The sequence below is a fragment of the Salinimicrobium xinjiangense DSM 19287 genome (assembly GCF_000423585.1).
Lineage (GTDB): Bacteria > Bacteroidota > Bacteroidia > Flavobacteriales > Flavobacteriaceae > Salinimicrobium > Salinimicrobium xinjiangense.
Map to the genome: position 1 here is coordinate 1 of NZ_AUIG01000002.1, position 57,671 is coordinate 57,671.

General features: G+C 41.5%; 43 protein-coding genes and 1 tRNA gene (1 of these 44 running past the window's edge). 15 read left to right on the top strand and 29 right to left on the bottom strand.

All coding sequences use genetic code 11. The features are described from left to right. Nucleotides 1-300: transposase (locus G564_RS0102205; protein WP_029036218.1), on the top strand; the 300-nt coding region annotated here is incomplete at its 5' end. Between the two features lie 46 nt (nt 301-346). On the opposite strand, the gene serS is transcribed toward G564_RS0102205, so the two are convergent. From serS to G564_RS18360, 8 genes are all read right to left on the bottom strand, one after another. Further along, nucleotides 347-1,618 (bottom strand): serine--tRNA ligase, encoded by a 1,272-nt coding sequence (serS, locus tag G564_RS0102210; RefSeq protein ID WP_029036219.1) that lies wholly within the window; start codon nt 1,616-1,618, stop codon nt 347-349. Nucleotides 1,619-1,693: 75 nt separating this feature from the next. Then, nucleotides 1,694-3,013 (bottom strand): HTTM domain-containing protein, encoded by a 1,320-nt coding sequence (locus G564_RS0102215; protein WP_029036220.1) that lies wholly within the window; start codon nt 3,011-3,013, stop codon nt 1,694-1,696. Beyond that, complete coding sequence (locus G564_RS0102220) at nt 3,003-3,941, bottom strand: bifunctional riboflavin kinase/FAD synthetase (protein ID WP_029036221.1); 939 nt, start codon at nt 3,939-3,941, stop codon at nt 3,003-3,005. The genes G564_RS0102215 and G564_RS0102220 overlap by 11 nt, the downstream gene beginning before the upstream one ends. Nucleotides 3,942-3,949: 8 nt before the next feature. Continuing rightward, on the bottom strand, nt 3,950-4,582 hold the full coding sequence (gene pth, locus G564_RS0102225; RefSeq protein ID WP_029036222.1) for an aminoacyl-tRNA hydrolase: 633 nt from the start codon (nt 4,580-4,582) through the stop codon (nt 3,950-3,952). Nucleotides 4,583-4,732: 150 nt separating this feature from the next. Beyond that, entirely contained in the window at nt 4,733-5,392 is a 660-nt protein-coding gene (locus G564_RS0102230) for a 50S ribosomal protein L25/general stress protein Ctc (protein ID WP_029036223.1), read from the bottom strand. Nucleotides 5,393-5,545: 153 nt separating this feature from the next. After that, nucleotides 5,546-6,487 carry a ribose-phosphate pyrophosphokinase gene (locus G564_RS0102240; protein ID WP_029036224.1) on the bottom strand — a complete coding sequence of 314 codons (942 nt, stop codon included), beginning with the start codon at nt 6,485-6,487 and terminating at the stop codon, nt 5,546-5,548. A gap of 155 nt (nt 6,488-6,642) precedes the next feature. Then, nucleotides 6,643-6,724 (bottom strand) — tRNA-Leu (locus tag G564_RS0102245). A gap of 45 nt (nt 6,725-6,769) precedes the next feature. Beyond that, nucleotides 6,770-7,075, bottom strand: coding sequence for a GIY-YIG nuclease family protein (locus G564_RS18360; protein WP_245583648.1), 306 nt, complete (start codon nt 7,073-7,075; stop codon nt 6,770-6,772). Between the two features lie 135 nt (nt 7,076-7,210). On the opposite strand from G564_RS18360, the gene G564_RS0102255 reads away from it, so the two are divergent. The 3 genes from G564_RS0102255 to G564_RS0102265 all read left to right on the top strand — a co-directional run bounded on the left by G564_RS0102255 (nt 7,211) and on the right by G564_RS0102265 (nt 9,944). Next, entirely contained in the window at nt 7,211-7,798 is a 588-nt protein-coding gene (locus G564_RS0102255; protein ID WP_029036225.1) for a HupE/UreJ family protein, read from the top strand. Between the two features lie 110 nt (nt 7,799-7,908). Next, nucleotides 7,909-8,340 carry a deoxycytidylate deaminase gene (locus G564_RS0102260; RefSeq protein WP_029036226.1) on the top strand — a complete coding sequence of 144 codons (432 nt, stop codon included), beginning with the start codon at nt 7,909-7,911 and terminating at the stop codon, nt 8,338-8,340. Then, entirely contained in the window at nt 8,337-9,944 is a 1,608-nt protein-coding gene (locus G564_RS0102265) for a S41 family peptidase (RefSeq protein ID WP_029036227.1), read from the top strand. Before G564_RS0102260 ends, G564_RS0102265 begins: the two co-directional genes overlap by 4 nt. A gap of 305 nt (nt 9,945-10,249) precedes the next feature. Here G564_RS0102265 and G564_RS0102270 read toward each other — a convergent pair whose 3' ends face one another. Then, nucleotides 10,250-10,447 (bottom strand): hypothetical protein, encoded by a 198-nt coding sequence (locus G564_RS0102270; RefSeq protein ID WP_029036228.1) that lies wholly within the window; start codon nt 10,445-10,447, stop codon nt 10,250-10,252. After that, entirely contained in the window at nt 10,444-11,019 is a 576-nt protein-coding gene (locus tag G564_RS0102275; protein WP_029036229.1) for a MarC family protein, read from the bottom strand. Before G564_RS0102275 ends, G564_RS0102270 begins: the two co-directional genes overlap by 4 nt. A 126-nt stretch (nt 11,020-11,145) precedes the next feature. Here G564_RS0102275 and G564_RS0102280 point away from each other — a divergent pair, with 126 nt between their 5' ends. The 6 genes from G564_RS0102280 to G564_RS18365 all read left to right on the top strand — a co-directional run bounded on the left by G564_RS0102280 (nt 11,146) and on the right by G564_RS18365 (nt 21,388). Beyond that, nucleotides 11,146-11,724 carry a DUF3109 family protein gene (locus tag G564_RS0102280; RefSeq protein WP_029036230.1) on the top strand — a complete coding sequence of 193 codons (579 nt, stop codon included), beginning with the start codon at nt 11,146-11,148 and terminating at the stop codon, nt 11,722-11,724. Nucleotides 11,725-11,860: 136 nt separating this feature from the next. Next, nucleotides 11,861-12,940, top strand: coding sequence for a Gfo/Idh/MocA family protein (locus tag G564_RS0102285; protein ID WP_029036231.1), 1,080 nt, complete (start codon nt 11,861-11,863; stop codon nt 12,938-12,940). Between the two features lie 265 nt (nt 12,941-13,205). After that, the gene (locus tag G564_RS0102290; RefSeq protein WP_029036232.1) at nt 13,206-14,183 is read left to right on the top strand and encodes a ribonucleotide-diphosphate reductase subunit beta; all 978 of its coding nucleotides are present in this window, start codon (nt 13,206-13,208) and stop codon (nt 14,181-14,183) included. Nucleotides 14,184-14,302: 119 nt separating this feature from the next. Then, nucleotides 14,303-16,720 (top strand): ribonucleoside-diphosphate reductase subunit alpha, encoded by a 2,418-nt coding sequence (locus G564_RS0102295; protein WP_029036233.1) that lies wholly within the window; start codon nt 14,303-14,305, stop codon nt 16,718-16,720. 459 nt (nt 16,721-17,179) lie between these two features. Further along, complete coding sequence (locus tag G564_RS0102300; protein WP_037373352.1) at nt 17,180-18,520, top strand: deoxyguanosinetriphosphate triphosphohydrolase; 1,341 nt, start codon at nt 17,180-17,182, stop codon at nt 18,518-18,520. 51 nt (nt 18,521-18,571) lie between these two features. Further along, nucleotides 18,572-21,388, top strand: coding sequence for a T9SS type A sorting domain-containing protein (locus G564_RS18365; RefSeq protein WP_051205259.1), 2,817 nt, complete (start codon nt 18,572-18,574; stop codon nt 21,386-21,388). Between the two features lie 7 nt (nt 21,389-21,395). Here G564_RS18365 and G564_RS0102310 read toward each other — a convergent pair whose 3' ends face one another. Next, entirely contained in the window at nt 21,396-22,454 is a 1,059-nt protein-coding gene (locus G564_RS0102310; protein ID WP_037373354.1) for a DUF3078 domain-containing protein, read from the bottom strand. Then, complete coding sequence (gene dxs, locus G564_RS0102315) at nt 22,454-24,247, bottom strand: 1-deoxy-D-xylulose-5-phosphate synthase (protein WP_029036236.1); 1,794 nt, start codon at nt 24,245-24,247, stop codon at nt 22,454-22,456. Before dxs ends, G564_RS0102310 begins: the two co-directional genes overlap by 1 nt. Before the next feature lie 38 nt (nt 24,248-24,285). Here dxs and G564_RS0102320 point away from each other — a divergent pair, with 38 nt between their 5' ends. After that, on the top strand, nt 24,286-24,735 hold the full coding sequence (locus G564_RS0102320; protein WP_029036237.1) for a nucleoside deaminase: 450 nt from the start codon (nt 24,286-24,288) through the stop codon (nt 24,733-24,735). A 211-nt stretch (nt 24,736-24,946) separates the two neighbouring features. On the opposite strand, the gene G564_RS0102325 is transcribed toward G564_RS0102320, so the two are convergent. The 10 genes from G564_RS0102325 to G564_RS0102370 all read right to left on the bottom strand — a co-directional run bounded on the left by G564_RS0102325 (nt 24,947) and on the right by G564_RS0102370 (nt 43,352). Then, complete coding sequence (locus G564_RS0102325; RefSeq protein WP_029036238.1) at nt 24,947-25,810, bottom strand: glycoside hydrolase family 16 protein; 864 nt, start codon at nt 25,808-25,810, stop codon at nt 24,947-24,949. After that, nucleotides 25,807-26,580 carry a glycoside hydrolase family 16 protein gene (locus G564_RS0102330; RefSeq protein WP_037373356.1) on the bottom strand — a complete coding sequence of 258 codons (774 nt, stop codon included), beginning with the start codon at nt 26,578-26,580 and terminating at the stop codon, nt 25,807-25,809. The genes G564_RS0102325 and G564_RS0102330 overlap by 4 nt, the downstream gene beginning before the upstream one ends. After that, nucleotides 26,577-28,850 (bottom strand): beta-glucosidase BglX, encoded by a 2,274-nt coding sequence (gene bglX / locus G564_RS0102335; RefSeq protein WP_029036240.1) that lies wholly within the window; start codon nt 28,848-28,850, stop codon nt 26,577-26,579. The genes G564_RS0102330 and bglX overlap by 4 nt, the downstream gene beginning before the upstream one ends. 41 nt (nt 28,851-28,891) lie before the next feature. Next, complete coding sequence (locus G564_RS0102340; protein ID WP_029036241.1) at nt 28,892-31,219, bottom strand: glycoside hydrolase family 3 N-terminal domain-containing protein; 2,328 nt, start codon at nt 31,217-31,219, stop codon at nt 28,892-28,894. A 27-nt stretch (nt 31,220-31,246) separates the two neighbouring features. Beyond that, a complete protein-coding gene (locus G564_RS0102345) occupies nt 31,247-33,001 on the bottom strand; it encodes a cellulase family glycosylhydrolase (protein WP_029036242.1) in 1,755 nt (584 codons plus the stop codon). A 147-nt stretch (nt 33,002-33,148) separates the two neighbouring features. Continuing rightward, on the bottom strand, nt 33,149-34,261 hold the full coding sequence (locus tag G564_RS0102350; protein WP_084625567.1) for a glycoside hydrolase family 16 protein: 1,113 nt from the start codon (nt 34,259-34,261) through the stop codon (nt 33,149-33,151). A gap of 148 nt (nt 34,262-34,409) precedes the next feature. Beyond that, on the bottom strand, nt 34,410-35,249 hold the full coding sequence (locus G564_RS0102355; protein ID WP_029036244.1) for a hypothetical protein: 840 nt from the start codon (nt 35,247-35,249) through the stop codon (nt 34,410-34,412). 29 nt (nt 35,250-35,278) lie between these two features. Next, a complete protein-coding gene (locus G564_RS0102360) occupies nt 35,279-36,988 on the bottom strand; it encodes a RagB/SusD family nutrient uptake outer membrane protein (protein ID WP_029036245.1) in 1,710 nt (569 codons plus the stop codon). An 18-nt stretch (nt 36,989-37,006) separates the two neighbouring features. Further along, complete coding sequence (locus tag G564_RS0102365; protein WP_029036246.1) at nt 37,007-40,216, bottom strand: SusC/RagA family TonB-linked outer membrane protein; 3,210 nt, start codon at nt 40,214-40,216, stop codon at nt 37,007-37,009. 373 nt (nt 40,217-40,589) lie between these two features. Beyond that, nucleotides 40,590-43,352 carry a helix-turn-helix and ligand-binding sensor domain-containing protein gene (locus G564_RS0102370; RefSeq protein WP_169578105.1) on the bottom strand — a complete coding sequence of 921 codons (2,763 nt, stop codon included), beginning with the start codon at nt 43,350-43,352 and terminating at the stop codon, nt 40,590-40,592. Between the two features lie 188 nt (nt 43,353-43,540). Here G564_RS0102370 and G564_RS18370 point away from each other — a divergent pair, with 188 nt between their 5' ends. Then, nucleotides 43,541-47,140, top strand: coding sequence for a BamA/TamA family outer membrane protein (locus tag G564_RS18370; protein WP_051205261.1), 3,600 nt, complete (start codon nt 43,541-43,543; stop codon nt 47,138-47,140). A 91-nt stretch (nt 47,141-47,231) separates the two neighbouring features. Here the strand turns inward: G564_RS18370 and G564_RS0102380 are convergent, their stop codons facing one another. The 3 genes from G564_RS0102380 to sqr are packed head-to-tail and all read right to left on the bottom strand — an operon-like array spanning nt 47,232 to nt 49,289. Further along, nucleotides 47,232-47,708 carry a DsrE/DsrF/DrsH-like family protein gene (locus G564_RS0102380; protein WP_029036248.1) on the bottom strand — a complete coding sequence of 159 codons (477 nt, stop codon included), beginning with the start codon at nt 47,706-47,708 and terminating at the stop codon, nt 47,232-47,234. Nucleotides 47,709-47,723: 15 nt separating this feature from the next. Next, a complete protein-coding gene (locus tag G564_RS0102385; protein ID WP_029036249.1) occupies nt 47,724-48,032 on the bottom strand; it encodes a TusE/DsrC/DsvC family sulfur relay protein in 309 nt (102 codons plus the stop codon). 27 nt (nt 48,033-48,059) lie between these two features. Beyond that, a complete protein-coding gene (gene sqr, locus G564_RS0102390; protein ID WP_029036250.1) occupies nt 48,060-49,289 on the bottom strand; it encodes a type III sulfide quinone reductase, selenoprotein subtype in 1,230 nt (409 codons plus the stop codon). A gap of 194 nt (nt 49,290-49,483) precedes the next feature. Here sqr and G564_RS0102395 point away from each other — a divergent pair, with 194 nt between their 5' ends. Continuing rightward, on the top strand, nt 49,484-50,260 hold the full coding sequence (locus G564_RS0102395; RefSeq protein ID WP_029036251.1) for an SDR family NAD(P)-dependent oxidoreductase: 777 nt from the start codon (nt 49,484-49,486) through the stop codon (nt 50,258-50,260). Nucleotides 50,261-50,587: 327 nt separating this feature from the next. On the opposite strand, the gene G564_RS0102400 is transcribed toward G564_RS0102395, so the two are convergent. From G564_RS0102400 to G564_RS0102420, 4 genes are all read right to left on the bottom strand, one after another. Further along, a complete protein-coding gene (locus tag G564_RS0102400; protein WP_029036252.1) occupies nt 50,588-51,175 on the bottom strand; it encodes a lipid-binding SYLF domain-containing protein in 588 nt (195 codons plus the stop codon). A 320-nt stretch (nt 51,176-51,495) separates the two neighbouring features. Beyond that, nucleotides 51,496-52,701 (bottom strand): glycoside hydrolase family 27 protein, encoded by a 1,206-nt coding sequence (locus tag G564_RS0102405; RefSeq protein ID WP_029036253.1) that lies wholly within the window; start codon nt 52,699-52,701, stop codon nt 51,496-51,498. A 371-nt stretch (nt 52,702-53,072) separates the two neighbouring features. Next, nucleotides 53,073-54,068 (bottom strand): glycoside hydrolase family 5 protein, encoded by a 996-nt coding sequence (locus G564_RS18380; RefSeq protein WP_051205262.1) that lies wholly within the window; start codon nt 54,066-54,068, stop codon nt 53,073-53,075. 14 nt (nt 54,069-54,082) lie between these two features. Continuing rightward, entirely contained in the window at nt 54,083-54,955 is an 873-nt protein-coding gene (locus G564_RS0102420) for an AraC family transcriptional regulator (protein ID WP_029036254.1), read from the bottom strand. Between the two features lie 187 nt (nt 54,956-55,142). Between G564_RS0102420 and G564_RS0102425 the strand changes: the two genes are divergently transcribed. After that, nucleotides 55,143-56,288, top strand: coding sequence for a glycoside hydrolase family 26 protein (locus G564_RS0102425; protein ID WP_051205263.1), 1,146 nt, complete (start codon nt 55,143-55,145; stop codon nt 56,286-56,288). Nucleotides 56,289-56,303: 15 nt separating this feature from the next. Beyond that, nucleotides 56,304-57,671, top strand: partial view of a sodium:solute symporter family protein gene (locus G564_RS0102430; protein ID WP_029036256.1) — the 5' portion only. Its footprint extends 468 nt past the window's final position; the window shows 1,368 of its 1,836 coding nt (coding positions 1-1,368); the start codon lies at nt 56,304-56,306; the stop codon falls past the right edge of the window.

A 57,671-nucleotide genomic window follows, 5' to 3' on the forward strand; every position in this document is an offset into this window, starting at 1 on the left:
GCTTGTCATATAGGTGTAGCTCCTTTTTCTTTTCATTCGGGAACAAGTCAAAGATCAAAAAATAAAGTGTCTCACAGAGCAAATAAAAAGCTTAAAACACTTTTCCATATGGCTGCCTTGTCAGCAATAAAAATGAAGGGTGAGCTCAGGGATTATTTTGAAAGAAAAATAGCAGAAGGAAAGAACAAAATGACTGTTGTTAATGCTGTAAGAGCAAAATTAATTAACAGGATCTTCGCCTTAATTAGAGAAAACAGGCAATATGAAAAATCCCTTAATTTAACCTTGGTTTATCCATAAGAATATCGGGACTGTGAGGTTTGCTGTGTTATCTCTAAAATTATTTTTAATCGATCATATCGAACCCGGTGTAAGGCACAAGCACGTCGGGGACCTTTATACCGTTCGGCATCTGATAGTTTTCAAGGATCCCTGCCAAAACGCGCGGTAAAGCAAGTGCACTTCCGTTAAGAGTATGGACCAATTCCTTTTTTCCATCTTTGTCTTTATATCTGAGTTTTAATCTGTTCGCCTGGAAGGTTTCAAAATTGGAGCAGGAGCTAATCTCCAGCCAGCGGTCCTGTGCTGTAGAAAAGACCTCAAAGTCATAGGTTAGTGCCGAAGTAAATCCAAGGTCTCCCCCACAAAGGCGCAGGATACGGTATGGAAGTTTTAAATCTCTTAAGATATCCTTGATCTGCTCTACCATTTTATCAAGTGCAGCATAGGAATCTTCGGGCTTTTCGAGCCTTACGATCTCTACCTTGTCGAATTGATGCAGGCGGTTTAATCCCCGCACATGTGCTCCATAAGAACCTGCTTCCCTTCTAAAGCAGGGTGTATAACCTGTACACGCTATCGGAAGATCGGCTTCGCTCAGCATTTCATCCCTGAACATGTTTGTGATTGGCACCTCGGCCGTTGGAATAAGATAGAGATTATCTTCTGTGACATGATACATCTGCCCTTCCTTATCGGGCAGCTGACCAGTCCCATAACCGGAAGCCTCATTAACCATTAGCGGCATCTGAAATTCGGTATATCCTGCTGCAACATTCTTATCTAAAAAGTAAGAAATAAGAGCTCTTTGCAGGCGAGCACCTTTTCCTTTATAAACCGGAAAACCTGCACCTGTGATCTTGTTACCCAACTCAAAATCTATGATATCATATTTTTTCGCCAGTTCCCAGTGCGGCAGGGAATCTGCTGCCAGGACAGGCACTTCTCCTTCTTTAAACACCTCAACGTTATCTGCTTCTGATGAACCTGCAGGTACTATTTCGTTGGGAATATTGGGAATGTTGTACAACTGCCTGTTTAACGCCATTGTGGTGTTTGCAAGCTTCTCTGCAAGTTCTTTTGTTGTTTCCTTCAGGTCAACAGTTTGCTGCTTAAGTTGATTTGCCTTCAGGTGTTCTCCAGTCTTAAATAGCATTCCTATTTCCTTGGAAAGACGATTAGATTCGGCTAATTTTTCATCCAGTTCTGCCTGTGTGGAACGACGTGTTTCGTCAAGCTCCAGCACTTCAGAAAAAATCTCTTCAGCATCAAAATTTCTCTTTTTCAAAGCGGCGATATATGCCTCTTTATTCGCCCTGATATTGGCTACCTGTAACATAGTATTTGTTTTTGAAGATTTGCCGGAGTGGCATTTCCGGGTAAAGGAACAAAAATAACAAAAGCCCTTTAAACATTAGTCTATAGAAGATGGTAAAATCCAGTCATGATGCCGAAAATGATCCCATTCTTCGTCTGCAAGATTTACCTTTGAATCTATAAAATTCTGAAATGGCCTGCCGTTGACACTTACTTTACTGTCCACATAAATCTCTACTTCTTTACCATCCTGCTCAAATTCTTCTTCCAACCGCTGGGCGAATTGCCAGATCATATCGGGTTTGGAAGGAAGCGCCCGCATTTGTTTAGGCGAAAGATATTTGCTGTTCTGAATGAAAATGGTATCCTGCGGCCTTTCCCTGTCTACCACCTTATACTGGATTAGCCCTGATTTTGATCTTAACATCATACGCCAGCTTAGCCTGTGGCCTTCTTCTGTCCACAATACATCATCCTGAATGAACCAGTGTCTTACGGGAAGAGTGATCTGCACCAGGAGCCATATACCAAGAAAACCAATAATTAAATTGCGGTAAGGCGGGACTTTTATCTCACCTGCTGAATAATATGGTTTCTTCCAAAGAAAATATTGGTTGATCTTTTTCGAAGAAAAGAAGAATAAAGTGAAAGCCAGGGCCAGGTAAGGAAATATCCCAATATGGAAAATGGCACTATTAAAAAGGTGAAAAAATACAGCTGCAAAAAAGGCAAAAAGACGGGTCCTTTTCCACAACAGTAAAGGGATGATCAACAGGTCAAAAAGAAAACCAAACCAGGCGATACTAAGGTGCACCCAGTCCTGCTGAAGAAGATCACCCACCAGCCAGTATTGTTCTCGTGCCTTCATTAGAATAGCAGGCAATGTTCCATCCAGCCAGTCTGGGTAAAGCTTGGCTATGGCAGCATAGGTATAGAGGATCCATAACTGAAGTACGATCAACAGCCAGATCCAGCGGGGCATACTTATTTCCTTTATTTGGGGATTTCTCCAGGCGTCTACCGAAGCATATTTGTGCGCGGGAAACAGAACCATGAGAAAACAGAGCAGCATTAACAGGTAATAATGGTTGTTGTAGGATGATTTTTGCATCAGGTAAACCGCTGCCCACATGATCGCATACATGAAAATGCTGAACCTGTATTTGAACCCAAGCATAACAAAGAGTCCGAACACTCCCATTACTCCGTAGTACCAGAGCATTCCGTTTCCGGGCAATGGCTGCAGAAATTCAAAACCAATAAAGCTAAAGGTGAATTGCGGTTCCATGAACGCACGGCGAATCCAACCGGTAAAAATAGCTCCGAAAGCTTCCGCAGCCAGAAGAATTCCGAAAATGATCCGGAAAACTATGAGTGCGGAATTATCAATCCTTCGAAAAAGCCATTTATTCAGCATGATTGTCCCTAATGTATTGCATACTAAAAGCTTTATCCTGTTTCATAGCAGTTTTTAGTTGGTCAATACTATCGAATTTTTTCTCATCCCGTATGCGTGTGAGCAGTTCTATAGAAAGATACTTACCATAAAGATCTTTATTCAGATCGAAGAAGTTCGTTTCTATGGTCTTTTCTGTACCGCCTACAGTCGGATTAGTTCCAATACTCATCATTCCAAAGACTTCTTCGCCGTCAATAACAGATCTCACCACGTAAACCCCGTTTTTCGGAATAAGCTTATATGTCTCCTCAATCTTTAAGTTTGCAGTAGGAAATTCAAATTCTTTACCCAGGCCTTTGCCTTTTACAACAGTTCCTGCCAGAGAGAAAGGGTAACTGAGATAGCGATTCGCTTTTTCAACTCTACCTTCAAGCAGGGCATTTCTAATCTTGGTAGAGCTAACCGCCACATCCTCCACGTCCTGTTTGGAGATCTCCTCTACTTCAAAATCGTATTCTTTTCCGAAATTCCTGAGGTCGTTGATGTCTGCAGTTCTATTACGGCCAAACCGGTGATCGTACCCGATAATGATCTTTTTAGCCTTTAATTTATTGACGAGTATATCTCTCACGAATTCCCTGGAAGAAAGTCGGGAAAATTGCTGTGTGAAGGGATGGATTATAAGGTGATCAATCCCACTTTTTTCAAGAATATTTTTTCTTTCTTCTATGGTATTGATCAGTTTAATATCCGTATCCTTTTGAAGCACCATCCGGGGATGTGGAAAAAAGGTCAATATAGCCGATTCAAGATTTCCCGCCCTGGCGGTACTTACCAGCCTCTCAATAATCTTTTGATGGCCTATATGAACTCCGTCAAAAGTTCCAATGGTAACTACTGTATGATGACTGCTGCTAAATGCATGCGCTCCTTTATGTTCTTTCAAGGCTAATGCTATTTCCCGTTAAAGGTATTCATTGTGTTATTTATTCCTGCCGTTCCAAACGACCGGATCACCTCTGCCGACTTCTCCAATCTCTCTGGCAGTTTCTTCTCTTCCTCTTCTCCCCATTCTCCCAGCACGTAATCTACCTGCCGGCCTTTACTGAACTCATCACTTATTCCGAATCTAAACCGGTTATAATTTGTAGTTCCCAGCTGAGTTTGAATATCTTTTAAGCCATTGTGCCCCCCGTCACTTCCTTTAGTTTTTACCCGAAGGGTTCCGAAAGGTAAATTTAGGTCATCTGTGATGACAAGCAGATGTTCAAGAGGCACTTTTTCTTTTTGAAGCCAGTAATTCACCGCTTTCCCGCTGAGGTTCATGTATGTTGAAGGCTTTAGAAGGATAAAGGTACGGCCCTTGAACTTGTAAGTAGCAATATCTCCCAACTTTTGAGATTCGAATTGCAGACCCTCCTTTTCCGCCAGAAAATCAAGAATCTTAAATCCAATATTATGTCTTGTATGATGATATTTAGGACCGATATTACCCAGCCCGACAATGAGAAACTTTTTCATAGGGGGAATTTCTTCTTCTTTTTCAATTTCTTTTTTTCCGAGAATTCTTCCGAAGAAGCGAAGCATATTTTAGGTTTTGGTAATCGTAAAAATAATAAAAAGCTTTCTTCTAATCTTCAGGGCCCCTACAGGGAATTAGATGCTCCCGGGAATTGTATAAAAAAACATCCCAGACCTTTCGGAATGGGATGTTTATAATATTGATAAAAAGAATTGTTACTCTTTTCCTTCAGTTGCTCCTTCCTGAGTATTCCCTTCGGCTGAAGCTTCTGTTGCCGGTACTTCATCTGCAGGTACTTCTTCTTCCTCATCTTCGGTATCAGCGATAACATTACGGGAAGTTCTAACCTGGCAAACCACAGTATTATCGGGGTGCATGATCTTAAACTTATCACTTTTAAGAGCAGTAACATAAAGTTTATTACCAATCTTAAGCGGAGTGATGTCTGCTTCAATAAAATCTGGAAGATCTCCAGGAAGACCTTTCACTCTCATACGGCGAAGGTTGAATCTCAACACCCCACCATTTTTAACTCCACGTGCAACACCGGTAGTGTGAACAGGAATTTCCATTGAGATCTCTTTATCTTCAAAGATCTGATAGAAATCAATGTGCAAAATAGCATCGGTTACAGGGTGGAACTGGATGTCCTGAAGAACAGCACTAAAGCTTTCTCCGTCTTTTAATTTAATGTCCACTGTATGCACATCTGGTGTGTATACAAGGTCTTTAAAGGCAATCTCATCTGCTGCAAAGTGTAATGGCTCGTCTCCCCCGTATAATACGCAAGGAACCTGTCCAGCATCACGTAAGGCTTTTGTAGCTTTCTTGCCTACGCTTTCTCTTTTAGATCCGTTGATCGTAATTGATTTCATTGTTAAAAATTTTAGGCTGCAAAAGTAAATCTTTTTTTTCAGCTATTAAAAGCCTGAAGCCTAATTATTTCAAACAATCTGAAAAAGGCATTTTAGAAGACAAAAATTCCGCCCGACCCAATTCACTTCGTACTTCTAACCTCTAACTTCGATCTACATGATGAATTTCGAGCTGATGGACCTGTTATTATGCACACGGTTCATCACATCTGCAAAAAGATCGGCGCATGTGACCACTCTTATCTTTCTACTCTCTTTTTTCAGCGGAATTGAATCGGTGACGATTAGTTCCAGTAATTTTGAATTTTCAATGCGCTCATAGGCTTCGCCTGAAAGTACAGGGTGAGTACAAATAGCTCTTACACTCAAAGCCCCCCGCTCCATCATTACGTCGGCAGCTTTGGTTAAGGTTCCCGCAGTATCAACCATATCATCTACAAGTACTACATTACGCCCCTCAACATTTCCAATAAGCTCCATGTGAGTGATCGTATTGGCTTTTGCCCTTTGTTTATAACAAATTACCACATCACTTTCCATAGTTTTGGAATAGGCATAGGCTCTTTTAGATCCTCCCATATCGGGGGATGCAATGGTGAGATTTTGCAGATTAAGACTGCGCAGGTACGGAAGAAAGACAGTTGAAGCAAAAAGATGATCTACAGGTTTCTCAAAAAAGCCCTGGATCTGGTCAGCATGAAGATCCATGGTTATTATTCGGGTGGCTCCCGCAGTTTCAAGCATTTTTGCCACTAGTTTAGCGGCAATAGGTACCCGTGGCTTATCTTTCCGATCCTGCCTGGCCCATCCATAATAGGGAATAACTGCAGTAATATGCCTGGCAGATGCTCTTTTGGCAGCGTCAAGCATGAGCAATAGCTCCATTAGGTGATCTGATCCCGGGTGAGTGGATCCAATAATAAAGACTCTTGAACCTCTTACAGATTCTTCAAAGGAAGGTTGAAACTCTCCGTCACTGTAGGTAGAGGTGATAACATTGCCCAATTTAGAACCATAGGATTCAGCTATTTTCTGGGCAAGATCGCGGCTTTGATTGCAGGAAAAGATCTTAACTGCGGTGGAAACTTCAGACATTGGTTGTGGTGTTGTTTGTTGTTGCCCTGCAAATTTAGAAATTAATTCTTAGCCTGAAGGTTTAGCAGTTACAGATTAGCTGTAAGATGAAAAACTTTTTAAGCGAGGTTTTCAAAAAGAAAAGAGCCTCAAAAATCAAATTTCTGAGGCTCTTGTACCTTGGGCGGGAATCGAACCCGCACGTCCGAAGACACTGGATTTTGAATCCAGCGCGTCTACCAGTTCCGCCACCAAGGCATAATCATTTCAATTTGTTCCGAACTTCTTTTAATTTTTCTTTACCTATCCCCATTTCCAATATTTTTCTCTTCCTCTTGCTTCCAATCGAGAAGTGTAAATCTCGGAATAAATTAACTGAAAAGGTCTGTAATTTCTGGTGGTTTTCTCCTTTCCAGAATTGTGCTGTTGCATCCTCCTTTCCAGATCTGAGGTCAAACCTACATAAATGTAGTTCTTTTCAATGCCAGATAAAGCATAAACGTAAAACATACAAAGAACTTTGCTCCAGCGCGCCTGCCTGCCGGCAGGCAGGTCTACCAATTCCGCCCTGCCTGCCGGCAGGCAGGCACCAAGGCGAGTGGAGGGCAAAAGTAATAATTTTTTCTTTTCACCTATAAAATTTCAAGGAATTAATTCTATGTCGGCAGGAACCACTTCATTTTCTTATCCCTTTGCGCATCTTCGCAAGAAATTGTAAATTTCGCGGCATATCACACGCTCCCTATGTCACAATTCTGGTTGTATTTTCGCTTAGGCCTGGAACATGTCCTGGACTGGAACGCCTATGATCATATTTTGTTTTTAATAGTTCTGGTGGCCTCTTATTCATTTTTTTCATGGATCCGGGTTTTCTGGCTGGTCACCATTTTCACTCTGGGCCATACAATTTCTTTAATACTTTCAACCTATGATATCGTAAGGGTTGATAGCTCCTGGGTGGAATTTTTGATTCCGGTTACAATTTTGGTTACTGCAATATTTAACATGGTCAATGCAAAGAAGAGAGAGAATAAAAACAACATCAGTGTTCTTTATCTCACGACCGCATTCTTCGGAATCATTCACGGCCTTGGTTTTTCCACCTATTTCAAAATGATCGCCGCAGGAACCAAAAGTAAATTTCTACCCCTGCTCGAATTTGCTTTGGGTATAGAAATTGCACAGATCATTGTGGTTTTGGCTGTGCTCATCCTCGCCTTTCTGCTACAAAATGTACTGGGAGTCAAACGCAGGGATTGGATTTTAGTAGTATCGGCCATTGTTATTGGTATTGTGCTGCCAATTTTAAAAGAAAATTATCTTGCGCTATAGAAAATTTAACTTTCCTTTATTGGTTTAAATTCAGGCTTGCAATACATTAGTAAAGTTCAAATTTTCAGCAACTTAAGAGCTTCCTGTACTTGCAGCCATTATTAAAAATTATGCAGAGAACGAAGCAATTAAAATTTGACAAAGCCTACCTTAGAATTGCAAGGGAATGGGGCAAACTTTCCCACTGTAATAGAAAACAGGTTGGCGCGCTTATTGTGAAAGACAGAATGATAATTTCTGACGGATATAACGGAACCCCAACAGGTTTTGAAAATCCGTGTGAGGACGAAGAGGGTTATACTAAATGGTATGTTCTGCATGCAGAGGCCAATGCCATATTAAAAGTTGCCGGCTCTACACAATCCTGTAAGGGAGCTACTTTGTATATCACCATGTCACCCTGCAAGGAATGCAGTAAATTAATTCACCAGTCCGGAATTACCCGCCTGGTGTATAATATTGATTATAAAGACAACTCGGGATTAGATTTTTTAGAAAAAGCCGGGGTTGAAATAGAACAAATAAGTCAGCTGGATAGTTGAAAAACAGGAATAACAAATATTTACCCTTACTACTGGGATTCGCCTGCGCCATTGGGGTGCTATTAGGTGCTGCACTTGATTTTTCCAGTTACACCTCCAGTTCGTTTTTAAAACCAAACAAAAAGAAGGAAAAGCTGGCAAGGCTCATTGACTATATTGAATACGAGTACGTTGACGAGGTGGATATGGACAGTATCGTAGATGTAACCGTAAACGGGATTCTTACAGATCTTGACCCACATTCGGTTTATATTCCGCAGCAGGAATATGTCAATCTCAGCGCCAGTATGAAAGGAGATTTTGTGGGTATTGGGGTAAGCTTCCGCAACATTAATGATACAATTGCGGTCATTCAAACTATTGAAGGCGGTCCCAGTGAAAGAGTCGGGATCAAAGGTGGAGATCGCATCCTCTATGCTAACGGAGAACCTCTTTTCGATTCAAATATTAGTGAAGATTCGATTACAAGTAAATTAAAAGGTGAAGAAAATACGAGGGTTGTTTTAAAAGTCTATCGTAAAGGGAACCCCGAACTATTGGAATTTGATGTAAAAAGGGGCCGCGTAGCTCTTAAAAGTGTCGATGCCGCTTATATGCTTTCTGAAGAGCTGGGCTATATTAAGATCAACCGCTTTGCTGAATCTACCTATAAAGAATTCAAAGAAAGTTTGCTACAGCTAAAAAAACAGGGAGCAACAAAAATCGCACTGGATCTTCGAAACAATCCGGGCGGTTATCTTGCTGAAGCTACCAAAATTGTAGATGAATTTCTTCCGGACAAGAAACTTGTTCTTATTACCAAGAATAAAAAAGGTGCTATAGAAAAAACTTACTCCACAAAAGAGGGAGATTTTGAGACCGGGGAACTTTACGTACTTATTAATGAGAATTCGGCATCGGCCAGCGAGATCATTGCCGGGGCATTACAGGATAATGACAAGGGAGTGATCATTGGAAGAAGGTCCTTTGGCAAAGGTCTTGTACAAAGGGAAATGGCTTTAGGTGACGGCAGCGCAGTACGTTTAACCATCGCTCGTTATTACACCCCCACAGGCCGGTCCATTCAGCGCCCGTACAATAATGGTAGTGAAGAATATTTTAATGACTACCTCAATCGCTATAAGAACGGTGAATTACAGAGCGCAGACAATATCCAGGTAGACGACTCCCTCAAATATGTTACTCCCGAAGGTAAAGTAGTCTACGGCGGTGGCGGGATAATTCCTGATATCTTTATACCTAAGGACACCAATTTTGAGAAGCAGAGTCTTAACCTGATGCTTAGAAATGGTTACATGGACGGTTTTATATTTGAAGTTCTCGAAAAAAACAGGGACTACTATAATGCTCTGAGCTATGAAGAATTTATGCAGAGAGAAATGATCTCTGACCAGATTATAAATGATTTCAGAGCTTTTATGCAGCGGGAAAATTTTGATGTGAAATTCTCTAATTACAGGCCGGTACTAAAAAGGTATTTAAAAGCTGCAATGGCTCAGCAATTGTTTGGAAGTACTGCTTTTGAACAGATCCTGAATGAAGAAGATCCTGCAATTGATAAAGTAAAAGAACTGGCCGCCGGTAATACCTCCTTCAGGAAGTAACTTTTAAATTTTACCGGAAACTTCTATTCCCTCTTCCATTTCCGAGCCGGGAAATATCTATTTACGGCTACTCCACTTCCTTCAGAAGTTATTTGCTCCGGGTTTCCGCCTAAATTATTATATGATTATAAGCAGCTGGGGAATACCTCTCAAAAATGCCCTTTTCGGGACCTATACTTTTTAAAAAAAAATGCGGTTTTTTTAGCTTAAAGGAAAAACATCTTTATCTGGAGTTCCGCAAATAAAAAATCGTAATCCTTTCTAGCTCCTGAAAGATCTTCAAAAAGACCTAAACCCGGCAGACATTACTCCTGAGATTTTTCAGAAATAGAGCGTGACATTAAAAGGATAACCATAAGAACCACCACGATGCTGGAAGCAAGGATTCCAATTAGAGCTGTTTTACTATCTCCCGCAAAGGCATTTTGAAAATCAAGAAAAGTAAAATTATAAATGATCAGCCCGGTGGCAAGAACGATTAATAAATAAATAAAGGCTTTCATATAAACAGACTCTTAATATTGGTAGCAAATAATTTTACGGCAATTGCCAGAAGAATGACCCCAAAAATCTTTCGGATCACGTTGATTCCCTGTCTTCCTAGAAACCTTTCAATTTTTCCCGAAGACTTAAGGACTATATAGACAAAAATAATATTTATAATAATGGCTGCAATAATATTAACAGTCGCATATTCCGCTCTTAGGGAAAGTATGGAGGTCATAGTTCCCGCACCTGCTATTAAAGGGAAAGCCAGTGGAACAACAGCAGCAGTTTCGGGCGCTTCATCTTTATAGAGCGTTATCCCAAGAATCATTTCAAGAGCCAGAAAAAATAAGATCAAGGCACCTGCAACCGCAAAGGAATTTACATCGATCCCAATAAGGTTAAGTATTTCTTTCCCTACAAACAAAAAGGCTATCATGAGCAAACCTGCCACCACTGTAGCCTTTTCACTTTGAATATGTCCTGCTTTTTTCCTTAAATCAATGATTATGGGAATACTGCCAATGATATCAATTACTGCAAAAAGGATCATAGTTGCAGTCGCAATTTCCCTAAAATTAAATTCCATCACAAAAAAACTAGCCTGCAAAAGTACTTTGAATTAAAAGATTTCAAATTATTCTTAGATAATTTTAACAGAATAAGACTTTTGGTTTAGCTTCGGAAAGCTGCCCGAAAAATTTATCTTTGCCGCATGTTTCAGCTTGGAAAAACGATTATTTCTGAAGAGATCCTTAAAAAGGATTTTGTTTGTAACCTTTCGGCCTGTAAAGGAGCATGTTGTATTGCAGGCGATGCAGGCGCTCCTCTTGAAGAGTCAGAAACCGGAATTCTTGATGACATTTACCCCAAAGTAAAGCCTTACCTGCGGAAGGAAGGCATTGAGGCAATTGAAAAACAGGGCACTTCGGTCATTGGAGAAGACGGCGAGTACGAAACTCCGCTTATAGACGGGGCAGATTGTGCCTATGTCACCTTTGACAACAAAGGAACAGCCCTTTGCGGAATTGAGGAAGCTTATAACCAGGGAGATATTGACTGGAAGAAACCTGTTTCCTGCCACCTTTATCCTGTACGCACCCAGGATTACTCAGAATTTTCTGCAGTGAATTATCACCACTGGTATATCTGCGACGACGCCTGCACCCTTGGAAAAGAACTACAGGTCCCCGTATATAAATTTGTTAAAGATGCTCTTATCAGAAAGTTTGGTGAAGACTGGTATGCCGAGCTTGAAAAAATCGCTGAGAAACAAAAAGAGCAGGAGACTTAATATCATATTTAATTTTTTTAGCCCACCACATCAAACAAATGATCTTTTGATCAATGTAGCGTTAAATGCTGCTAAAAAGTTTCATTACCTCTCAAAAAGTCTATTTTTCATTATCTTTATTTTAAACTAAAAAATCATGGAAAACAGGCGAAATTTTATCAAAAAATCCGGATTAGTTCTTGCTGCCACAGCTCTGCCTTTTCCTGGTTTTTTATTTGGAGCAGAAAAGAAAAAATTGGGTGTAGCCCTTGTGGGTCTGGGTGGTTACAGTACAAATCAACTGGCTCCTGCCCTACAGGAAACAGAGCACTGTGAACTCCGTGGGATTGTAACCGGAAGTCCGCACAAAATCCCACAATGGCAGGAAAAATATGGAATTCCAGATTCCAATGTTTACAACTATGAGAACATGCACGAGATCGCCAATAATGATGACATTGATGTGATCTATATAGTCCTGCCGAACTCCATGCATGCTAAGTATACCATTATTGCAGCTAATGCAGGAAAACATGTGTGGTGTGAAAAACCTATGGCAATGAATGCTGAAGAATGTCGGCAAATGATCGAAGCCTGTGAAAAGAATAAAGTAAAACTCGCCATAGGATACCGCCTCCAGCATGAAAAAAATAACCGCCTTATGATGAAGTGGGCCGAAACCACTCCTTATGGACCAATACAGAAATTAACAGGCGAGGCAGGTTTCTTCAGCAGAAATCCCGGCTGGCGTGCGGTGGAAGAAATGGGAGGCGGTGCTATGTATGACATGGGAGTTTATCCACTCAATACCTCCCGCTACACCACCGGCCGTGAACCCATAGCTGTTTCGGCCAGATCATCCACCAGCAGACCACAGGTTTTTAGTGAAGTGGATGAAACAATGGAATTTACACTGGAATTCCCCGACGGAATTAAAGCTCACTGCCGCACCAGCTTTGGAGAAAGCATGAACAAACTTGAGGTTAGCTGCCGTGACGGGTCCTATTACCTTCAACCTTTTCAGTCTTACAGTGGTGTAAAAGGAGGAACGAGCGACGGCAAAGTTCTGGAGCCAATGAGAAAAAATCAGCAGGCTTTACAAATGGATGATGATGCTCTGGCTATTCTAAATAACAAGCCTTTAATTGTACCCGGAGAAGAAGGTTTAAAAGACATTATTGTGCTGGAAAAGATATACGAATCGGCTGCGAAAAATGGGCAAAGAGTAAAAATATAAACCTTCCAAAAATGCCATTTTTGGCACCTCTTTATTTCCGGATTTCAGGAAGAAATAATTCCGTTTCTTAATTGCTTTAACAATTCTTAAAACATTTATATACAGAGAGATATATTGAAAGGTTAACAATCCTTCAGTAACAATTTCTATTTATCGTGTTGAAAACTTTGTTGAAAAGCTTTCTGCGCCTGTAGGAGAAAATCTTACATAAATTCCAATATTTGTTACTGTCATTATTACCAAGACCAACCAAACTTAATATATCATGGCCCAGTTAGAACCCATTTTGCAGGAGAACAAGGATAGATTTGTGATCTTCCCCATTAAACATCACGACATCTGGGATTGGTACAAAAAAATGGAAGCAAGTTTCTGGACTGCAGAAGAAATAGATCTGCACCAGGACCTTACTGACTGGAACCACAAATTAACGTCTGATGAAAGATATTTCATCAAACACATTCTTGCCTTTTTTGCCGCATCTGATGGGATCGTCAATGAGAATTTAGCCGAGAACTTCGTAAATGAAGTTCAGTATTCTGAAGCTAAATTCTTCTACGGATTCCAGATCATGATGGAGAACATCCATTCTGAAACCTACTCCCTGCTCATCGACACCTACGTTAAGGATGAGAAGGAAAAAAATCAGCTTTTTAAAGCTATAGAAGTATTCCCCGCTATTCAGAAGAAGGCCCAATGGGCCCTTAAGTGGATAGAATCGGATTCTTTTGCTGAAAGGCTTATCGCTTTTGCAGCTGTGGAGGGAATATTCTTTTCGGGCGCCTTCTGCTCTATCTTCTGGCTGAAGAAACGCGGATTAATGCCCGGCCTTACCTTCTCTAACGAATTGATCTCAAGAGACGAAGGCGTGCATTGCGATTTCGCCGTTCACCTGCACAATAACCACCTGGTGAACAAGGTGCCAAAAGAACGAATTAGAGCGATCATTGTTGACGCTTTGAATATCGAAAGGGAATTTATTACTGAATCCCTTCCGGTGAGTCTCATTGGCATGAACTCAAAACTCATGACCCAGTACCTGGAATTTGTTGCCGACCGACTATTGGTAGAACTCGAATGTGAGAAGGAATACGGCACTGCAAATCCATTTGACTTTATGGATATGATCAACCTGCAGGGAAAAACCAACTTCTTTGAAAAAAGAGTCGGGGAATATCAGAAAGCAGGCGTGATGAATAAAGACAAAGACGCCGACAAAATCAGCTTCGACGCAGATTTTTAGACCAGCCCCCTAACCCCCGAAGGGGGAATATTTTAGCTTCACATAGTGAAGCACCTTTCAATAAATCGCTCATGCCTCCTCCCATTGGGGAGGGCGGGAGGGGCCTTAAACCTTCAGTTATGTTTGTAGAAAAAAGAGACGGCCGCAGAGAACCTATTATGTTTGACAAGATCACAGCCCGTATTAAGAAGCTGTGTTATGGATTGAACGTACTCGTTGACCCTGTAAAGGTGGCGATGCGGGTAATAGAAGGCCTCTACGATGGCGTCACTACCAGCGAACTTGACAATCTGGCAGCTGAGATCGCAGCTACCATGACTACCTCTCATCCCGATTATGCTAAGCTGGCGGCAAGGATCTCTGTCTCTAACCTGCACAAGAACACAAAAAAGAGCTTTTCTGAAGTCATGACCGATCTCTATGAATATGTGAACCCGCGGACAAATCAAAAGGCGCCACTAATTGCCGATGATGTTTACGAGGTTATTCAGAACAATAAGGACCTGCTGGATTCCACGATAATCTACAATAGAGACTTCCAATACGATTACTTCGGATTCAAAACTCTGGAACGTTCCTATCTGCTGAAGATCAACGGCAAGATCGCTGAGAGACCTCAGCATATGCTTATGCGGGTTTCTGTGGGAATTCATCCCGATAACATGGAAGCCGCCATTGAGACTTACGAGCTCATGTCGAAGAAATTCTTCACACATGCCACTCCTACTCTCTTCAATGCGGGAACTCCGAAGCCGCAAATGTCTTCCTGTTTTCTGCTCACTATGAAAGATGACAGCATCGACGGCATTTATGACACGCTGAAGCAAACGGCGAAGATATCGCAATCTGCCGGCGGAATTGGCTTATCGATCCACAACGTAAGAGCTACGGGTTCATATATTTCAGGAACTAACGGAACTTCAAACGGCATTGTTCCCATGCTTCGGGTGTTTAATGACACTGCGAGATATGTAGATCAGGGCGGCGGAAAGCGGAAAGGTTCCTTTGCGATTTACGTAGAGCCATGGCATGCCGATATCTTTGATTTCCTGGACCTGAAAAAGAATCACGGAAAAGAAGAAATGCGTGCACGCGACCTTTTTTATGCGATGTGGGTGCCCGATCTTTTCATGAAGCGTGTGGAAGCCAATGAGCACTGGACACTCATGTGTCCGCACGAATGCCCCGGACTTTATGATATCCACGGAGATGAATTCGAAGAACTTTATTTAAAATATGAAGCCGAGGGTAAAGGCCGCAAAAGCATAAAAGCCCGGGAGCTGTGGGAAAAGATCCTTGAATCACAGATCGAAACCGGAACGCCTTATATGCTTTACAAGGATTCCGCAAACAGGAAATCTAATCAGCAGAATTTGGGTACCATCCGTTCTTCAAACCTTTGTACAGAAATCCTTGAATATACGAGCGAAGATGAAGTTGCAGTTTGTAACCTGGCATCCATTGCGCTGCCAATGTTCATCAAAGGCAATGAATTTGATCATAAAGAGCTATTCAGGATCACCAAAAGAGTGACCAGAAACCTGAACAAGGTGATCGACCGGAACTATTATCCGGTGAAGGAGGCCGAAAATTCCAATTTCAGGCATCGTCCTGTAGGGCTTGGAGTCCAGGGATTGGCAGATACCTTTATTAAACTAAGGCTTCCATTCACAAGTGATGCAGCAAAAAAACTGAATCAGGAGATCTTTGAGACGCTTTATTTTGCTGCCGTTACCGCATCCATGGAAATGGCCAAAGAAGAGGGCGCTTATTCTACCTATAAAGGTTCACCTATGAGTAAAGGTCAGTTTCAGTTCAACCTGTGGGGGATCAATGATGAAGACCTCAGCGGAAGATGGGACTGGGCAAAACTGAGAAAACAAGTACTTAAAAATGGCGTTCGTAACTCTCTTTTAGTAGCGCCAATGCCTACTGCTTCGACCTCGCAGATCCTTGGGAACAACGAAGCTTTTGAACCATACACTTCAAATATTTACACCCGCCGCGTACTTTCGGGAGAATTTATTGTGGTAAACAAGCACCTGTTGGAAGACCTTGTGGAAAGAAATCTGTGGACAGAGGATGTCAAAAATGCCATTTTACGATCCAATGGTTCTGTACAGAATATCGATGTAATTCCTGAAGATCTTAAAGAGCTCTATAAAACAGTTTGGGAATTGAGCATGAAAGACATTATCGACATGTCCCGTCACAGAGGATATTTTATCGATCAGTCGCAATCGCTCAACCTGTTCATGGAGAATGCGAATTATTCTAAACTCACTTCCATGCATTTTTACGCCTGGAAAAGCGGACTCAAAACCGGAATGTATTACCTGCGGACTAAAAGTGCTGTGGATGCCATCAAATTCACTCTGGCGAAGGAGGAAAAGAAAGAAGAAATTCCTGCGGAAACATCTAAACCTGTAGCTGTGCCCGTACCCGAAGGAACTTCTTTGAGTCCGGAGGAATTACGTGCCCTCATCGCCAGCTCCAGGGAAGCTGAAGGGGATGATTGTTTAATGTGCGGATCTTAGGAGTATTGAGTAGTTAGTATTGAGTATTGAGAAGCGATTTTGAAGTCATTGGAAAGGAAATGTCAAGCTGAGCCCGACCGTAGAGAGGAAAAGTCGAAGCCTTGAAAACCCTGATGTTAAATGAATCTATGGAAATGTTTAAGACCTTTTCCCGCTGATCTCGCAGATATGCGCAGAAAAAAAATCTCACTAAATTTTCTCGCCAAGTCCGCAAATATTTTGTGAAGGACGCCAAGAATTAATTCTTTTCTGCACTATTAATTTTTTTCTTCCCGAGCTCTGCGTGAAATAAAACGCAATTTCAGCTCTTCCATTTAATCTCCAAAATTGGAATTTGGTGCTTGGTGCTCGGTGCTTGGTGCTTGGAATTTTGTGTTTACATTTATTATTCCTGTTAATTGATAATTGTTAATTGCTCATTGTTTATTTTTGAGCCTTAGTGAAAAAATTAAGCAAATGATGAATTGGGAGCAGCTGCTTTCGCTTAGAAAAGCTGGAGATACAAATAAGAGGTTAAGAAAAGAACAAAATGCTACCCGGTTAGGTTTTGAAGTAGATTATGACAGGATCATTTTTTCTTCAGCTTTTCGAAGTCTGCAGGATAAAACGCAGGTGATTCCGCTTTCCAAGACAGATTTTGTCCACACGCGGCTCACTCACAGTTTGGAAGTCTCTGTAGTTGGCAGGTCTCTTGGCCGACTGGCGGGACAGAAGATCCTGGAGAAGCATCCGCAGTTGGAGAAAACCCATGGCTATCAAATGAACGACTTCGGTGCCATTGTAGCAGCTGCAGCATTAGCACATGATATTGGGAATCCGCCGTTTGGACATTCGGGGGAGAAAGCCATTGGAGAATATTTCAGCAATGGGAATGGAAAGAGATTTAAAGATCTTCTGACTCCTGAGCAGTACCAGGATCTTACAAAATTTGAAGGTAATGCCAATGGTTTTAAGATCCTTACAGAAGACAGGCCCGGTATTCCCGGAGGCATCAGGCTTTCTTACGCTACTTTGGGAGCTTTTATAAAATATCCGAAGGAATCGCTTCCGCATAAACCCACATCCCGTATAGCCGATAAAAAATTCGGAATATTTCAGTCTGAAAAAGCCTTTTTTGAGGAGGTAGCAAATGAGCTTGGCCTTATCTCCACGGGCAGCGGAAAAAATCTCAGCTACTGCAGGCATCCGCTGGCATTTCTAGTAGAAGCGGCCGATGATATTTGCTATACGATCATAGATTTTGAAGACGGCATCAACCTGGGGCTTATTCAGGAGGAATATGCTTTAGAATACCTCATCAACCTGGTAAAGGATTCCATCATCACCAAAAAATATCACAATCTGCAAACCCGTGCAGACAGGTTAAGCTACCTGCGTGCATTGGCCATTAATACTTTACTCACCGAGGCAGTGGAGATCTTTATGGCCAATGAAGAGGCTATCCTAAAAGGGGATTTTCATGAGGCTCTTTTTGACAGGAGTAAGTATGAAGCCCAGATCACCGACATCATCAAGATAAGCATAGATAAGATTTACCAGAGCGAAGAAGTGGTAAGCAAGGAAATTGCCGGTTACCAAATGCTTTCTCACCTTCTCGACACTTATACAGGAGCGCTGCTACCCCGGGATGGTGTGCAAACGAACTACGACAGGCTTGTTCTTAAACTGATTCCTGAAGCGGAACATTTTGGGGATATGCCAGTTTACGATAAGCTGATAAAAGTATGTAGTTACATCTCCTCCCTCACAGACAGTAACATAGTTTCATCTTTCAAAAAATTCAAAGGTCTTAAAATTTAATTTTTCGTATTTTGCCATACAGGTTTCGGCTGAGGCCTTTTATTACCGTATATGTATAAAAAATTATATTTTATTCTTCCGGTGCTGGTAATCGTGGTTGTTTTAGGCCTTTACATCAATTCGGAAATTAAATCCCATAATATTTCAGAACTTCGGAAAACTCATTCCGCATTCCTGGAACAAAATGCTCCTGAAAAGGACAAGGGTTTTTCCCGCCTGGAAAAAATTCAGAAGGGATTACCTCCCAATAAGTATTACGAACTCATGGAATATCTTACCATGAATCCGGCTCTGGGATACCCCGAACCGCATAAGGTCAAGGAAATTCATGACAGACTGCAACGCCAAAGAAAGAATAAAAGCACCCAAAAAGCTCCGGGAGATAGTGAAAAACATATATGGAATTCAAGGGGACCCAGCAATGTGGGAGGTCGCACCAGGGTGCTGCTTTTCGATCCAAATGACGCTAATGGACGGCGGGTTTTTGCGGGAGCAATAAGTGGCGGCCTATGGGTAAATGCAAACATTACCAGTGAAAGCTCCCCCTGGAAAAAAGTGGAAGGACTGCCTGCCAATCTTAATATCTCCTGTATCACTGTAGATCCAAGGGATTCTAATATCTGGTATGTAGGTACCGGTGAGCAGTATACAGGTGGAGATGTCGTGGGAACAGGAGTTTATAAGACTACAGATGGAGGCACAAGTTGGGAGAAGGTCCTGGACGTGGAGGATTTTGCCAATTCCTCCACAGGAGGGAATATAAGAGCTGTGGGAGGTGTGTTTTATATTAATGATATTGAAGCCTGGGACAATGGCAGCAGTACCGAAGTATTTATTGGCGTATCCACTCATTTATATGCCAACGCTCAAAATCCTTTGAATTTACTCGGTTTTTACGAGAAAGGATTATACGGCACCAAAGATGGAGGAAGCACCTGGACAAAGCTTATAGGTGATGATTCCTTTAACGACTTTGAAACCGATGCCGATGGCCATCTTTGGGTTGCCACCACATATTCACCGGGGGCTGAAGGTTCCAGGGGAGGAAAGATCTTTAAGAGAGAAAAAGGCGCAAACACAAATTTCACCCAAATTACGACAATTCCAAATGTGTACAGGACCGAAATCGAGGCTTCATCTACCAATTCCCAGAAATTCTACATTCTGGCAGAAGGTGTGTCTGAAGAAGCTGAAATGTTTATCACCACTGATGCTTTTGCCACAGTTTCAAAGATGAATGAACCTAGTGATGCAGATCTCGATATTCCTGCCAGTGATTTTGCCCGGGGCCAGGCTTTTTACAACCTCATGATCGAATCAGACCCTACAAATGATGATATCGTTTATGCCGGTGGAATTGATCTTTTCCGGTCAACAAACAGTGGACAAAGCTGGGAACAGATCACCAAATGGTCAAACAATGAAAATCTTAATTCGCTCTCTGTTTCTTTAGTGCATGCAGACCATCATGTAATGAAATTCAGGCCGGGGAATACCAATCAGGCTATATTTGGACATGACGGGGGCGTATCTTATGCGAGCGATCTCGCTGCGGCAAGTTCCTCTGATGTATTCATAACCCCTGAGACGGATTATATTACCACCCAGTTTTACTCCATCGCAGTAGCTCCAACTACTTTCGCGAGTGGAGATTACTTCCTGGGCGGAACGCAGGATAATGGCACCCAATTGATACAGAATGGAAATCCTGTAGGCATAGGTATTCTTGGTGGCGACGGGGCACATGCTTTTTTTGACCAGGTAGATCCAAAATATTTTATTGCCAATCTTGTTTACAACGATCTTATTGTGCTTTACAACTACGACAAGAGTGAGTACGGTTTAATAGCCAATAATGAGGACAGAGACGGCTTCTTTATCAATCCGCAGGCTCTGGACTCCAATCTTGATAAACTTTTTTCAAATGGTCCTAAAGGAACTCTTTATCGTTATGATAATCTCACAGATCTAACCTCCATAGGAGACGATGGTATTACCAATAATGATCCTGTTGCCCCCAGGAAATCCTTTAAAAATTCTCTGCTCAATACTTCTATAAGTGCAATTACGGTTTCACCATATACTACAACCAGCAGCACGGTAATGCTGGGACTAATCAACGGAAAGTTACTCAGAATTGAAAATGCAGATGGGGATCCGGCTAATGCTAACTGGAAAGACATTACCGGCTCACAATTTGTCGGAAGTATTTCTGATGTGGAATTTGGCAGCAGTGAAGACGAACTTTATGTCACCTTCTATAACTACGGTGTAAGAAGTATCTGGTATACTGCCAATGCTACCTCTTCAAATCCTACATGGGTCAACAAAGAAGGAGATCTGCCGGACCTCCCGGTATTGACTATCCTACCAAATCCATTGAACAAGAATGAAGTGATCATTGGAACTGAGCTGGGAGTTTGGGCCACAGATAATTTTAATAGCAGCTCTCCTTCCTGGGTCCAGTCCTATAATGGAATGAGTGATGTAAAAGTTACTGATCTCGACCTGAAAAAAGGAAACAACGTAGTCTATGCAGCATCTTATGGCCGCGGAATGTTCTCCGGCTTATTTAAAACTGCCCAGGAAGAAGCTGAAGAAAGAGGTGAAGTCATTGTGGAAGACAATCTTCTAATGGTTTACCCAAGCGTTTCGGGTGGAAGTTACAATCTTATTTCAGGCCAGGACTCTCCTAATATAGAGATCTATGTTTACAATATTCAGGGAAGACTTCTTAAGGTGATAAAACTGCCACTGGAAGCGAATGATCCAAAGGAATTTGATTTAGCTACAGAAGCTTCAGGAATGTACATCTTGAGAATTGAGGGCCCGAACGGAGTAACAGTTCAAAAAGTGGTGAAAAAGTAAAAACGAATTAAAAGGAATAAACCACTCCCACTCCGAGTAGTTGTTTAAATTGTACTCTTGGACCACCGGTTTCCAGTTTTCCGTCGCCGTCAAGGTCCTGCTTAAATTTCACATCATCATCATATCTTAGATGAGAGCCTACGTTGGCCTTAACATATTCATTCACTTTAAGATCCAGATTCAGTTCCCAGTCAATATCAATATTTCCGAAGTTGTTAAGATAATCTGAATACAATCTCAGCTGATTGTTCAATCCGACGTTATCAAAAACCTGCTTACTAAAAGCGCTGCTAAAAAGGAACCCGAATTCTGTCCTGATCCGCTCACCCTCCTTGAGAATGTTACCCTCTTCATCTCTAATAGCTCTTTGAACTCCAAACATCCCTTCATTGGCGAGGGTCTGGTCAAGAACAAATGTTGATTTTTGCGTCACGGGAGAGACGTAGACGGTCAGATCCTCAGTGGGAGAGGAATATTCTGTTCCCACACCCAGGAAAGCATAACCGGGTGCCATAAATTTTGAGATGGGAGCATCTGTATTAGGATACCTGTACCCGTAGGTTAGCTGCGTATTAAAATTAAATTTGGCAGAATAATAGAAATTAGAAACTGAATCCCTCCTGTAACCAAAGTTTGAATTGATCTCAAGATTGTCTTCGGTCTTTCTCAATTCTCTTCCTTCCTGCGCATTAAAGCCGTATTTAATTGAAAGGGTATTGTTCCAGTTCAATAGATCCTTTTTGTACCTCCTGCCGAACAAACCGTGAAAAAGAGCCGAAAATGAATTGTTCCCTCCAGAACTCCAATTGACGAAAGCTACTTCGCTTAAATTAAGACCAACCTTGTTAGTTTCTTTCCAGTAAGTGATCTTTTCATTAATAACCTTGGTGGTATCTGTAACAGCAGTATCAACTTCAACGGTATTTACTGCGACAGTATCAACTTTAGCCGTATCAGCTTTTAAAGTATCGGCCTTAATTGTGTCAATTATGTAAAGCTTAAATTCCCCGCCATGAGAATACGTACTGACTGCGAGAAAAAGGAGGCAAAGAAAAATTTTATGCATTAGGGTAATGAGTAATTTTTGATAAGGTCCTGTAAGTACCTTCTAATATTGTCAACGTCTATTTTCGCTATTTCTTGTAATTCTTCCACTTTTCCGTGGTCGATAAAAGAATCCGGCATTCCCAGAGATTTTACCGGGAGGTGGTAGTGATGTTCCTGTGCAAATTCCATTACTGCAGAACCGAATCCACCTTTGATCACTCCATCCTCGATCGTAACTACAGCCTGATAATTGGAAAATACTTCATGTAGTAGTTCTTCATCAAGAGGTTTGACAAATCTCATATCATAATGCCCTATTTTGTTTCTATCCTGGAAAGACATCAGAGCCTTCTGAACGTTCCTACCAATTGTTCCAACACTTAAAACCGCAATAATTGTTCCTTGCTGAAGTCTTCTTCCTTTTCCTATCAACAACTTATCAAAAGCTTGCTGCCATTCCAGTAAGGAGCCTCTCCCCCGGGGATATCTTATTGCCAGAGGTCCTCTAAGTGTTTCAGCCTGTGCTGTGTACAGCATATTCCGCAGTTCGACCTCATCCAGGGGTGCAAAGATCATCATATTGGGTATACAACGCAGGTAAGCAATATCAAAAGCACCATGATGAGTGGCACCGTCTTCGCCCACGAGTCCCGCCCGGTCAAGGCAGAAAATAACCGGTAAATTTTGAATAGCGACATCATGGATCACCTGGTCATACGCCCTTTGCAGGAAAGTGGAGTAAATTGCACAGTAAACTGTGAGTCCGCGGGTGGCCATTCCTGCTGCCAGGGTGACGGCATGTTGTTCGGCAATTCCAACATCAAAAGCACGTTCTGGAAAAGCCTCCATCATATATTTCAGGGAACTTCCGGTTGGCATAGCCGGAGTAATTCCAATAATGTTTTTATTATTTTGGGCCAATTCAACCAGGGTGAGTCCAAATACATCCTGGAACTTTAAAGGTAATTCTACAGAATCCCCGGGGATAAGTTCACCTGTTTCAGGTTCAAATTTCCCCGGAGCATGATATCTTACCTGGTCCTCCTCCGCCTTTTTAAGACCCTTTCCTTTCCTTGTAATGACATGAAGGAACTTCGGCCCTTTGATTTGCTTTAGTTCTTCCAGAGTGTTAGTAAGACTTTCAAGATCGTGCCCGTCTACAGGTCCGAAATACTTGAAATTAAGGGCTTCAATAATATTTGCCTGTTTTGGTTTGTATCCAACCCTCGCTTTGGTGAGGTAATTCTTAAGGGCCCCAACGCTGGGATCAATTCCAATAGCATTGTCATTGAGGATGATCAACAGATTTGCTTTGGTTACCCCGGCATGGTTAAGACCTTCAAAGGCCATCCCGCTGGCAATTGAAGCGTCCCCAATTACTGCTATATGCTGTTTCTCAATTTCCCCCTTAAGATTTGAAGCTATAGCCATTCCCAGGGCAGCCGAAATTGAGGTGGAGGAATGCCCTACTCCAAAAGTATCATATTTGCTTTCGCTCCTTTTTGGAAATCCGCTAATCCCGTGAAGTTGCCGGTTAGTATCGAAATTATCTCTTCTTCCGGTAATGATCTTATGGCCATAGGCCTGGTGCCCCACATCCCATACCAGGAGATCTTCGGGAGTATTAAAGACATAATGCAGCGCTAAAGTAAGTTCAACTACCCCAAGGCTGGCACCTAAATGTCCTTCTTTTGTGGCTACTATTTCAATGATGAATTTCCGAAGTTCTGCCGCCAGCTGCGGAAGCTTTTCAGGTGCAATTTTTCGCAGATCTGCAGGAGAATTTACCGTATCAAGTATAGATTTTGCCATAAAGGCCAAAGGTACATTTTGAAATTGTATTTTTGAATATGCAAATGCTTTTTGACGACAGCTATTTTATGAAAAAAGCGCTCGAAGAGGCGCAGCAGGCGTACGGGAAAGGAGAAATTCCCGTGGGCGTAGTGATTGTGGCAAAACAACAGATCATAGCCCGCGGCCATAACCTTACCGAACTCCTCAACGACGTGACAGCGCATGCAGAAATGCAGGCCATTACCGCGGCTGCTAATTTCCTTGGGGGGAAATATCTTATCGATTGTACGATGTACGTGACTCTCGAGCCCTGCCAAATGTGTGCCGGAGCACTCTACTGGAGCCAGATCTCCAATCTGGTCTTTGCAGCTTCAGATCCTGAAAGAGGCTACAGAAAGATGGGTGCTAAACTTCATCCAAAAACCAAGGTCAAAAATGGCATTTTAGAAGAGGAAGCGTCAGAGCTGCTGAAGCGGTTCTTTATCGAGAAGAGAAATTTGAATTAGACCGCTGCGCTACAAGAAGCAAGAATCAAAAAGAGAACCAAGAACCAAGAACCAAGAACCTAGACTTTTGTTGAGAGTAACCCTGTCAGCGGCTTTGAGCACTGACAGCGGTTGATGAAAAAAGACCTGCAAGATTTTGAAAACCTTGTAGGTCAGGTGGGAAATAACCCTTTCAGGGTTTAGAACCCTGAAAGGGTTAATGACGCATAATTTATTGAGTTATTAATACCCAATCTACCAGCACTTCTGCTTTTCCTTGTTTTATGAGATCCACAGTTGATTGTGGGAGCCCGTTATAGGGTTCTTCCACTCCGTTGGTTTTGTAAGGATAAGCTCCACCCAAAGCAAGATTAAGGATCAGGTATTTGGGATTGTCAAAAGCCCATTTACCATAGTGTTCTACCATAGGCTTGGTTGTGCGGTAGATCAACCTGCCGTCCACTCTAAAGTCAAAACCTTCGGGTGTCCAGTCAACCGAATACACATGCCAGCCTGTTGCATCCTCGCCTTCGGGGAAAAAATACTTATTGACCAGCGGAGTCTCTCCGGAATAATCAGGGCCGTGTAGAGCGACCCCTATCCAATCTGTTTCTCCCACATATTCCATAATATCGATCTCTCCGGTTTCGGGCCAGTCACCGCCTCCAAGAGCCCAGAAAGCCGGCCAAAATCCCGAACCTTCAGGCAACTTCATTCTTGCAGCCGCAGTACCATAGGTGAACATTACCTTGTCACGGGTGTTGATCCTTCCGGAAATAAAATCAAAATCATAATCCCGGTAATTGATAAAGTCGGGACTGTAGTGCGCCTTAAGCACCAATGCATTTTCAGCTTCCTTAGCGTCGTCACCTTTTACCGTAAATACAGTTGCGGCAGAGTCTATATAGATCTGCTGCTCATTATTCACCCAAAAGTCGGGACCCTGAACATTCCACTTCTCGCGGTCGAGAGAACTTCGGGAGAAATCATCAAAGAAAAGGGTATCTGCAGTTGGAGGCTGGAATTCCTGGGAATACATATTCTCTGAAACCAATAGCACGAGAGCCAAAAAAGGCATTCTTAAAAGGTTTTTCATAGTTTGGTTACTCTAATATAATCCACATAAAATTTCTTCGGAAAAATGGAATCATCCACATCGGGTCCGCCAAAGTTTCCGCCTACTGCCATGTTGATAAGGAAGTAAAAAGGTTTCCGGAAAGGATAATGCGCCTCATCATACTTTTCTGGAACAAATTTATATATGGACTTCCCATCGATGAAGAATTCAATATAATCTTCTGTCCAAACTGCCTTATAGAGGTGGAAGCCTTCTTCTATGTCCTCTATAAATACCTTTTTAGTGTTGATGGTATTCCCATGGCTGGCAGGAGTGTGCAGAGAAGTAAAAACCCTTTGCGGTTCCCTCCCAACATATTCCATGATGTCGACCTCTCCAGAAGCGGGCCAGCCAACTTCAGCAATATCATGACCCAGCATCCAAACTGCAGGCCAAAGGCCTTTACCTTCAGCTACTTTAGCTCTCACCTCGATCTCTCCATACTTAAATTCAACTTTATCTTTTGAATTGATCTTCCCGGAGAAATATTTATCCCCTTCCTTAACTGCGGTTAGTACTAAATTGCCATCCTTCACCTCAACATAATTGCGATCGTAAATTTGCAATTCATTATTCCCCCAGCCGCAAAGGTTGGGACAGCCGTCACCTTCTTCATAACTCCAGTGCTCCATATTGAGCTCTTCCCCATCAAAATGCTCTTCAAAGATGACCTGTGAAGTAGCCGAAAAAGAAAGACTTAAGCATAAGGTGCCAAAAAAGGTATTTTTGAGGCTGTTTCTTTTTATCATTTTAATCTGAATTTTGCTGTTTTAAGATCTTTGGAATTTCCTCCAACCATCACTTCAAACTGCCCCGGTTCTGCCGCCCATTCCTTATTGGCATTATAGAACTCAAGCAATTCTGTCCCTATATTAAAGGTAACAGTTTTTGAGGCGCCCGGCTCCAGTTCAACTAATTCAAAACCTTTAAGTTCTATAATTGGTCTTGTGGTGCTGGCAACCAAATCCCGAAGATAAAGCTGCACAACTTCCTTACCCTTTTTAGATCCGGTGTTAGTAAGTTTCACTGAAACTTCAATATTTCTGCCAGACTCCATTTCTTCGGCAGAAAGCTGCAGGTCACTGTATTCAAAAGTGGTATAGCTAAGCCCAAAGCCGAAAGGATAAAGAGCATCATTTCTCTCATCTGTATAAGCCGAATAAGTCACATCTGTAGGATTACTTGGACGACCGGTCATCTTTTGGTTATAATATAATGGCTCCTGCCCTACTGCTCTTGGGAAGGATACAGGTAATTTTCCGGAAGGATTGTATTTTCCAAAGAGAACATCAGCAATAGCATTTCCACTTTCGGTTCCAAGTTGCCACGCAACAACAATTGCAGGAATGTTCTCTGCAGCCCATGTGATCTCAAGTGGTCTACCGTTTTGAAGCACCAATACAATATTTTTGTTAACTGCGTATATTTCCTGCATAAGTTCCTGTTGAACGCCTGCAAGACCAATATTTACCTGACTTCTTCCTTCCCCACTCTGGAAAGCATCCTCCCCAAGTGCAAGTATCACCACATCTGCCTTTTTAGCAGCATCAACAGCTGCTTTAAAACCTGACTTATCTGTAGTATTTATTTTTAGCGGCTTAAGAAAACTACGTTCGCCCATCCCAAGATCTGCTCCTTTGGCATAAGTTACTTTCGCGTTCTTTCCAACAGCATTTCGTACTCCTTCAAGGATAGAGACTGCCGAATTTGCTTCGCCCTGTGCTCTCCAGTTCCCGATTGGGGTGTCCTTATCATCTGCAAGTGGACCAATAACTACAATATTCTTTGCAGAAGCGACTAGTGGCAGAAGGTTTTTCTCATTTTTTAGAAGTACAATTGACTTTTTAGCAACATCTCTGGCAACTTGTCTGTGCTCGTCAAAATTGATCTTTTTGATAGCTTCAGGATCTGAATAGCGGTAAGGATCTTCAAACAATCCTAATTTAAATTTAACTCTTAGTACTCTTTTTACAGCATCATCAATTAAGGCTTCATCAACTTTTCCTTCCTTTACCAGGTTAACAAGTCCGGTTTCGTATGCTCCTCCTTCCATGTCCATGTCGCTTCCTGCTTTGACAGCGATTTCAGCGGCATGAGTTAGATCTTCGGCGAAACCATGGTCTCTCATTTCGGCAATTGATCCCCAGTCTGATACTATAAATCCATCCCAATTCCAGTCACCTTTGAGGATATCACGTTGCAGGTATTTGCTTCCGGTTGCGGGAGTTCCGTCGAGATCGTTAAAAGCATTCATAAAAGTTGCCACTCCGGCTTTGGCAGCGGCTTTAAATGGAGGCAGTATCGTATTGTGTAGTTCGTTATCTCCCACATGTACTGTATTGTAATCACGTCCCGCTTCAGCAAAACCATACCCGGCAAAGTGCTTGGCAGTTGCCGCTATGCTGGCAGGATTAGAAAGATCATCTCCCTGGTAACCTCTAATTTTAGCTTCGGCAACGCGAGAGGTAAGGAAAGGGTCTTCACCTGCTCCTTCCATAATACGCCCCCAGCGGGCATCACGGGAAATATCGATCATGGGAGCAAAAGTCCAGTTCACTCCATCTGCCGCAGCTTCAAGAGCAGAAATGCGGGCGGTTTCTTCCATGGCTTCAAGATCCCAGCTCGCGGTTTCTCCCAGAGGAACCGGAAACATAGTTCTGTGTCCATGGATCACATCATACCCAAACATAAGAGGGATCTTGATCCTGGAGTTTTCCATGATCAATTTTTGGGCTTCCAGGGTCGCATCAACAGATAATACATTAAGCATAGAACCAACAAGTCCCTGCTTAAGCCTTTCCTCCCGGTATTGATTTTGATCTCCTGTGGCAGGCCCTGTAAGATCCCAGGTGCCGCTGTACTGCATCATTTGTCCTACTTTCTCTTCAAGAGTCATTATTGACAGGAGTGAGTCGACTTTTGCCTCCACATCCTGTACAGAGCTTTTTATATTGCTTTCCTGCGCTGAAGTCGTTAAGACCGGAAACAGACAGACCAGGAGTAATAAACCTTTTTTCATTTTGTTATTTATTATAGGTGTTAATGATCGAATATTGAATCTTATTTTATGACGTTAAGGGTGGTTTTTAAATCTTTTATAATTATTTCAAATTCCCCGGGTTCTACCAGAGATTCTCCTTTGGGAGTAAAATAAGCCAGATCTTTTGCGCCGATCTCGAAACTCACGGTTTTCGATTCTCCGGGTTCCAGGTAGATCTTTTCAAATCTTCGCAACCTCTTCACATCCGGCGTGCTTTGACTGGCATACAGATCTGAAGTGAACAATTCCACCACTTCTTTTCCTGCTATCTTACCGGTGTTGGTGACAGTAACTTCTACCATAAAACTGCCGGTAGTATTTATGGCAGCTTTATCCAATTTAAGATCTGAATATTCAAAAGTGGTATAGCTTAATCCATCTCCAAAAAAGAACTGCGGATTATAATCTGCCTCATAATTGTAAACTCCCTCGGCTTTTGCCTGCTCTTCAGAAGGTTTATGGATGTAAGGAATCAAGGCATTTGGATAGCGCGGATAGGTATACGGGAGTTTTCCGGAAGGATTTACGTCTCCGAATAAAATATCGGCCAGTGCATCTCCCCCAAAATTTCCGGGAAGATAGGTTTGAACAATGGCCTTCATATCTCTCTCAAACTTACTGATAATCCGGGGGCGCCCTTCGTTGAGGACAAGAATCACGGGGGTACCGGTCTTTGCAAGTGCTCTGGCTAATTCCGTTTGATGGTCAGACAGGTAGAGATCATTGAGATCCCCCGGCTTTTCAGTATAAGTATTTTCACCAACAGCAAGGATCACGTAATCCACATTCTTAGCTGCGGTTATGGCTTGCTCAAAATCAACTTTTTCATCCTCGTAATACTTCCCGTCTTCAACATAGGAAACTCCCGGCACGAATGTGACATTTTCATTGCCTATCTCATTCTGAACAGCCTCGAGGATAGTATTGTAGGATTCAGCAAACTCGGGCGTTTTCTCTCCCTGCCATGAGTAAGTCCAGGCTCCGTTAAGGGTGCGCATTGAATTCACATTTGGCCCGGTGACGAGCACCTTCACACTCTTGTTTAGCGGAAGAATATTCCCCTCATTTTTCAGCAGCGTAATGGACTCCGCTGCCATGTCATAAGCGGCTCTCTCAAATTCCTTACTGCCGAATTTTGGATAGTTCTTGTAATGAGTTACAGGAGTTTCGAAAAGATTAAGTGCCAGTTTCACTTTTAATATCCTTCTTACGGCATCATCTATTCTCGATTCTTTTACTTCGCCAGATTTTACAAGGTCAACAAGATTATCAAAGAATATCTCATATTGATAAGGAACCATTGACATATCTATGCCCGCATTAATAGCCATTTTGATAGCCTCCCTGTCATTTTCGGCAACGCGATCGCGGCGGTGCAGGTTTTCAATATCTGCCCAGTCGGTCACCACCAAACCTTCGAATCCTAACTCCTCCTTAAGTAAGGATGTAAGCAATTCATAATTCGCATGCACCGGAATGCCGTTTATAATCCCGGAGTTTATCATTATGGTGTGAGCGCCGGCATCTACTGCGGCTTTAAAGGGTGGCAGGTGATATTCTCTTAAAGCATCGATTGGAATATAAGCAGGAGTCCTGTCCTTTCCGGAAATAACTGCGTGATATCCCAAAAAGTGCTTTAGAGTAGAGGCTACATGTTCTGGATGACCTATATTATTATTTTCTCCTTCGTAACCATCTGTCATTGCAACTCCAAGCACAGACGCCAGGTAAGGATCTTCTCCAAAGGTTTCCCACATACGGGAGAACCTTGGATCCATCCCAAGATCGAGTACTGGCGAAAAATTCCAGGGAATACCACTGGCACGGGTTTCATAAGCGGTGATCTGTGCCCCACGCTTTACCAGTTCAGGATTTCTGCTGGCACCCTGACCTATTTGCTGCGGAAACATTGTAGCACCCGCAGTATATGTGGCACCATGGATCATATCCACTCCATAAATAATCGGAATTCCCAACCTGGTTTCAGCCTTATTGACATCCTGAATTTCTTTTATGATCTCATACCATTGTTCTGGTGGAAGGGCTCTGTTACCAGCAGTATTCAGAAAGGAACCTACGTGATATTCGGAAACAGCCTTTTTCATCAATTCTTTATCCAATGAAAATGGTTCATAACTGGAGAAGCGATTTTCGCCTTTACCAATGACATCCAAAGTGGCTTGTGTCATCTGACCCACTTTTTCCTCCAGGGTCATTTTCGACAGCAATTCATCTGCTCTTGTTGAGATTTCTGTCTTAGAGGACAAATTTCTGGTATCCTGAGCTTTTACTCCACAACCTGTGGTGAAAATGATGCCTAAACCTATTATAAATCGTGTAATTTTCATATTATCAAAATATTTGCAGGGATTCTGTTATTTTTGGCGGGTCAGCATAATCTGCTCCAGTTTAAACTCGCCATCCTTAGTTAAAAATCTTAGCTGATTTTCCCCTTTTTGAAGAGGGATTTCGCTAATGCTGGTTTCCGTCCATTTATTATCACTACCGGGCACGACGAAAGCCGGATATTCTTTTCCATTCACCTGGACGGCAGCTTTTCCTGGTGTGCCAGCTGCGGTTCTAAAGGCAAGTTGAAATTTGCCATTTTTAGATACTGTAAAAGTGTATTGCATCCACTCCCCTTCCTCGAGGTCACCAACGTATACATCATCATAACTCTTCCTGGTTCCCATGGGAAAGATATCCACTCCGTCATTTCGGTATGTCCTGCCGTTATTCCAACTCTGTCTGTCTCCACCTGTAGAGATGTAATAATTGCCGGCCACATTGTCGTGGTAGGCTACTCCTATTTTTCCCATATCATAATTCGCAGCCTTAAGAATTCCGGAATCCTCTATGAATACTTTCGAAAACGGAATTGCTTTATCTGAATGCGGCTGCCTTATCATCGCGTCAACAACACCTTTATGATAATAATTGTTTTCAAGTTTGGTATTTTCAGCAAGTTGCATGAAGGCGGAATAAGCTTCTTCTTCGGAAGGTTTTTCAGCTTCTCCCCGCCAGTACTGAAGTATTTGCTCATATCCCGCATTCACCGGCACCTCAAGCGGATTATTAAAGCCCAGTTTTTTAAGAGGCCACCAGCACCAGCCAATATTATTCTCCTCCATCAATTTTATAGCATCGGTGAACCAGACATTTGAATTTTCTCCTGTTTCTCCCAGCCATACAGGAGTATTATATTTTTCCCTGAAGTCAAGAAACTTTTGAATGGAAGCTGTGTCGTTATAATTCCAGTATTTGTGAAAGCTAATGACCATATTATCATCCCAGGGCGGCAGAATACCATTGTAATTATTCCCCCAGCCATTTCCCTCTATGATAATGATATGATTCTTATCTACCTCCCGAATGGCTTCGGTGATCTCCACCATTAACTTTTTAAGCGGTGCATTATGAGTGTCCTCCAGTCCGTTTTTATTCTTACCTTCCTCAAAGGTCCAATTGGGCTCGTTAATGAGGTCGTAACCACCTATCCATGGCTCGTCCTTATATCTTTCAGCAAGTTTTTTCCATAGAGCCACCAGTTTTTGCTGGTTTTCTCCACTTTCCCACAGAGAAGGCTTAGAGGGATCACGATCTGAAATATTGACATCATGCCCCTGCCCTCCCGGTGCAGCATGCATATCTAAAATTAGATACATCTGGTTTGCCTCAGCCCAACTCAAAAGAGAATCGGTCATTTGAAAGCCTTTTTCGAGCCAGGTATTTTTTCCCTGTACAGGTTCATCTTCTACGGGAAGGGTGTACAGGTTGAAATGCATAGGAAGCCTTACTGAATTAAAGCCCCAGCTCTTTAATGAATCAACATCAATTTTCCGGGTATGATTGGCTAACCAGGCCCCATAGAATTCAGCTGTTTTTTGCTCGCCGATTAATTCTTCAATTTGTTTCCTGATCACATACTGCTGCCCCGAAAAAGGTACTTTTAGCATGTAACCTTCCTGCAGCATATGGCCTCCCAGGCCTATTCCTCTTAACAGGACATTTTCCCCATTCCTATCGACGATCTTTTGATCCTGAGTATGTAAAAACTCAGAACTCGGGATTTGCTGGGAAAAACAACCAGGAGAAATGGCTAAAAAAAATGTTATGAGGATATTTTTCATTTTAATTGTTTTTCCGGGTGAACTTTTAAGCCTCCCCACAGCGGTTTTAAAAAGGTAAAATTTGTGTATGTCTTCTTTTCAATTGGTACCCCGTTCTCTACGAGTAGTAAAGTCCGCTGTTAATTCAAGCCCGTTTTACTTCTTTTACTATTGATATATTCTAACATAATCAACTTCCATAGTTGATGATGTAAAGTCAGGATCTATTGTGAACCAACTTCCTCCCATTGCTACGTTCAAAATCAGGAACTGGCTGGCATCAAACGGCCAGGTTTCACTATTCTTGTTTGCCGGTTTGTAGGTATAGTGAACAACACCATCAACTGAAAAAACAATTTCATAGTCGTCCCATTCAACCGCATAAACATGAAATGCTGCTGAAACATCATCGATATTTTGGGCTCCATGATTAACCGTGTTTCCGAAACTGGAAGAGGTATGCAAAGCACTTTGAACTACCCCCTGGTTGTGCCCCCAATGTTCCATAATGTCAATCTCCCCGCATGCCGGCCAACCTACTGTTCGTATATTTGATCCTAACATCCAGATGGCTGGCCAGGTGCCTTCACCATAAGGAAGTTTTGCTCTAACTTCAACTCTCCCATAGGTAAAGTCGAATTTCCCTTCGGTTAGTATACGGGCTGAGGTATATGAGGAGCTTCCATAATTTTCTTTTTTGGCAGTGATCTTCAATAAACCTTCTTCGACTTTCACGTTTTCTGGCCTATCCGTGTAATATTGCTTTTCTCCGTTCCCCCAACCGTTACTTCCAGTACCAATATCATAGCCCCACTTTGAATTGTCAGGACTTCCATCTATATCAAATTCATCTGAAAAGACCAGGTTGTCAAAGGGCGGTCTTTCCACAAGAATTTGTATTTGTTTAAAGGTATTTATGAAATCATTGGTTTTGGAATAGGCAGACACAGATACTGAATAATTATTTAGCTCCCTTCTGGTATAAGTGTACTCAACTGTTCCTGTTGTGTCTGTCACAACTGTACCATCTCCAAACCTGAATTCATATTTAATTGCATTCGTTGCCTTCGCAACCACCTGGATCATACCACTACCATCTCCAAATGGATTGTTCTCATCGGCGCCAACTACCGAAATATCTAAGGTGAGATTGGTAGGAAGAACTTGTTCCGGCTCAGGTGTTGGTGGATAAATCTCGTCATCGGCACCTCCTGAACAGGATAATAGTAGTCCTAACCCTATAATTATTATAGGATTGAGGTATCTAAAACATATTATCATAATAAGCTGGAAATAAATCCTTTTGATAAAAAAGAGGGCATAATTGCCCTCTTTTTTATCTTAACCTTTTAAAAGGAAAAGGACACTGTTTAAAACAGGCTGCAGTTTTAATTTAGAAGATCTTATTTAGACTGCTAACTTTCATTTCTCACTCCTCAGATTCCTCTGCTTCCCCGGAGTCCTCAGGTACGAATACCCACGTCCAACCAGTACCAAATCCATTACCTGGAACATACAACACTAATTGGTCTTCTGTTAATGAAACTATATCATATACTCCAGCAGGATTACCTACAACAGCACCATATTCATTTCCTGATCCTAAAATATTACCATCACTAATTATTAGTTTTTGGTTTTTAACATCAAGAACAAAACTACTTAATTGGCCTTCAGCATCTGCATCGGCATAATAGGTGTAATTGGCTGCACCATCTAAATCAAATGTCATTTTGCCCGAGGCATCTGACGGAGGACAACAGTCCCCGGCAGCGTTCCACCATGCAGTCCAGGCACTAGCTTTATCCCCGGGAGGAGACATAAACCACCACAACCGCCCATCAGACCCAGGACCTCCATCAAAAACCCAGGTTTTACCTTCGGCTGTATTTTCGCTGACAAGATCGTACCAGTCCTGATCCAGTGCATGAGTAAGCTCCTCTACCTCAACTTCGATTGTTTTTGTAAAAAACTCACTACCTAAAGTTCCTACATAAGTAAAAGTCGCTGTTCCAGGAATGGGGTAAACAAAAGTCGTTTCGTTCGTGAGTGCCTTCCCAAGGTTATAATCCCAATAACCGGTTATACCCGGTGTGGTCATTTCAAGGGTAATTTCATTACCTCCTGGTGTACTTTGGGTAGCTATTAACTCTACACCCTCCACATTAGTCGTATTTCGCAATTCTTGCTCATCTACCTCCGGTTCACAACCTGAGAACAACAGAACAACAGAAGCAAGAAACAGACTGCTTATTTTATTAATTTTCATATCTCTGTATTTTTATATTATAAATCTTTCTACCAGCCCGGGTTTTGCTCATAAGCTCCATTAGATAATCTTATTTCAGATTCCGGTATTGGAACCAGACCTTTAGTTTCAGGTCTGTAGTTTACCTGATAAGTAGCAGGTGTTCCGGAGTTATTTACGTTGAGTGTATAATTGAATGCTGACTCAACATCCCCCCAGCGCACTAGATCAAACCAACGTAGACCTTCAAAAGCAAATTCATGTAAACGCTCTTGTTTTAAAGCTTCTAAAGAATAGCCTACCGCATCCAAGCCAGCTCTGGCCCGCACAGCGTTCATCCCGTCTGCAGTACCTGTGATTTCAGAATGCATTAATAATACATCAGCATAACGCATGAAGATAAAATCCTGCGCATGCATTAGTTGCATGTCTGCGTTACCCCAGCCATATAATTGTACAAACATTCCTTGCACAGCGCCTGCCTCATTTGGATACTGCAAAGCTGTATATTTCTTATTGTATAATCCGGTGAAGTGATCCTGATTTCCAGGATCAGACCAACCATCTGTTCCCATAGCAGGATTACCCACTTCAAGAATAGAACCTTGTTTTCGTGGGTCGCTATCGTCCCAGTTACTCCATAACCTTGGATTTACAGTCATCCAACCCCAACCTTCTCCAAAAGGAACAAGGGAGTTACCACGTATGGATCCGAATAAAGACAATCTATTGGTATAAATATTACCGTTACTCCAACCCCAGTCGCCAAATGAAAATCTCTGTACAAACATGGACTCATAGTTTCCGGTACCAAAAGTTGGATTAGCTCCATCCTGACCTACCCATGATAATCCTTCCTCTGCAGCCCACGGTAAAACCGGTGCCCCTGCAGCAATATTTACATATGAATATGGCCAAAGGTTTCTAAAATCTGAAGCCAAAGCATAGCCACTGTTATTAATGACATCCTCTAAATAAGCTGTTACATCTGCAGCACTTACAGACCCGCCATCAACTAAAGGTAATGTGTTAGTTGGGGTTTGATTTATATTGGTCATGTACCCCGTATAAAACAAGTACACGCGTCCCATATAAGCTTCGGCTACCCACTTATTCGCATGTCCATATGTGGCAGTGGGAATAGTTGGAAAAGGAGTTGAGGGTAATGTTTCAATAGCCAGCTTCAAGTCAGAACCAATTTGTGCAAAAGTTTCTGTATAACTCGCTCTCGGTACATCCTTAGGGTCATCAATGGCAGTAATTAAAGGTACGCCACCAAAGAACTTAGCCAGTCTGAAATAGAAGAATGCCCTCATAAAAAGCGCTTCTCCAATTGCCTGATCTTTAAATTCTTGAGCTTCTTCGGGACTGCCAAAGAATGAAGAAAAATCGGCATCTGCTGTTTTTTCTATAATAGCATTAGTCCTTGCAATACCATTGTAGGACTGAACCCACATACTTCGGTAAGTGTCTTCTGCGGGATCTATAAAATTATCCACCCTTTTAGCCGATGCATCATCTGGTCCACCACCACCTAACATCATATCTGACATCAGGTTTGCGGCAATTGGTTCACTTCCCTCTGGTGTAACAACATATATTGCATTGTAAACACCCGCCATAGCCTCCTCAATATCAGTAGGAGTACTATAATAAGTTTCCAAACTTTTTCCGTAAATATTGTCTGTATCCAATTGGTCCTCACAACCAACCGCCACAAGCAATATTGAAAGAGCTATAAAATATTTTATTTTTTTCATAATTCTGATTTATTAAAATTAAAAGTCAACACCCAATCCAAACATTACTGTTCTTGCCTGTGGATACAGTCCAAGATCAATCCCTGAAGCCCAGGAGGCATCGTGTCCAAAACGCACCTCAGGATCCATTCCATCATAACCTGTGAATGTATACAGGTTATTTACAGAAACATATGCATTAAGATTTTTAATAGCCGCAGATTCAAACATATTTCCAAAATCGTAACCTACGGTTAAATTATTAATTCTCACATAATCTGCATCATGCATGAAAATATCGGAAATAAACTGCGTATTTCTGTTTGATGTGTAACTAAGCCTTGGAAGAGTATTTGAAGTACCTTCTCCATGCCATCTTTCGAAAATTGACGTTGTATAATTCTGAGTAAACTGGTCGGAAAAAGAACGATAGGATTGCATTACCTGCATTCCAAATTTTCCTGACAGAGTAGTATTTAAATAAATGCCTTTGTACTCGAAATTCAACTGAAGACCTGCTTCAAAGTCAGGATTCGGATTCCCAAGGAATGTTCTATCGCCCTCATCAATCACACCATCTTGATTTAGATCTACAAAACGAACATCTCCCGGACGTTGATCATTAAAGTAAGGGTTACCATCAGGACCTACATAAGCATCAACTTCTTCCTGGTTTTGTAAAATTCCGTCGGTTTTGTATCCATAGAAGACACCAATGGGTTGCCCCACCTGAACTCTTGAAATTGGAGAAGTTCCCTGGGATAATACATGACTTGGCCCCCGAATTATTCCTTCTGAATTGGCGATCCTTGTGACCTCATTCTTGTTATGTGTTCCGGTAACTGTGACACCATAATTAAAATCACCAAAACTATCATTCCAGTTTAACACCATTTCAAAACCGGTATTTTCAATATCACCTCCATTAATAAAAGGAGCAGCTGCACCGGATGTTCCTAAAATAGGTGCTTCCAACAACCAATCTTTGGTGGTCTTTTTATACCAGTCTAATGTTAATCCAAGTCTTGAATTAAACATTCGGGCATCAAGACCAAAATTTAGCTGTTCTGAAGTTTCCCAGGTAACATCAGGATTTGTAACTCTTTCAGGATAAGCAGTCACCCCTGATACCGGCTTCGTGTCTCCGAAGAAATATCCCGGAAATACGTATGCAATTTGAGAGGAGTAAATAAAATTAGGAATTGATTGATTACCGTTTTGTCCCCAACTTGCTCTAAGCTTAGCTGTATTTATAATATCTGAAGTATTAGACATAAAGTCTTCTTCTGAGAACACCCAACCTGCAGATACAGAAGGGAAAGTTCCCCATCTGTTACCTTCCGCGAAATTTGAAGATCCATCGGCACGTACTGTTGCGTTTAAAAGATACTTCTCTCTGTAGTTGTATTGTGCTCTTGCCATGTACGACATTAAACCTCCACCACCGGCAGCCCAATCAGCACCCCAGGTATTAATGTCATTGATACTTTCGGGGCTCTGAGTATTGTTCACGTAAGCATATCGTGGATCTCCCGGAAATAAAAGATTATTTCGGGAACCACCTACTTCATTATTGATTTGATTTTGAAGTAGTTCAGTACCCACTAAAGCATTCAATTCATGATCACCTAATTCGAAATCATACGAAAGCGTGTTAGTCCATGTCCAGTCATTCCCAAAGTACTGACTCTGTTGAGCACCATCTACATCATCCTGGTAAAGCACACCTAAGTGATAAGTAGGATTCATTGATCTACTATGTCCAAACCATGCATTAGTACCATAAGAAGATCTGAATTTTAAATCTCTTATTGGTTCAATTTCCAAAAACACATTCCCGACAATATTGTTATTCTTCCCATAATTATAGTTATGGCGGTAATACATTATCGCTAATGGGTTGTTTTGGTTAGTACTTATACCACCTAAAGTAGGTGAAAAACCAAATTCATTGATATTGTTGTCAATAGACGGTTGCCAGTAAGCCGGCATTAAAGGGTTTTGGATCAAAGCATTATGCAGGTCGTTATAATATATATTTCCGGTTGCAACACTTCTGTTTTCGATATTTGTATAGGTGAAGTTTTCCCCAATCGTTATAATGGCGTGTTCACTGTTCTTTTTTAACACCATTTCGGTATTTAATCTCGCTGTGAATCTTTTAAATCCGGCATCTGTAATATCACCACCTATCATACCTTCCTGGTTCAAATAAGAAGCACCCACAGAATAAATAATATCTTCGCTACCTCCGGTAATGTTTATGGCATGACTTGTAACAAGGGCATCTTCTTTTGTCATTTCATCAATCCAATTGGTTCCTTGCCAACCGTTTTGAAGATCTGCCCAAATTTCCTCACCATATTGGGTACCCAATCCAGGGTAATTATTCTCTAGCCAGGTATTGCTGCTAAGCATAGCCTGCCAGTCATTTGGCGCCAGCCCATCATTAACACGACCTTCATCCATAATGTACATATACTCTTGTGCATTCAGAGGATCTAAATTCTTGTAGATATTCTGAAGTCCATAGTAGGTATCGTAACTAATTTGAGCAGGTCTATTGCTGCGACCTTTTACTGTAGTTACCAGAACAACCCCATTTGCTGCCCGTGAACCATAAATGGCTGCAGATGCTGCATCTTTTAAAACGTTGATGGATTCAATGTCTGACGGATTCAAATAATCTATGTTGCCCACGGCTACACCATCAACAATGTACAAGGGATTGGAATTTCCTATAGTCCCCAAACCACGAATAGTGATCCTTGTACCCGCCCCTGGCGCTCCACTATTCCTGGTAACACTAACACCTGCAACGACACCCTGAAGGGCTTCCATAGCTGTTCCGGGATTGAGAGAGGAAATATCTTCACCAGAAACATTACTGGTTGCACCGGTTACCAATGCACTTCTTTGGGTTCCATAACCTACTACAACAACTTCATCCAAAGCAGCAGCATCTTGCATTAAGGTGATTTGAATTCGATTAGCATCTGTTACAACCACTTCCTGTGGTGAATAACCAAGATATGAGAAAACAAGAACATCTCCACGAGCAGCCTCTATGGAAAAATTTCCGTCAAAATCTGTAAGGGTGCCAGTTGAGGTTCCCTGAATGATCACATTAGCCCCAGGTAAGGGAATTCCAGATTCATCAACCACAGTACCCGTTATTACCTCCGTTTGAGCCCATAAAGAGCCTGCCACAAAAAGGAATAACATCATTAAGTAATTTTTAATTTTCATTGACTGTTAATTTTAGTTGTTAGTGCATTTAAAAGGTTTTGGGAGCAAAAAACGAATTCGGAATCGAAATCGATTTCGAATTAACAGAATCTTATTCCCAATAGCTGTCGATTATGTAACTAGCAGCTCCGACAGATTAAACATGTTAATATTATGTTACTAATATATTAAGTAAAAAAGGAGAGATGGCAAAAAACGCCTTTACAAAAAACATACATTCAAAAAACTTATATGTAAAGATTATAAAAACCCGCCAATCCACTGGCTTTAAGTTTCAGAATCCTTTAAACTGACGCATTATAAAAAAGATATGAATGTATTAAATAAGTAAAATGTAGAGGTATTGTAAAGGTATAATATGAGCATGTAAAGGCTATAAATTCATTATATAGTCCGTTAAATTCACCTCCCGTGGCAGATTCATCTTTTTTCTTAAACGATATCGTTTTATTTCAACACTCTTAACAGATATATTCACGAGGGGTGCAATTTCTTTGGAAGAAAGATTTAATCTTAAATAGGCACAGAGGCGAAGGTCATTAGAAGTAAGTTCAGGATGTTTAGCTTTAATTTTATCAAAGAATTCCTTGTCTGCATTCTTAAATGCCTCCTTAAACATTTTCCAGTTATCTTCTTCCCTTAATTCCCTGTCTATTGTTTTAATTACTTTTTTGACATCAGGATCACCGGCTCCTTTTAATTCATCTTTAAGGTTTGAAAGAAATTCATTTTTCTTAATTATTGACATTGTAGAAGCTGCGAGCTGACCATTCTTTTCTGCCATATCTCTTTCAAGATGCTCCTTTTGAAGCCTTATAATCTCCTGTTCTGCCTCCAGATTTTTCATTCTTAAGTTTTTTTCTCTCGCTTTAATAATATTCTTATGACGTCTCCTGTAAGAATAATGAATACCTGCAAGCCCAAGAAGAAAAAGAATGAAATAACTTAAGAATGCCAGGTTGTTGTAGTACCAGGGCCTGGCTATGGAAAAACTATATGTAAGAATTTCTGTTTCTTTGTCATTTATTCTTCCCTTTAACTCGAAAGTATAATTCCCTGCCGGTAAATTTTCGAATCTAGTAGTTCCGGAATTACTCCATCCAGACCAGGAAGATGAATAATTTTTCAGGCGGTAAATATATTCTGTTTTCGACAAAGCCTGGTAATTGGGGATGCCATATAAAAAAATTATATTATTAATATTACTCCCCAGTTCAAGCTCCGAATTTAGAAGTGGCTTAAATTCAAAATTCTCTCTTTGAGATGCGGTGCCAACTGCAGAAAGAAGAATCTCCCCGGCAGGAATCTTGTTAAGAGGTACAGAGAATTCAATATATCCGCCATTTGATCCTACAAGATATTTGTCCTTCCCAACCAGCGAAATATTTTCAAATCCTTTGCTTATATTTCTGTATTCTAACGGCAGCGGTACCTGCCGACTAATAAATTTTTGCTCAAATGGATCACGAGTAACATAATAGAGATTGTCCCTCCCAAAGGTCCACCAACTCCCATCTGCTAAAACTCTTGAAGCACCACTAATTCTTGAATTTCCTTCACTTAGTTCGTTAAGCTCATTACTTGAAGTAAATTTGTTACTATTACGGTCAAATTTGTAAATAATATCTTCTGTTGAATAATAGATCTCATCCTCAATTTGAAAGATTTGCGGCCCTAATTCCGATTTACCATTAAGTCCGTAGTTTTCCATAGTCCGGACACCGGAATAATCTTTTTCCAGGGTTAATCGAAATATTCCACGATGATAATGACTAATCCACAAGGTGGAATCATTCTCCACGACCATATTTTGAACCGACAGATCAAAATTCTGAAGATATTGAGCTTTAGCGGTAATCAAAGTGTCCGGCAAATAACTTAAGCCATTGTAATGTCCCTGAATGATTCCATCCCCTATAGGCCTTACAGTCCAGGTCCCAAGGCCATCCCAAATCAAAGAAGCATTCCTTCCCTGAACCATAAAAGTTCCTTTGTCATGACCGGCATATAATACACCATTAATATAATTCAGGCTCCATACTTGTCCCGTGGTACCGGCTATAAGGTTATAAGTTCCTTCAGATCCTGCATCTTTATAATAAAGACCCTGATTAGTCCCTAGATACGTGATACCATCCACAACCTCACTGCCATAGACGGTACCTATCTTCCCAAAGGTGTCCACGAAGATACGGAAGGGGCTTTCCTTATTGATCACCACAATTCCATTGTCCAATCCTCCCCAAATGTTACCTTCTTCATCTTCCATAACAGAAAGAAGGGTGTTATTTAATAAAGTAGGCTGGCTCAGATGGTAACGTACGGAGCCATTGAGATCAAATATGAAAAGTCCCTCTCCAATACTCCCCAGTGCCAGGGTCCCGTCATTCAAATAATGTGCAGAAAAGAGACTGACTTCTTCAGGATAATTCTCTACCTTGAGTGGTTCCCATTTATTTCCGGAAATTAAAAAGAGACCATCATCCCGGGTAACGGCTAACATTGTATCATTTGAATAAGGAAAAAGTCCCACCAGTTCCCTATTTTCAATAATTTCATTAGAAATAAAATTAAGCCCCACTCCATCTTCAATGACATAGAGATCTTCTTCAGCTACCTGATAATAAATTTTTCCCCTTACTCTGAAAAGATTAGTAATATTTCTTGCTGTGATCAGGGTTGTAACCTTTCCGCTATTCTTGTTAAAGCTGTAAAGTCTTTGATGGCTTTGAAAGATCACATAATCCTCAACTTCTTTTATATCCCAAAACTGTTCCCCGTCAATTAATCCGGAAGAAATGGAGTCCTTAAGTGAGAAATACTGAAGTCTTCCGTTTTTATTTGGCCGCCAGTAGCCGAATTCCATGTAAGCACCTGTATAAATGTTTTCTCCTGAAGCCCGAACAGAGCGTACAGCCGTTTCCCCGGGAACCTTATACAAAGTCCAATGTTCCCCGTCAAACTGCAATAAACCAGAATTGTTAGCCACAAAGATCTTTTTATCCGGTCCCTGCGAGATCATCCAGTTTTGATTTCCGGCACCGTATTCACTGGGAGTAAAATTGGTAACCGGTGGAAACTCCTGACCGGTAACTGCCAGGCAGACAAAAGTTAAAATGAGACCTAAGTATTTCAAATTGTAAAGAATTAAGTCTTTAAAGACTGTTAACAAAGATAACTTCATTTTAGTTTTAGGAAAATTTTTAGAAGAGGGTTTTAGTATTGTAACAGTAAGTTAAAAATGAATCCCATGAAGGATATTTTTTGGAAATTGAATTCTTGAGCTTGTGCAGATATACAACACAATCAAATCTGATTTATTTTATGGGTCAAAACGACAGATGCCTAAGGCTTCAGAGCCGATTTCTTATCCTATCTTTAATCCTAATTTTATTTCCTTTTATAAACTCGTTTTCGCAGGACCTCAAGCGCGACAGCCTGGAGGTGTCTCGTGTATTCTATATTTTTTCAAATACAGGACAGGGTACAGATATAGCTACAGCACCAATTATTAAAGCTGTTGTTGAAAATTCCCGGAAACATGAGCACCCAGGTATTTTACTACCCGGAAACATCACACCTGAAAACGGTTATTCTGAACCTGTGGCAGAAAGACAAAAGATTCAGGAATTTCTCACCCAAAATCTTCTAAAACCCCTGCAGGATTTTAACGGCACGATCTATTACACCCCGGGAACCAATGAATGGGCAACCGATTCTCCACAGAACCTGGATGATCTGGAGAGTTTTTTACAGGACAACAGCGATGGAAAATTTTTACCAAACGACGGCTGTCCCGTCGAAGATATTGAAATAAATGACGAAATAGCTTTGATCACCGTTGATTCGCAGTGGTATCTACAGGACTGGGACCGCAGCAGTGACTTTAACACAGAATGTGATATAAGGACCAGGGAAAGGTTCTTTATTGAAATCAAAGATGCTTTAAAAGATAACTTTGGAAAGGTGAAAATAATCGTCGTACATCATCCGGTACTTAGCTCTTCTTCACCTGGAATTTCAAATAAAGTTCTTCCCTTTTCAAGGTATAATTTTGAAAATCCAAAATACCGGGAATTTCGGAAAACACTTGAAACTCTTGCCAGCCAGTTCGATGATGTGATCTTCGTGTCAGGCAATCATAAAAATCTTCAGTACCTGCACAACGGGAGAAATCCGCAGATCATTAGTGCTACAGCTGCCGAAACTGAAGCCGCAAAAGCTAAAGAAGAAGAACATTTTGCTTCGGAAGCACCCGGATTTGCTAAACTTATAGTATTCAAAAATGGCAATTCCAGAGTAGAATTTTTCACAGTAGAAGCTACAGTTGAACAGCCCGTTTTTAGCCGGGAAATTCCGCGGGAAAGAACAACAAAGGTCGATCTTGAAGGCGAGACCTGGAAAAATTTCGGAGAGACTTATTCAGCTTCTATTTATACTCCTGAAGAAACGGCTAAAAGTGCAATCTATCGTTTCCTTTGGGGAAAACACTACCGCGAAGTCTTCAGCACAAAGATTGAAGTACCGGTACTACTGCTGGATACTCTCCACGGCGGGCTCACTCCTATTAAAGAAGGTGGGGGCCAGCAATCACGTTCCATCAGGTTCATTAATGAGGATGAAAACGAATACACTCTTCGCACATTGAGGAAGAGTCCTGCACAGTATTTACAAGCCGATCTTCTTCCAACATCATACGTAGGCGACCGGGTTGCAAATACTTTTCCTGAACGACTTATACTTGATTATTTCACTACTTCCCATCCTTATGCCAAATTTGCTTTGGACAATTTTGCCGAAGCCCTGGATCTTCCACACATTAAGCCTGAGATCTTTTATGTTCCCCGGCAGCCGGCTCTTGATATTCACAACGATGAATATGGAAATGAACTTTATGAATTACAGGCTCACGCAGGGAGTGAAAACAAGTCCTTTGCGCAATTTGAAAAACCACAGGAGATCATAAGCACATTTGATCTTTTAGAAGAGCTACGGGAAGAGCCGAAAGCCCGGGTGGATGAGACTGAATATATACGTGCAAGGCTATACGACATGTTGATAGGCGATTGGGACCGTCACCAGGACAACTGGAGATGGGCAGAATATGAAGATGATGATGGAAAGATTTATGTACCCATACCCCGGGATCGCGATCAGGCATTTTCCAAGTATGACGGAATACTCATCCGTTTAATTAAACTTGCCGAACCCCGACTGAGAAAGATGCAAACTTTCGACGAGGACATAGACAGTGTGAAATGGTTCAACTGGTCCGGTTATCCACTGGATCTTCAGATCCTTTTTAAAAGCAATTGGGAACAATGGGAAGAGCAGGTGAGAATTATTCAGAATGAAATAACCAATGAACAGATCGAGGCAGCCTTTGCGGAGCTGCCCCGGGCAGCACAAGACCGGAGTATCGAAGATATAAAACAAAAGCTGAAAGGTCGTCGTGAAAATCTAGCCGCCATTGCACGAAAATATTTCGAACATGTGAAAGAATTTACGGTGATCACCGGAACAGATGAAGATGAAGAATTCAATATAATAAGAAAAGATAATGGAGAGACTGAGGTCATACAGATCAGTGAAGGGAACGAGATCTTCAGGCACACGTATAATTCCGAAGCGACTAAAGACATCTGGATCTACGGGATGGCGGGAGAAGACACTTTCAGGGTTAGCGGCTCGGGAGACAATTTTTTAAGGCTAAGAATACTGGGAGGGCCGGGTAAAGATATTTATGATTTCCGCAATAAAAAACGGGTGAAGCTTTATGACTTCAGGAGTGAAGATAATGAGATTTTAAAGTCCGGCTCCCGCAAGTTACTTATTGATTCTTACGAGATCAACAATTTTCATTATAAAAAATTCAAATACAGCACCTTTAAAGCGCTGCCTTACGCAAATTTCGAAACAGATGCGGGATTTACTTTAGGGGCCGAAACCATTTGGACAAAATATGGCCTGGTAAACAATCCTTTCCAGGCACGGCATGAGTTTTTAGCTAATTATTATTTCGCCACAAATGGATTTTCTGTAAGATATCAGAATGAGTTCGCCCATCTTTTCTACACCTGGAATTTTGGAATTACCGCACGATATACGAGTCCTAATTACACTTTTAATTACTTTGGAAGTGGAAATGAAACAGAGTATGACCATCAGGAAATTGACAATGATTATAACCGGGTGCGGATCCAAAAATGGCATTTTTCGCCTGCACTTATATGGCGTAACGATGCGGGAAGTGTATTTACCATAGGAGCTTCTTTGGAATCCAATAAAGTTGAATATGAACCTTCCACTTATGTCGGAGAAATATTAGCTCCTGAAAATGACATTTTTGACGCCCAATTATATGCCGGTGCCGAGGCTAATTACAGATTCTACAGCAAAAACAGCGAGGCTTTCCCCAGCCTTGGATCTGATATACAGTTCACCACAGGATATAAAAAAAGCGTAGATGGTGCAGGTAACGAATTTTCTTACCTCGAACCCTCTGTTTCCTTTAATTATCCTTTGATCTCCAGCGGCTTTGCTGTTATCGCGACAAAAATTGGAGGAGAAGTTATTTTAGGGGAAAACTATGAGATCTACCATGCCGCTGCTATTGGCGGAAATCGCAGTCTTCGGGGATATCGAAATCACCGTTTTAACGGAAAACAGGCATTTTATCACAGTACTGATCTTAGAACTGCTCTGGGTTTATGGGAAAATCGTTTTATACCAATTGTGTATGGCGTCACAGCAGGTTTTGATTATGGCAGAGTGTGGATTCCCGGCGAGGATTCCAGCCAGTGGCATAATAATTACGGAGGCTCCATTTGGATTAGCGCCGGTCTTGCCCTTACCGGTAACATAGGGCTGTATCACGGGGAGGACGGAAATCGGATTAGTGCTATGCTGAATTTTAAATATTGATTTTAATGACCAGGTAGCCGACTGTATAAACAGCCGGCTCCTTTACTACCCTTATTTCTTAAAGTTAATCTGCAAACAGATTTTAGGCTCTTTATATAAACACTATTTGACAGCCATCCTGATCTGCCCGGTTATAAAAATCTCCAATAGTTAAGATACCATCAAGATCATCAATGAGATCTTCTTCTTTTAAATGGAACATGTCATAAGCCAGTTTGCAGGCCCACAACTTTACTCCGGAAGCTGATAATATTTCTAGAAATTCATCTACAGGCGGCATGTCCAGTTTTTCCATTTCTTTTTTCATCATCTTGGTGGCCAGTGCTTCCATTCCCGGCAGTCCACCCACCATAGTTGGTATATGCATTGCAGGATTTCCAACAGTGGCAACGTGTAAATTATTCAGTTTTTTCTTTTGTATCGCCTCAAGTCCGAAGAAAGTAAAGAAAACTTCGGACTCAATACCTTCCATTCTTGCCCCATTTGCCATTATAAAAGCTGCATAAACATTTTCTATTGTAGCTTTTGACAGAATGAAAAGCATCTTTTTGACCTTTGTTTTGTTCATCTCAGTAAAGTTTAATTAGATACAACTCTTTGGCTTAGGTACTCCCGCAATTTTGGTAGAGATTTTAAGGGGGCCTCCCGGGAATAAGGCATAGAATTCCTTAATATCCAGTACCCCACTCTTTTTTATACCCCTTATTGAAAGAGCTTTATCGGCTTTCACCTGTTCCTGAAGCCACTCGATCACCTCCCAATGACGAGGTGTCATCACTATTCCTTCAGCCTGTGCTATTTGTTCACCTATTGTCCTGTTCCATTGAGAAAAATCGAGTAGATAACCTTCCTGGTTTACTTTTACATTTGATCCTGCAATTAGAGTTTCCATATCATTATTTTTAAATTATACCTTGTCTTAAATCTTTTTACCCTTTGTACTCATATTCCTGCTAACGAGAGGAATTGGCCGCCCTTTCAGGAGCATATTCCAGTAGATCCATCGAAAGGCGAGCTTACCCCAATGATTCAGAACACTTTCTTTAAGTAATTTTAATGGGCCTAATCCCGGAATAGGAAAAGTTCCCGCTACCGGTTCCTGTTTATAATTGAAATCTATTAACAGGGCCTTATTATTTCCGGTTTCAATGAAGCAATTGGCGTGTCCGTCAAATTCAGGTTTGAGAGGCTTATTCTGAATGTACAGCAGAATATTATCTGTTAAGGTTTCAGCCTCGAAATGAGCTACAGATCCGGCTTTTGATGCAGGAACATCTGTCGCGTCCCCTATCACAAAAATGTTTTCATGGTGTTTAGACTGAAGGGTATGAGGATCTGTAGGTACAAAATTTAGATCATCCCCTAACCCTGAACGGGCTATCACTTCATCTCCCATATTAGTAGGCACCGTAACCAGAAGGTCAAAAGGAATCTTTCTGCCTCCATAATCGATAATGAGATTATTTTCATTATCCACGCTTTCTATAGCGAAGTCTATCTCCAACCCAATATTCTTTTCCTTTAAGAGATATCCAAGTGCAGTGGAACAGGTTTCTTTTGTAAATGCTCCAGAAAGCGGGGTCACATACGTTATCTGAACCTTGTCACGTATTCCTTTTTCTTTAAAATAAGAATCTGCCAAAAATGCAAATTCAAGGGGAGCTACAGGACATTTTATAGGCATCTCGGTGAGGTGAACCAACATTCTCCCTCCTTCCCATTCTCTTAGTTTATTCCGCAGGGCCAAAGCGCCCTCAAAAGTGTAAAAATCAAATATATTTTTTAGCCAGTTCTCAGCTTTCATGCCTTCAACTTCTTCAGGAGCGATCTTGGAACCTGTGGCAATTATCAAAAGATCATAATCAAGAGTTTCATCCTCGAGCTGCACTCTGTTTTCTTCCGGAAAGATCTGTTCAATTTTCTTCTGAACATATTTTACTCCTTTAGGAATGAATTTCCTTCCAATTTTCTTTACCTGCTCTTCAGAATAAATATCAAAAGGGAGAAAAAGAAATCCCGGTTGATAATAGTGAGTTTTATACTGGTCTACTACCGTAATTCCCCACTCTGATTTTTTTAATTTAGGTCGTAGGTGATTTGCCATCATAGTACCTGCGGTACCGGCTCCGAGAATTATTAAATTCTTCATGATTCAGCATTTAAGGAACAATATAAATTTAAGACCTGAAACTCTTTTTATATGTAACATATGTTACATATAAATTAATTTTAGGGAATTAAATGAAGATTTTTTCGGGTTAAATTATCTTTTCCTTAACGTGAGCTTTGAAATATACTTGTTAGCTTATAAATTACTGAAAATCAACAATAAATTAATCAGCTATGGGAAAACTAGAAGGAAAAGTTGCTCTTATTACAGGATCAGACTCCGGCATTGGAAGAGCTTCAGCCATTGAGTTTGCAAGAGAAGGAGCCGATGTCGTAGTCACTTATCATACAGATGAAGAGGGAGCACAGGAAACACTGAAAAAGGTAGAAGAGACCGGAAGAAAAGGACTTGTCTCACAAGTAGATATTTCTGAAGAAAAAGAGGTGGAAAAATTGTTCAACAAGATATTTGAGGAATTTGGAAAACTTGATATCCTTATGAATAATGCAGCAATTGACGGGCAGGGAATAAAGGTGGCAGACATGTCTACAGAAATTTTCGATAGGGCCATAAAAACCAACCTCTACGGCACCTTTTTCTGTACCCGAAAATTCATTCAGGAGCTCCGGAAAAAGAAGAATAAGGGAAAGATCATAAATGTAAGTTCTGTACATGAAGAAATTCCCGCACCAGGTACGGCTGAATATTGTGCATCTAAAGGGGGTGTAAGAAATTTTACCCGCGTACTGGCACTGGAGCTAGCCGAAGAAGGCATTAATGTAAACAACATAGCCCCCGGAATGATCCTTACTCCTATGAACCAGGAAGCAATAGATGACAAGAAAACACGGGAAGAGCAGGTGCAACACATACCAATGAAACGCGCCGGAAAACCTGAGGAAATAGCCAAAATGGCTGTTTTTCTTGCTTCTTCTGATTCTGATTATGTAACCGGCTCCACCTTTGTAGTGGATGGAGGACTAATGCAAAATATGGGACAGGGAGCGTGAAGTTAGTATTCAGTGGGCAGTGGGCAGTAGGCAGTGTGTTTCAGAAATAAGAAAGCCCCAGAGGGGACAAAATATTGGTAGCCCGGGGTTTTAACCCCGCGTTTTAAAAGAACCATTACCAGAGCCCGGAGGGATGACATACATATTTTAAATCCAGTCACATGATAATTACAGGATCCGGATAGTGGCAGCGGGCAATGTGGAGTAAGCAGTACGCAGTGCTTTCCGGTAAAGACAAAAAGGCCCAGCGGATTGAAAAGTTTTAATCCGGAGATTTTACTTCGAACATAAAATGAAAAATCAGAGCAGACAAGTTTGTAAAAAATTTTACTGGACTTCACCATAGTTAAATTTTTGTCCACCTACAGATATTCCTGCCATGGCTCCGGCTTTCGGCATCAATGCCACACCAACACCATCCTGGAACTGAATGGCTTCACCTCTACCTTTATCCCAGATAACAGCAGAAGCACTTCCCTCAAACTCAAAATTTCCTTCTTTGAATTCTTTCAGGGCTTCAGGAGTCCTAAAGATGATCAGCTCGCTAAAAGCCTGTCCTCCCAGTTGGAAACCAATATCTATTTGTCTGAGTTCGGTGTAACCTACAACATTTCTATTTTCGTAAACTATTCCGTTACCGGCAGCACCACCTAATATATAGGCACCTTTACCTACATTCGGAAAAATTGCATAACCCGCTGCGCCGTCTAGATGGCTTTGAAGCTGCGGATCTTTTTCTTTGAATTTTTTCAATGCTTTTTCAGCATCATTCTTTAATGCCTGTCTTTCATCCTTATCGACGATCTCGTCTGCAGGCTTGGTCTTCTTATCTCTATCATTTTGTGCGGTAAGATCTCCGCCAATAAAGATAAACAGTACTAGAAGTACACTTGAATAAAAACTTCTCAATTTCATAATCTTCTTCTTTTTTGGTTTAAATCTGAAATTATGAAATTCTTACTTCAAAACTGTTAAGTACAGGTTATTTCACTGTTTTTTAAGGGGTTGAAAAGAAGAATTTAACTTTCTTAGATTAACGTTGCTCAACAGATGAAATAATCCTTCCGTAGTTTTACAGAGCTTCTTGTAAGGGAAAAACCATTACGAATGAACAATCCCTCTCCAAAAGTTTTTAAGTGATTTAAAACCTTAATAAGTCAAAAAGTTCAAGATATTTACGGTTTTAGATTCCAGGATGTCTAGCTTTATAACCAGCCTCTAATAATTTCACTAACTCATTTTCTAAGACGTATCATTAGGACATCATGAGAGCCTATTGTAGCCTTCAAACTTTCGCCGGTATCACCCATTTCTTTGTGATTATAAAGGTCCCGAATCTTGAAAATATTGTTTTTGACATCCAGTCTTCTGTTGTTGAGATCGTCTCCAATTTCATGCTTCTGCCAGTCAAAATTGAGGTTTCTGGGTGCATCAGCCATATTCACAATAGCCATTGCCCACTCCCCGTTAGATAAAGGTTTTACCCAGATCTCAAAGTCACCTTCGTTGGTAAACCTCAAACCCGGAATCCCAAGTTTATCCTGATTTACAGCAATGACTTCCTTATTCGAAAGGGTTTTAACTGTTTCTTTTGAGGCTGTTCTCAGGTCATTACCCATGATAAGCGGAGAGGCAAGCATGCTCCACATAGCGAAGTGAGACCGGTTTTCGGCGTCACTAAAGCCATTTCCAACTTCCATCATGTCATAATCATTCCAGCGCCCGGGGCCAGCTGCTTTACGAATATTGCCACGCATATTAATGATTGGCCAGATACCCCAGGAGGACCATGAACCGTGACCAACTTCACAATCCCAACAGTTAATGATATCTCCGGTAACGCGCCACATATGACCAATATCCTGTGCCCAGGTCCAGGGCTGGTTATCTCCCCATTCGCAAATGCTAAGCACTACAGGCCTGCCGGCTTTGTAAAGGGCATCCCGCATTGTGGTGTAGGAGGCTTCGGCATTTTGTTTCCCTGTGCTGCACCAATCATACTTTAAAAAGTCTACACCCCATTCTGCATATTTTTTTGCGTCCTGATATTCATACCCACGATTTCCCGGATAACCTGCACAGGTCTTTGTGCCGGCATCACCATATAAACCAAATTTAAGTCCTTTGGAGTGAACATAGTCTACTACGGCTTTCATTCCGTTGGGGAATTTTTCAGGATGAGGTACCAGATCTCCGTTCTCATCCCGCTCCATGGCCATCCAGCCATCATCGAGGACGATGTATTCATAGCCGGCATCTTTAAGGCCTAATTCCACAAATTTATCGGCGATGTCTTTTACCAGTTGTTCACTGATATCTGTAGCAAATGTGTTCCAGCTGTTCCATCCCATGGGAGGTGTTTCTGCAATGCCGTCAAACTTCTGGGAGAAGCCATTTAAACTAAGGAGTGTAAAGAGTAACAGGAGGCTTATTTTTTTCATTTTAATTCAGTTTTAAAAAATAATCCCCGCCAAAACTACACGAGGGAATATTTCAATATTAAATCCATTCTATATTATCTTTTAAACCAAAGCTGCTCAATAGCTGATTGAAGAGGATAACCGCCCTCTTCAAAGATATCCAGGATGCATTATGATATATAAGATCAATGCCAGAAGGAACTACGTTATCAAATTTAAAGCACCCGTTAAGCTGTTGCTAATATTATTTTATCAATTAATGATGATATTTTTTCCGGATCTCTTAAAAGGAAATCTCTTAATTGAGAATATACAAATACGCATTAAACAATTTCCTCACTACTAAAGATGCATTCCAAAAAAGGCATTTGGAAGCACCTTTTTGAAAGGTATTAATCCACAGGCATCAAATATGATCTCACGACTTTTCCTGAAGTTGAAATGTTTTCTTTCCGGTTGATTTCTGAAGGAGTCGTCCCTGGAAAAAATGCTGCCGAAGATTCATCTTTATCAGCAACAGACCAGTTGGCCCAGGAGAGCTTATGTAGGTCCATGAATTCCATCCAGTCTGCAGTTTCCTGTTCGTAAACAGGGCCATCCCCATTGGCATCTGTAGTACCAAATTCTGTGACAAAAAGTGCCAGGCCTTTTTTCATTGCTATTTCGGCCAGATCTCTCAATTCCTGCCCGTGGGTTCCTGCATAAAAGTGAAGGGTGTAGGCAAGGTTGTCCCCGTCTACAGGATCTTCAGCAGCAAGATCTACCCTTTGTGACCAGGTAGGAGTGCCGAGGACTATGATGTTATTGGGATCATGTTGGCGAATAGCCGCTATAACCTCTTCGTGATAAGGCTTCAACACCTGTGACCAGGAGACATTAAGTGGCTCATTATATACTTCGTAGATGAGGTTTGGATGTTTGCCATATTCTTGGGCAATTTCAGAAAAGAATTTTTTAGCCTGTGGCAAATGATCCTCTGCATGGTGATCATGCCAGTCTACAATTACGTAGATCCCAAGATCTATAGCGGCCTCTATTACCTTTTCGACCTTCCTTTTTTCTCTTTTCGGATTTTCAAGATATCCTTCGTGTTCTATTGCCATTGCAGCTCTAATAAGCTGAATATTCCAATCCTCTACCAGATTCTCTATAGTTTTCCGATTGTAGAATTGCGGTTGCCACTGACTCCAGAACAAAGACATACCCTTAAGCTGAACTACTTCGCCCGAAGCATTCACAACAGCTCCATTTTTTACAGCAAGTTGTCCATTTATAGCTACCGGAGAAGTCTTCTCCTCCGTTTTCTCCGAAACTTCTTTAGTGGAAGAACAGCTAAGATTAATTATTGAAAAAAGTAGCGGCAGAAAAGGGATCTTAAGAAGCTTCATGGGAAGAAATAGGATTAAAGTACTCTTTTGATTCCACTGAATTCCTCCCGGTATTGGGAAGGAGTGCAATTTTTGCTCTTTTTGAATACCCTGTTGAAATTGGCGATATTATTAAAACCGCATTTGAAGGCAACTTCAGCAATACTCAGATCTTTTTCAATCAACCATCGTGACGCGTAGCCAATCCTGGTGTCGTTTACATATTCTATCAGTGTTTTTCCGGTTCTTTTCTTGATAAACCGGTTAAAGGAAACGGGGCTCATATTTACCATTTCTGAGATCTCATTCAGGGAAATTTTGTATTGATAATTTTCCTGAACAAACTCATATATGATCTTGATCTTGTCGCTGTTCTCGAAATCTTTATTAATGGACGTATAGGAAGAAAGCAACCGCTGATTCCTGGAAGTTGCCAGGTCCTGAAGAATCGAGATGAGCTCGAGGAAATAATCTATGCTGTCAATCTTTGAAAGCTGCAGAATCTTAGGTTTTACTTCTTCTGCAATCTTTTCTGAAAACAGGATTCCATGAGCAGAACGTTCAAACATATCTCTAATAGGTTTCATGATCCTTCGGCTTAAAAGCTTCTCATCAAAAAGGTCATTATGGAACTGTATTGTTATTTCATGGATGTTCTTATTCCTGCAATTGTGAAGTTCCCAGCCGTGTTGCAGGTTCGGCCCTACAAGCACCAACTCAACATTCTCAATATTCTCCATGCTGTCACCTATCACTCTTCTCACACCTTTTCCATTCAGGATGAAGTTGAGTTCAAATTCCGGATGAAAATGCATGGGAAAGTCAAAATCGTCTTTCACCCTGTCAAAAACCAGGAAACTATCTTCTGGGGACAGAGGGGTGATTTCCCGGTGCACTTGAGGGGTCATTTCTTGAAAATTTATGTTCTGGAAAAAATTTCATTATTAAATGACAAAATCATATTAATCAAATCACAATGGGCAAAGTAAATTTGAATGTCATAATTTATAAGTCCAAAGAATCGGAATCTGCAAATTCTTGCAGTTAAATATAAGCTAAGATTTTTGAATGTAACCTATATTGTCAAACAGAAGCATGAAAACTACACCAGACGTAAAATATATTGTTAAAAGGCTGTTTATCCTGTTGCTTGTTTTTCAGTTGATCGCATGTAAATCCGCTTCAGGAGTGGATTTTAATGCCATACAGGTGGCCGATACAGAAGCAACAAACGCTACAAAGTTATTGTATCACAATATTCAGAAAATATCAAAAAAAGGGATCGCTTTTGGACATCAGGACGCTACGGCTTATGGAATTGGCTGGAAACATGAAGACGAGCCAAAGCTGCTGCGGAGCGATATAAAGCAGATTACCGGAGATTTTCCCGCAGTCCATGGCTATGACATCGGCCATATTGAGCTGGGAAGACCGCACAACCTCGATACCGTTTCTTTTGATTTGATGAGAGACCACATTCAGCAGCTGTATGAGAAAGGAGCAATTATAACCATGAGTTGGCATTTGGATAACCCGGTCACTAATGGCAGTTCCTGGGATAAGACTCCGGCGGTTCCTGCCATTTTGGAGGGCGGGGAACAACGTGAAAAATATGTACTCTGGGTGCAAAGACTGGCAGATTTCTTTAACTCTTTAAAAGATAAAAGCGGCAATGTTATTCCTGTTGTTTTCCGGCCGTATCACGAAATGAACGGGTCATGGTTCTGGTGGGGCGGAGACAACCTAACTCCCGAAGATTACAAGCAGCTTTGGAAGGAGACTCAGCAGCTGTTAAAGCAGAACAACGTTCATAGCTTGTTGTATGCATATTCTCCCAATACCATTAGCAGCGAAGAGGAATTTGACAAATACTATCCGGGAGACGAATTCGTCGATATTCTTGGCGTGGATATCTACAACCACAGCGGAAACGAAGCTTTTACCAGGGATGTAAAAAGCAATCTGGAGATAGTTAGGAAGAAAGCCCGGCTAGCCGGTAAACCTTTTGCGCTCACAGAAACAGGAAACAACAACTTTGGCGAAGACCCCAATTGGTGGACAACAACCTTGTATCCCGGAATAAAAGACTCAGGCGCTGCATGGCTGCTCTTATGGAGGAATGCCAGGCCCTCACATTATTTTGCCACCTATCCCGGTGAGATATCCGCACAGGATTTTAAAGAGTTCGCAGAACTGGAAGACATCCTCTTCCTGGATGAGGTGGAAGACATTATAGATTAACCGAAGATAGCCCCAATGTTACAAGGTTTAGATATAGCAATAATTTTAGCCTACTTGATTGGCACTATCCTCATTGGGCTGGCATTACGAAAGAAAGCTCAAAAAAGTAAGGATGATTATCTTTTGGGAGGGAAAGACCTGCCGTGGTATATGCTGGGTCTCTCCAATGCCTCGGGGATGTTCGATATTTCCGGAACGATGTGGCTGGTGACGCTCACTTTTGTATACGGTTTAAAGAGTATCTGGATTCCATGGCTATGGCCGGTTTTTAATCAGGTATTTTTGATGGTCTTTCTTGCGACCTGGCTTAGGAGATCGCAAGTGACCACAGGTGCAGAATGGATACATTTTCGCTTTGGCAAAGGTCAGGGAGGGAATCGCTCTCATAGCATTATCGTCATTTTTGCCATTTTAAGCTGCCTTGGTTTCCTCGCTTACGGTTTCATCGGCCTAGGAAAGTTCGTGGAGATCTTTATTCCCTGGGAGATCGTTTCAGCTTACATTCCATTTAATGTTCCAGCGGAATATATCCCACACTTCTACGGCGTTGTCTTCACCATGTTCGCTGTTTTTTATTCAATCTTAGGTGGGATGTCCGGGATCGTTTGGACAGACCTCCTGCAGTATTCCATTATGACGGTTTCTTCTATCGCTATTGCAGTGATCGCATGGCAGGCGATGGGAGAAAGCACTCTAAATGTACCTGAAGGCTGGATGAATCCTCTTTTTGGCTGGGAACTGGACATTGACTGGAGCGGAATAATTGGCGAGGTGAATGCCAAAATAGCATCAGACCAATATTCTCTTTTTGGGCTGTTCTTTATGCTCATGGTCTTCAAAGGAATCCTGTCCAGTATAGCAGGACCTGCGCCTAATTATGATATGCAGAAAATTCTATCCACCAAAAGTCCTCTGGAAGCCGCTAAAATGAGTGCATTCTCTATTGCTGCTTTGATCCCTACCAGATACTTAATGGTGGGTGGTTTTTCTGTCCTCGCAATTCTCTTTTACGACGACCTGAGGCTGGAAACCGCAGGGATTCTCGACTTCGAGAAGATCCTGCCTGCAGCAATAGGCCAGTTCGTTCCGGTGGGATTATTGGGATTATTGTTAGCCGGACTTTTGGCTGCCTTCATGTCCACTTTTGCGGGAACCTTGAATGCTGCACAGGCATACCTGGTAAATGATATTTACCTAAAATATAAGCCCGATGCTTCCCAAAAGGAAGTGAAGAAAATGAACTACGGAAGCGGGGTCATTGTAGTGAGCATCAGTATTATCCTCGGCTTCTTCGTTCTTGACGTGAATTCTATTTTGCAGTGGATCGTTTCTGCCCTCTACGGAAGCTATGTGATCTCAAATACCCTTAAATGGTACTGGTGG

Coding starts and splice junctions, on each gene's coding strand:
- G564_RS0102425 (WP_051205263.1), top strand. CDS start 55,143: ATGAAAACTACACCAGACGTAAAATATATTGTTAAAAGGCTGTTTATC.
- G564_RS0102325 (WP_029036238.1), bottom strand. CDS start 25,810: ATGAAAAACCTTTTAAGAATGCCTTTTTTGGCTCTCGTGCTATTGGTT.
- G564_RS18370 (WP_051205261.1), top strand. CDS start 43,541: ATGGGTCAAAACGACAGATGCCTAAGGCTTCAGAGCCGATTTCTTATC.
- G564_RS0102310 (WP_037373354.1), bottom strand. CDS start 22,454: ATGCATAAAATTTTTCTTTGCCTCCTTTTTCTCGCAGTCAGTACGTAT.
- G564_RS0102400 (WP_029036252.1), bottom strand. CDS start 51,175: ATGAAATTGAGAAGTTTTTATTCAAGTGTACTTCTAGTACTGTTTATC.
- G564_RS0102275 (WP_029036229.1), bottom strand. CDS start 11,019: ATGGAATTTAATTTTAGGGAAATTGCGACTGCAACTATGATCCTTTTT.
- G564_RS0102255 (WP_029036225.1), top strand. CDS start 7,211: ATGTCACAATTCTGGTTGTATTTTCGCTTAGGCCTGGAACATGTCCTG.
- G564_RS0102385 (WP_029036249.1), bottom strand. CDS start 48,032: ATGGAAACTCTAATTGCAGGATCAAATGTAAAAGTAAACCAGGAAGGT.
- G564_RS0102355 (WP_029036244.1), bottom strand. CDS start 35,249: ATGAAAATTAATAAAATAAGCAGTCTGTTTCTTGCTTCTGTTGTTCTG.
- G564_RS0102420 (WP_029036254.1), bottom strand. CDS start 54,955: ATGACCCCTCAAGTGCACCGGGAAATCACCCCTCTGTCCCCAGAAGAT.
- G564_RS0102230 (WP_029036223.1), bottom strand. CDS start 5,392: ATGAAATCAATTACGATCAACGGATCTAAAAGAGAAAGCGTAGGCAAG.
- G564_RS0102300 (WP_037373352.1), top strand. CDS start 17,180: ATGAATTGGGAGCAGCTGCTTTCGCTTAGAAAAGCTGGAGATACAAAT.
- G564_RS0102395 (WP_029036251.1), top strand. CDS start 49,484: ATGGGAAAACTAGAAGGAAAAGTTGCTCTTATTACAGGATCAGACTCC.
- G564_RS0102320 (WP_029036237.1), top strand. CDS start 24,286: ATGCAAATGCTTTTTGACGACAGCTATTTTATGAAAAAAGCGCTCGAA.
- G564_RS0102240 (WP_029036224.1), bottom strand. CDS start 6,487: ATGTCTGAAGTTTCCACCGCAGTTAAGATCTTTTCCTGCAATCAAAGC.
- G564_RS0102295 (WP_029036233.1), top strand. CDS start 14,303: ATGTTTGTAGAAAAAAGAGACGGCCGCAGAGAACCTATTATGTTTGAC.
- sqr (WP_029036250.1), bottom strand. CDS start 49,289: ATGAAGAATTTAATAATTCTCGGAGCCGGTACCGCAGGTACTATGATG.
- G564_RS0102340 (WP_029036241.1), bottom strand. CDS start 31,219: ATGAAAATTACACGATTTATAATAGGTTTAGGCATCATTTTCACCACA.
- G564_RS18380 (WP_051205262.1), bottom strand. CDS start 54,068: ATGAAGCTTCTTAAGATCCCTTTTCTGCCGCTACTTTTTTCAATAATT.
- pth (WP_029036222.1), bottom strand. CDS start 4,582: ATGCTTCGCTTCTTCGGAAGAATTCTCGGAAAAAAAGAAATTGAAAAA.
- G564_RS0102285 (WP_029036231.1), top strand. CDS start 11,861: ATGGAAAACAGGCGAAATTTTATCAAAAAATCCGGATTAGTTCTTGCT.
- serS (WP_029036219.1), bottom strand. CDS start 1,618: ATGTTACAGGTAGCCAATATCAGGGCGAATAAAGAGGCATATATCGCC.
- G564_RS0102360 (WP_029036245.1), bottom strand. CDS start 36,988: ATGAAAAAAATAAAATATTTTATAGCTCTTTCAATATTGCTTGTGGCG.
- G564_RS0102365 (WP_029036246.1), bottom strand. CDS start 40,216: ATGAAAATTAAAAATTACTTAATGATGTTATTCCTTTTTGTGGCAGGC.
- bglX (WP_029036240.1), bottom strand. CDS start 28,850: ATGAAAAAAGGTTTATTACTCCTGGTCTGTCTGTTTCCGGTCTTAACG.
- G564_RS0102350 (WP_084625567.1), bottom strand. CDS start 34,261: ATGATAATATGTTTTAGATACCTCAATCCTATAATAATTATAGGGTTA.
- G564_RS0102380 (WP_029036248.1), bottom strand. CDS start 47,708: ATGAACAAAACAAAGGTCAAAAAGATGCTTTTCATTCTGTCAAAAGCT.
- G564_RS0102345 (WP_029036242.1), bottom strand. CDS start 33,001: ATGAAAAATATCCTCATAACATTTTTTTTAGCCATTTCTCCTGGTTGT.
- dxs (WP_029036236.1), bottom strand. CDS start 24,247: ATGGCAAAATCTATACTTGATACGGTAAATTCTCCTGCAGATCTGCGA.
- G564_RS0102405 (WP_029036253.1), bottom strand. CDS start 52,701: ATGAAAAAAATAAGCCTCCTGTTACTCTTTACACTCCTTAGTTTAAAT.
- G564_RS0102215 (WP_029036220.1), bottom strand. CDS start 3,013: ATGCTGAATAAATGGCTTTTTCGAAGGATTGATAATTCCGCACTCATA.
- G564_RS0102280 (WP_029036230.1), top strand. CDS start 11,146: ATGTTTCAGCTTGGAAAAACGATTATTTCTGAAGAGATCCTTAAAAAG.
- G564_RS0102270 (WP_029036228.1), bottom strand. CDS start 10,447: ATGAAAGCCTTTATTTATTTATTAATCGTTCTTGCCACCGGGCTGATC.
- G564_RS0102330 (WP_037373356.1), bottom strand. CDS start 26,580: ATGATAAAAAGAAACAGCCTCAAAAATACCTTTTTTGGCACCTTATGC.
- G564_RS0102290 (WP_029036232.1), top strand. CDS start 13,206: ATGGCCCAGTTAGAACCCATTTTGCAGGAGAACAAGGATAGATTTGTG.
- G564_RS0102260 (WP_029036226.1), top strand. CDS start 7,909: ATGCAGAGAACGAAGCAATTAAAATTTGACAAAGCCTACCTTAGAATT.
- G564_RS18365 (WP_051205259.1), top strand. CDS start 18,572: ATGTATAAAAAATTATATTTTATTCTTCCGGTGCTGGTAATCGTGGTT.